52 protein-coding genes, 3 tRNA genes and 2 pseudogenes (2 of these 57 only partly in view) are annotated in these 57,671 nt (G+C 49.4%); 23 read left to right on the forward strand and 34 right to left on the reverse strand.

Features of this window, described 5'->3' with window-relative positions:
• Both RGU75_RS22400 and RGU75_RS22405 read left to right on the forward strand, forming a co-directional pair.
• Window positions 1-42: the 3' portion of a MarR family winged helix-turn-helix transcriptional regulator gene (locus tag RGU75_RS22400; RefSeq protein WP_322239824.1), read on the forward strand. It extends 345 nt beyond the left edge of the window; only the last 42 of its 387 coding nucleotides appear in the window; its start codon lies beyond the left edge, outside the window; its stop codon occupies window positions 40-42.
• Window positions 43-50: 8 nt separating this feature from the next.
• Complete coding sequence (locus tag RGU75_RS22405; protein ID WP_322239826.1) at window positions 51-1,358, forward strand: MFS transporter; 1,308 nt, start codon at window positions 51-53, stop codon at window positions 1,356-1,358.
• A 130-nt stretch (window positions 1,359-1,488) separates the two neighbouring features.
• On the opposite strand, the gene RGU75_RS22410 is transcribed toward RGU75_RS22405, so the two are convergent.
• The 3 genes from RGU75_RS22410 to RGU75_RS22420 form a co-directional block, all read right to left on the reverse strand.
• Window positions 1,489-3,543, reverse strand: coding sequence for an acetyl/propionyl/methylcrotonyl-CoA carboxylase subunit alpha (locus tag RGU75_RS22410; protein WP_322239828.1), 2,055 nt, complete (start codon window positions 3,541-3,543; stop codon window positions 1,489-1,491).
• Between the two features lie 75 nt (window positions 3,544-3,618).
• Complete coding sequence (locus RGU75_RS22415; protein WP_322239830.1) at window positions 3,619-5,241, reverse strand: carboxyl transferase domain-containing protein; 1,623 nt, start codon at window positions 5,239-5,241, stop codon at window positions 3,619-3,621.
• 20 nt (window positions 5,242-5,261) lie between these two features.
• The gene (locus RGU75_RS22420) at window positions 5,262-8,885 is read right to left on the reverse strand and encodes an indolepyruvate ferredoxin oxidoreductase family protein (protein ID WP_322239832.1); all 3,624 of its coding nucleotides are present in this window, start codon (window positions 8,883-8,885) and stop codon (window positions 5,262-5,264) included.
• Between the two features lie 97 nt (window positions 8,886-8,982).
• Between RGU75_RS22420 and RGU75_RS22425 the strand changes: the two genes are divergently transcribed.
• The 7 genes and pseudogenes from RGU75_RS22425 to RGU75_RS22455 all read left to right on the forward strand — a co-directional run bounded on the left by RGU75_RS22425 (window position 8,983) and on the right by RGU75_RS22455 (window position 16,911).
• The gene (locus RGU75_RS22425) at window positions 8,983-9,888 is read left to right on the forward strand and encodes a LysR substrate-binding domain-containing protein (protein WP_322239834.1); all 906 of its coding nucleotides are present in this window, start codon (window positions 8,983-8,985) and stop codon (window positions 9,886-9,888) included.
• Between the two features lie 72 nt (window positions 9,889-9,960).
• Window positions 9,961-10,434, forward strand: a complete 474-nt coding sequence (locus tag RGU75_RS22430; protein ID WP_322239836.1) for a GNAT family N-acetyltransferase — start codon at window positions 9,961-9,963, stop codon at window positions 10,432-10,434.
• A 610-nt stretch (window positions 10,435-11,044) separates the two neighbouring features.
• Window positions 11,045-11,362 carry a hypothetical protein gene (locus tag RGU75_RS22435; protein WP_322239838.1) on the forward strand — a complete coding sequence of 106 codons (318 nt, stop codon included), beginning with the start codon at window positions 11,045-11,047 and terminating at the stop codon, window positions 11,360-11,362.
• Window positions 11,363-11,580: 218 nt separating this feature from the next.
• Window positions 11,581-12,233: pseudogene (locus RGU75_RS22440) on the forward strand (acyl-CoA dehydrogenase family protein).
• Window positions 12,234-13,053: 820 nt separating this feature from the next.
• Window positions 13,054-15,132 carry a SulP family inorganic anion transporter gene (locus tag RGU75_RS22445; protein ID WP_322239840.1) on the forward strand — a complete coding sequence of 693 codons (2,079 nt, stop codon included), beginning with the start codon at window positions 13,054-13,056 and terminating at the stop codon, window positions 15,130-15,132.
• 10 nt (window positions 15,133-15,142) lie between these two features.
• Complete coding sequence (locus RGU75_RS22450) at window positions 15,143-15,988, forward strand: SPFH domain-containing protein (RefSeq protein ID WP_322239842.1); 846 nt, start codon at window positions 15,143-15,145, stop codon at window positions 15,986-15,988.
• An 11-nt stretch (window positions 15,989-15,999) separates the two neighbouring features.
• Entirely contained in the window at window positions 16,000-16,911 is a 912-nt protein-coding gene (locus tag RGU75_RS22455) for an SPFH domain-containing protein (protein WP_322239844.1), read from the forward strand.
• A 206-nt stretch (window positions 16,912-17,117) separates the two neighbouring features.
• Here RGU75_RS22455 and RGU75_RS22460 read toward each other — a convergent pair whose 3' ends face one another.
• From RGU75_RS22460 to RGU75_RS22490, 7 genes and pseudogenes are all read right to left on the reverse strand, one after another.
• Window positions 17,118-17,672 carry a glutathione peroxidase gene (locus tag RGU75_RS22460; protein WP_322239846.1) on the reverse strand — a complete coding sequence of 185 codons (555 nt, stop codon included), beginning with the start codon at window positions 17,670-17,672 and terminating at the stop codon, window positions 17,118-17,120.
• 174 nt (window positions 17,673-17,846) lie between these two features.
• Window positions 17,847-18,377 carry a carboxymuconolactone decarboxylase family protein gene (locus RGU75_RS22465; RefSeq protein ID WP_322239848.1) on the reverse strand — a complete coding sequence of 177 codons (531 nt, stop codon included), beginning with the start codon at window positions 18,375-18,377 and terminating at the stop codon, window positions 17,847-17,849.
• A 16-nt stretch (window positions 18,378-18,393) separates the two neighbouring features.
• Window positions 18,394-18,801, reverse strand: coding sequence for a hypothetical protein (locus RGU75_RS22470; RefSeq protein WP_322239850.1), 408 nt, complete (start codon window positions 18,799-18,801; stop codon window positions 18,394-18,396).
• Window positions 18,802-18,804: 3 nt separating this feature from the next.
• Window positions 18,805-18,900, reverse strand: a pseudogene (locus RGU75_RS22475) (hypothetical protein); the annotation flags it as partial.
• A gap of 14 nt (window positions 18,901-18,914) precedes the next feature.
• On the reverse strand, window positions 18,915-19,619 hold the full coding sequence (locus RGU75_RS22480) for a fumarylacetoacetate hydrolase family protein (RefSeq protein ID WP_322239852.1): 705 nt from the start codon (window positions 19,617-19,619) through the stop codon (window positions 18,915-18,917).
• Window positions 19,616-19,870 (reverse strand): hypothetical protein, encoded by a 255-nt coding sequence (locus tag RGU75_RS22485; protein WP_322239854.1) that lies wholly within the window; start codon window positions 19,868-19,870, stop codon window positions 19,616-19,618. The genes RGU75_RS22480 and RGU75_RS22485 overlap by 4 nt, the downstream gene beginning before the upstream one ends.
• A 65-nt stretch (window positions 19,871-19,935) precedes the next feature.
• Window positions 19,936-20,694 (reverse strand): amidohydrolase family protein, encoded by a 759-nt coding sequence (locus tag RGU75_RS22490; protein WP_322239856.1) that lies wholly within the window; start codon window positions 20,692-20,694, stop codon window positions 19,936-19,938.
• Window positions 20,695-21,113: 419 nt separating this feature from the next.
• On the opposite strand from RGU75_RS22490, the gene RGU75_RS22495 reads away from it, so the two are divergent.
• Entirely contained in the window at window positions 21,114-21,353 is a 240-nt protein-coding gene (locus RGU75_RS22495; RefSeq protein WP_322239858.1) for a hypothetical protein, read from the forward strand.
• A gap of 224 nt (window positions 21,354-21,577) precedes the next feature.
• On the opposite strand, the gene RGU75_RS22500 is transcribed toward RGU75_RS22495, so the two are convergent.
• Window positions 21,578-23,770, reverse strand: coding sequence for a TetR/AcrR family transcriptional regulator (locus RGU75_RS22500; RefSeq protein ID WP_322239860.1), 2,193 nt, complete (start codon window positions 23,768-23,770; stop codon window positions 21,578-21,580).
• Window positions 23,771-24,496: 726 nt separating this feature from the next.
• Between RGU75_RS22500 and RGU75_RS22505 the strand changes: the two genes are divergently transcribed.
• Window positions 24,497-24,664, forward strand: coding sequence for a hypothetical protein (locus RGU75_RS22505; protein ID WP_322239862.1), 168 nt, complete (start codon window positions 24,497-24,499; stop codon window positions 24,662-24,664).
• Window positions 24,665-25,016: 352 nt separating this feature from the next.
• On the opposite strand, the gene RGU75_RS22510 is transcribed toward RGU75_RS22505, so the two are convergent.
• The 4 genes from RGU75_RS22510 to RGU75_RS22525 form a co-directional block, all read right to left on the reverse strand.
• Window positions 25,017-27,335 carry a penicillin-binding protein 1A gene (locus RGU75_RS22510; RefSeq protein WP_322240735.1) on the reverse strand — a complete coding sequence of 773 codons (2,319 nt, stop codon included), beginning with the start codon at window positions 27,333-27,335 and terminating at the stop codon, window positions 25,017-25,019.
• A 321-nt stretch (window positions 27,336-27,656) separates the two neighbouring features.
• Window positions 27,657-28,472, reverse strand: a complete 816-nt coding sequence (locus RGU75_RS22515) for an alpha/beta hydrolase (RefSeq protein WP_322239864.1) — start codon at window positions 28,470-28,472, stop codon at window positions 27,657-27,659.
• Window positions 28,473-28,635: 163 nt separating this feature from the next.
• Entirely contained in the window at window positions 28,636-31,197 is a 2,562-nt protein-coding gene (locus RGU75_RS22520) for a DNA internalization-related competence protein ComEC/Rec2 (protein ID WP_322239866.1), read from the reverse strand.
• Window positions 31,198-31,203: 6 nt separating this feature from the next.
• Window positions 31,204-32,001, reverse strand: a complete 798-nt coding sequence (locus RGU75_RS22525) for a TatD family hydrolase (RefSeq protein WP_322239868.1) — start codon at window positions 31,999-32,001, stop codon at window positions 31,204-31,206.
• Window positions 32,002-32,337: 336 nt separating this feature from the next.
• On the opposite strand from RGU75_RS22525, the gene RGU75_RS22530 reads away from it, so the two are divergent.
• Entirely contained in the window at window positions 32,338-33,378 is a 1,041-nt protein-coding gene (locus RGU75_RS22530; protein ID WP_322239870.1) for a flavin reductase, read from the forward strand.
• A 140-nt stretch (window positions 33,379-33,518) separates the two neighbouring features.
• On the opposite strand, the gene RGU75_RS22535 is transcribed toward RGU75_RS22530, so the two are convergent.
• The 3 genes from RGU75_RS22535 to RGU75_RS22545 all read right to left on the reverse strand — a co-directional run bounded on the left by RGU75_RS22535 (window position 33,519) and on the right by RGU75_RS22545 (window position 35,609).
• Window positions 33,519-34,361, reverse strand: coding sequence for a DUF1223 domain-containing protein (locus tag RGU75_RS22535; protein WP_322239872.1), 843 nt, complete (start codon window positions 34,359-34,361; stop codon window positions 33,519-33,521).
• Between the two features lie 146 nt (window positions 34,362-34,507).
• Window positions 34,508-35,287, reverse strand: coding sequence for an SDR family oxidoreductase (locus RGU75_RS22540; protein WP_322239874.1), 780 nt, complete (start codon window positions 35,285-35,287; stop codon window positions 34,508-34,510).
• 13 nt (window positions 35,288-35,300) lie between these two features.
• Complete coding sequence (locus tag RGU75_RS22545; RefSeq protein ID WP_322239876.1) at window positions 35,301-35,609, reverse strand: 4a-hydroxytetrahydrobiopterin dehydratase; 309 nt, start codon at window positions 35,607-35,609, stop codon at window positions 35,301-35,303.
• A 331-nt stretch (window positions 35,610-35,940) separates the two neighbouring features.
• On the opposite strand from RGU75_RS22545, the gene RGU75_RS22550 reads away from it, so the two are divergent.
• Window positions 35,941-36,390, forward strand: a complete 450-nt coding sequence (locus RGU75_RS22550; protein ID WP_322239878.1) for a YXWGXW repeat-containing protein — start codon at window positions 35,941-35,943, stop codon at window positions 36,388-36,390.
• A 234-nt stretch (window positions 36,391-36,624) separates the two neighbouring features.
• Here RGU75_RS22550 and RGU75_RS22555 read toward each other — a convergent pair whose 3' ends face one another.
• Window positions 36,625-38,520, reverse strand: a complete 1,896-nt coding sequence (locus tag RGU75_RS22555; RefSeq protein ID WP_322239880.1) for a M12 family metallo-peptidase — start codon at window positions 38,518-38,520, stop codon at window positions 36,625-36,627.
• 668 nt (window positions 38,521-39,188) lie between these two features.
• On the opposite strand from RGU75_RS22555, the gene RGU75_RS22560 reads away from it, so the two are divergent.
• Window positions 39,189-39,812, forward strand: a complete 624-nt coding sequence (locus RGU75_RS22560) for a trimeric intracellular cation channel family protein (protein ID WP_322239882.1) — start codon at window positions 39,189-39,191, stop codon at window positions 39,810-39,812.
• A gap of 117 nt (window positions 39,813-39,929) precedes the next feature.
• Here the strand turns inward: RGU75_RS22560 and RGU75_RS22565 are convergent, their stop codons facing one another.
• The 4 genes from RGU75_RS22565 to RGU75_RS22580 all read right to left on the reverse strand — a co-directional run bounded on the left by RGU75_RS22565 (window position 39,930) and on the right by RGU75_RS22580 (window position 41,275).
• On the reverse strand, window positions 39,930-40,742 hold the full coding sequence (locus RGU75_RS22565) for a DUF72 domain-containing protein (protein WP_322239884.1): 813 nt from the start codon (window positions 40,740-40,742) through the stop codon (window positions 39,930-39,932).
• Between the two features lie 209 nt (window positions 40,743-40,951).
• Window positions 40,952-41,028, reverse strand: a tRNA-Met gene (locus RGU75_RS22570).
• 46 nt (window positions 41,029-41,074) lie between these two features.
• A tRNA-Met gene (locus RGU75_RS22575) sits at window positions 41,075-41,151 on the reverse strand.
• Between the two features lie 47 nt (window positions 41,152-41,198).
• A tRNA-Met gene (locus RGU75_RS22580) sits at window positions 41,199-41,275 on the reverse strand.
• A 208-nt stretch (window positions 41,276-41,483) separates the two neighbouring features.
• On the opposite strand from RGU75_RS22580, the gene RGU75_RS22585 reads away from it, so the two are divergent.
• A complete protein-coding gene (locus tag RGU75_RS22585; protein WP_322239886.1) occupies window positions 41,484-42,056 on the forward strand; it encodes an NUDIX hydrolase in 573 nt (190 codons plus the stop codon).
• Between the two features lie 97 nt (window positions 42,057-42,153).
• On the opposite strand, the gene RGU75_RS22590 is transcribed toward RGU75_RS22585, so the two are convergent.
• On the reverse strand, window positions 42,154-44,481 hold the full coding sequence (locus RGU75_RS22590; RefSeq protein WP_322239888.1) for a putative bifunctional diguanylate cyclase/phosphodiesterase: 2,328 nt from the start codon (window positions 44,479-44,481) through the stop codon (window positions 42,154-42,156).
• A 493-nt stretch (window positions 44,482-44,974) separates the two neighbouring features.
• Between RGU75_RS22590 and aat the strand changes: the two genes are divergently transcribed.
• From aat to RGU75_RS22605, 3 genes are all read left to right on the forward strand, one after another.
• Complete coding sequence (aat, locus tag RGU75_RS22595; protein ID WP_322239890.1) at window positions 44,975-45,697, forward strand: leucyl/phenylalanyl-tRNA--protein transferase; 723 nt, start codon at window positions 44,975-44,977, stop codon at window positions 45,695-45,697.
• 278 nt (window positions 45,698-45,975) lie between these two features.
• Window positions 45,976-46,701: an arginyltransferase gene (locus RGU75_RS22600; protein WP_322239892.1), complete on the forward strand. Its 726-nt coding sequence runs from the start codon at window positions 45,976-45,978 to the stop codon at window positions 46,699-46,701.
• Between the two features lie 97 nt (window positions 46,702-46,798).
• Window positions 46,799-47,848 carry a quinone-dependent dihydroorotate dehydrogenase gene (locus tag RGU75_RS22605; protein ID WP_322239894.1) on the forward strand — a complete coding sequence of 350 codons (1,050 nt, stop codon included), beginning with the start codon at window positions 46,799-46,801 and terminating at the stop codon, window positions 47,846-47,848.
• A 118-nt stretch (window positions 47,849-47,966) separates the two neighbouring features.
• Here RGU75_RS22605 and phnE read toward each other — a convergent pair whose 3' ends face one another.
• The 6 genes from phnE to mnmH form a co-directional block, all read right to left on the reverse strand.
• The gene (gene phnE / locus RGU75_RS22610; RefSeq protein ID WP_322239896.1) at window positions 47,967-48,800 is read right to left on the reverse strand and encodes a phosphonate ABC transporter, permease protein PhnE; all 834 of its coding nucleotides are present in this window, start codon (window positions 48,798-48,800) and stop codon (window positions 47,967-47,969) included.
• Window positions 48,797-49,663, reverse strand: coding sequence for an ABC transporter permease (locus RGU75_RS22615; RefSeq protein WP_322239898.1), 867 nt, complete (start codon window positions 49,661-49,663; stop codon window positions 48,797-48,799). Before RGU75_RS22615 ends, phnE begins: the two co-directional genes overlap by 4 nt.
• Before the next feature lie 8 nt (window positions 49,664-49,671).
• Window positions 49,672-50,556 carry a phosphonate ABC transporter ATP-binding protein gene (locus RGU75_RS22620; protein WP_322239900.1) on the reverse strand — a complete coding sequence of 295 codons (885 nt, stop codon included), beginning with the start codon at window positions 50,554-50,556 and terminating at the stop codon, window positions 49,672-49,674.
• Window positions 50,557-50,616: 60 nt separating this feature from the next.
• The gene (locus tag RGU75_RS22625; RefSeq protein WP_322239902.1) at window positions 50,617-51,495 is read right to left on the reverse strand and encodes a putative selenate ABC transporter substrate-binding protein; all 879 of its coding nucleotides are present in this window, start codon (window positions 51,493-51,495) and stop codon (window positions 50,617-50,619) included.
• A gap of 117 nt (window positions 51,496-51,612) precedes the next feature.
• Window positions 51,613-52,719 (reverse strand): selenide, water dikinase SelD, encoded by a 1,107-nt coding sequence (gene selD, locus RGU75_RS22630; RefSeq protein WP_322239904.1) that lies wholly within the window; start codon window positions 52,717-52,719, stop codon window positions 51,613-51,615.
• A 60-nt stretch (window positions 52,720-52,779) separates the two neighbouring features.
• Window positions 52,780-53,892 carry a tRNA 2-selenouridine(34) synthase MnmH gene (gene mnmH, locus RGU75_RS22635; RefSeq protein ID WP_322239906.1) on the reverse strand — a complete coding sequence of 371 codons (1,113 nt, stop codon included), beginning with the start codon at window positions 53,890-53,892 and terminating at the stop codon, window positions 52,780-52,782.
• Here mnmH and RGU75_RS22640 point away from each other — a divergent pair.
• Entirely contained in the window at window positions 53,891-54,049 is a 159-nt protein-coding gene (locus tag RGU75_RS22640; protein ID WP_322239908.1) for a hypothetical protein, read from the forward strand. The genes mnmH and RGU75_RS22640 overlap by 2 nt on opposite strands.
• 193 nt (window positions 54,050-54,242) lie before the next feature.
• Here RGU75_RS22640 and RGU75_RS22645 read toward each other — a convergent pair whose 3' ends face one another.
• Complete coding sequence (locus RGU75_RS22645) at window positions 54,243-54,374, reverse strand: hypothetical protein (RefSeq protein ID WP_322239910.1); 132 nt, start codon at window positions 54,372-54,374, stop codon at window positions 54,243-54,245.
• Between RGU75_RS22645 and RGU75_RS22650 the strand changes: the two genes are divergently transcribed.
• Entirely contained in the window at window positions 54,373-54,891 is a 519-nt protein-coding gene (locus RGU75_RS22650) for a DUF1439 domain-containing protein (RefSeq protein ID WP_322239911.1), read from the forward strand. The genes RGU75_RS22645 and RGU75_RS22650 overlap by 2 nt on opposite strands.
• An 84-nt stretch (window positions 54,892-54,975) precedes the next feature.
• Here RGU75_RS22650 and RGU75_RS22655 read toward each other — a convergent pair whose 3' ends face one another.
• The gene (locus tag RGU75_RS22655) at window positions 54,976-55,128 is read right to left on the reverse strand and encodes a hypothetical protein (protein ID WP_322239913.1); all 153 of its coding nucleotides are present in this window, start codon (window positions 55,126-55,128) and stop codon (window positions 54,976-54,978) included.
• Between the two features lie 111 nt (window positions 55,129-55,239).
• Between RGU75_RS22655 and RGU75_RS22660 the strand changes: the two genes are divergently transcribed.
• The 3 genes from RGU75_RS22660 (at window position 55,240) to RGU75_RS22670 (ending at window position 56,725) form a co-directional block, all read left to right on the forward strand.
• On the forward strand, window positions 55,240-55,437 hold the full coding sequence (locus tag RGU75_RS22660; RefSeq protein ID WP_322239915.1) for a hypothetical protein: 198 nt from the start codon (window positions 55,240-55,242) through the stop codon (window positions 55,435-55,437).
• A 6-nt stretch (window positions 55,438-55,443) separates the two neighbouring features.
• Window positions 55,444-55,773 (forward strand): type II toxin-antitoxin system RelE/ParE family toxin, encoded by a 330-nt coding sequence (locus RGU75_RS22665; RefSeq protein ID WP_322239917.1) that lies wholly within the window; start codon window positions 55,444-55,446, stop codon window positions 55,771-55,773.
• Between the two features lie 304 nt (window positions 55,774-56,077).
• Window positions 56,078-56,725: a DsbA family oxidoreductase gene (locus RGU75_RS22670; RefSeq protein ID WP_322239919.1), complete on the forward strand. Its 648-nt coding sequence runs from the start codon at window positions 56,078-56,080 to the stop codon at window positions 56,723-56,725.
• Window positions 56,726-56,867: 142 nt separating this feature from the next.
• Here RGU75_RS22670 and RGU75_RS22675 read toward each other — a convergent pair whose 3' ends face one another.
• Entirely contained in the window at window positions 56,868-57,350 is a 483-nt protein-coding gene (locus RGU75_RS22675) for a ProQ/FinO family protein (RefSeq protein WP_322239921.1), read from the reverse strand.
• Window positions 57,351-57,414: 64 nt separating this feature from the next.
• Window positions 57,415-57,671: the end of a 3'-5' exonuclease gene (locus RGU75_RS22680; RefSeq protein WP_322239923.1), read on the reverse strand. The gene runs 391 nt beyond the window's last position; 257 of the gene's 648 nt are visible here — the last part of the coding sequence; its start codon lies off the right edge, out of view; it ends in the stop codon at window positions 57,415-57,417.

Here is a 57,671-nt window from a genome sequence, read left to right on the forward strand (position 1 = left end):
GCGCTCGTCGATGCTGCCAACAATAAATTTCTCCATATTTAATATTATTTATGCATAACACTATACAAACCATCATGGCGCGCACACGCTTTAATTACGTGTGGATCGTCGTCGGCATCACATTTTTAGTATTGCTCTCCGCAGCCGGCATTCGGGCAACGCCGTCGGTAATGATCCTGCCGCTAGAACATGAATTTGGCTGGACCGTCACGACAATTTCATTTGTCATATCGGTCAATATTGCGCTATACGGTTTAATCGGTCCATTTTCTGCCGCCGCCATGCAACGTTACGGCATTCGTCCCATCGTATTAGGTGCATTGGTATTACTCGCCGTCGGCACAGCGCTCAGCACCTTTATGACGATGCCTTGGCACATGGTTCTGGCCTGGGGTATTTTGGTCGGTGCAGGCAGTGGCGTTGCCGCCAACACGCTCGCAGCCACGATCGTTAGTCGCTGGTTCGAAACCAGACGCGGTTTGGCGATGGGATTATTAACAGCTAGTTCGGCCACCGGGCAAATGGTATTTTTGCCACTAATGGCGTACATGGTTGAGCATTTTGGCTGGCGTTCGGTTGCGATACTAGTCGCCAGCGTGGCGGCATTAGCGATTCCTCTGGTCGCCATATTTTTACCAGAGCGTCCACAAGATATCGGTTTGAAGCGTTACGGTCAACTCGAAGAGATTCACCCGGAAGCCGGCGCTACGTTAAAAAATCCGTTGTCGATCGCTTTCGATGCTTTACGCAAAGTCGTGAAAGTACGCGATTTCTGGCTACTATTTTTTAGCTTCTTTATTTGCGGGATGAGCACTAATGGGTATATCGGCTCGCACTTCATTGCGATGTGCGGCGACTATGGCATTTCTGCAGTTGGTGGTGCCAGCATCCTTGCAATGATGGGACTTCTAGATCTGGTAGGAACAACCATGTCCGGCTGGTTATCCGACAGATACAATCCACGCGTGCTCTTGTTTTGGTATTACAGTTTACGTGGCGTTGCGCTGATTTTCTTACCACATGCATTTGGCCTTAGCTATTATGGCTTGCCTATCTTCGCCATATTTTATGGCCTGGACTGGATTGCAACCGTACCACCCACTGTAAAGTTGGCAAATGATGTCTTCGGCCGACTTGCCGCACCGATTGTGTTTGGCTGGATCGTCGCTGGACATCAATTGGGTGCAGCGAGTGCCACCATGCTGGCGGGTACCTTACGCAATAGTTTGGGGACATACAATGCATCATCGATGATGATGGGGGCGGCATGCCTTATTGCAGGGATATTGGTACTGAAGATCAAGGGTCATCGGGTGGATGGCGGTTTGATCACTCCAAAGCCCGCAATGAGTAGCTGATTGCGCTAATCGTCGCCCTCATCTGGTGGGCGGTGCTGAAGCGCTGAAGTCTGAGATACTACGACAAAACAAAAGGGGCTCTCAATACTGAGAACCCCTTTTACATTTTATAAAACACGAACGGCGCTTTTCAGGCGAGGCTGACCAAAGTCAGTAACTGATTTCCTTCCGTCACCTGGTCACCGACTTCATAGTGCAATTCTTCGACTACACCGGCGCTCGGGGCTGAAATAGGGTGCTCCATCTTCATCGCCTCCATCACTAACAATGGCGCGCCCTTGGCAACAACATCACCCTTCTTGACGTGAATCGCAACAATCTTACCTGGCATTGGCGCAGTCAGGCGGCCGGCTTCTGCTTCGGCCTCTCCCGAATGGGCCATCGGGTCCGCATAGGTCAGCACGGCATGCGTACCCGATGCGAACACGTGAAATCGCTCACCTTCCCGCACCACCGTACCGCGCACCGTCTGGCCATCCAGTTTGATAGTCAGATCAGTCCCTGCGCGCGCGATAATGCGCATCGCCGATGCAGTCTGCTCAAGACTGATTGTCCAATCGCTTTGGTGGTACGCGACGGTCAAGGCATAAATACGTCCATCGCCAGGACGGTCAGCATGGTCGGATTCATCAACATAGGCGACTGAGCGTGACATGATGCTATTTAAGCGCCACCCCGAAGCCGTCGACCATGGATCACTACGATTAGTTGTGGTTTCTTTTTCCGCATCAAGCAGAACAGCGGTGGCCAATGCCAACAAAGCGAAAGATACCGATTTGGTAGGCGGAAATAACGTCTCCTGATTCCGTTCGATCAGGCCGGTGTCAAGGTCGGCGCTTGAGAACGCATTGCTAGCGATTAACCGCTTTAAAAAAGCGATATTCGTCGCTACACCAACAATCTGATAGTCAGATAAAGCCTGTCCCATGCGTGATAGAGCCTCCCCGCGATCAGCGCCCCAGACTATCAGCTTGGCAATCATGGGATCATAAAATGGCGAAATGGCATCACCCTCACGCACACCTGAGTCAATACGAACCGCTTGGGTGGCGCCATCGGAAGCAGTGAGTGCCAATTCATTCCGCCTGAATGCGAGCGCTTGGGGAGTGCGCAAATGACGTAACGTTCCAATCGAAGGTAAAAAACCTTTTTCTGGATTTTCTGCATAAATCCGCGCTTCTATTGAATGGCCATTGATCTGCAACTGCTCTTGCTTCATTGGCAGTGCTTCACCAAAAGCAACCCGCAATTGCCACTCTACCAAATCGGTTCCGGTAATCATTTCAGTTACCGGATGCTCAACCTGAAGCCGGGTATTCATTTCCATAAAATAGAACGAACCATCCTGATTGGTGATAAATTCTACCGTCCCGGCCCCGACATAGCCAACCGCCTTGGCGGCTGTCACTGCGGCGTCGCCCATCGCCCTTCGGCGCGTGGTGGTCATTCCCGGCGCAGGTGCTTCTTCCAATACCTTTTGATGACGGCGTTGCACTGAGCAATCGCGTTCGAATAGGTAGACGCAATCACCATGCTGATCGGCAAACACTTGGATTTCAATATGACGCGGACGTGCCAGGTATTTTTCCACCAATACTTTATCATCGCCAAAACTGCTGATTGCTTCACGCTTGCAGGAGATGAGCGCCTCCTTAAAATACTCGCTCTTTTCGACTATCCGCATCCCTTTGCCACCGCCACCAGCGCTGGCTTTTAACAATACCGGATAACCCATATTGTCGGCCTGAACCTGCAAAAATTCTGGCTCCTGATTCTCGCCGTGGTAACCGGGTACCAGCGGTACGTCGGCTTTTTCCATGAGTGTCTTGGCGGCAGACTTCGAACCCATTGCATCAATTGCAGATGCTGGTGGACCGATGAAGACTACGCCAGCGTCCTCGCATGCGCGAGCAAATCCGGCATTTTCAGACAAGAAGCCGTATCCGGGATGGATCGCTTGCGCACCAGTAGCCTTGGCAACCGCCAGAATGACATCGGCTTTTAAATAACTGTCCTTGGCCGCAGATGGTCCGATCAACACCGCTTCATCGCACATGGCAACGTGCTTGGCATCGGCATCTGCTTCGGAGTAAACGGCGACCGTTTTGATACCCATTCGGCGGGCAGTGGCAGCAACCCGACAGGCAATTTCTCCCCGATTAGCGATCAGAATTTTTGTAAACATGACGTACTTTCGAAAAACTTTTAGGGAAAACAGACAGACCGGTGTTGGGCGCACATGATGTGATTACGCACATCTTTACATTCTGAAAACACCAAATTTGGTATCGGGAATCGGCGCATTCAAAGCCGCACTTAATCCCAATCCAAGCACCGTCCGCGTATCTGCAGGATCAATTACACCGTCGTCCCATAATCGCGCACTGGCGTAATACGGATGGCCCTGGTGCTCGTATTGCTCCTTAATCGGTTGCTTGAAACTTGCCTCCTCCTCGGCACTCCATGCACCACCTTTTCCTTCAATACCATCGCGCTTGACCGTCGCAAGTACGCCAGCGGCCTGATCGCCACCCATTACCGATATACGCGCGTTTGGCCACATCCATAAGAAGCGCGGTGAAAATGCACGACCGCACATACCGTAATTGCCAGCACCAAAACTACCGCCAATAATCACGGTAAATTTTGGCACCGCGGCGGTCGCCACTGCCATTACCATCTTGGCGCCGTTACGTGCAATACCCTCATTCTCGTACTTTCTGCCCACCATAAAGCCATTAATATTCTGCAAGAACACTAACGGAATTTTGCGCTGACAGCATAGCTCTATAAAATGTGTTCCCTTCAGCGCCGACTCTGAAAACAGAATACCGTTGTTGGCAATAATGCCGACGGGTATGCCGTGAATGTGGGCGAACCCGCATACCAGCGTCGTGCCATAGCGCGCCTTGAATTCGTCAAAATTGCTGCCATCAACGATGCGTGCAATGACTTCGCGTACATCGAACGGTTTGCGCGCATCTGTCGGGATGATCCCGTACAATTCTTGTGCTGCAAACTTTGGCTCTACTGATTCGCGCATCGCCATGTCATATTTCTTTTGACGATTCAGATTCGACACGATCGTGCGCGCCAGAGATAACGCATGTAAATCATTTTGCGCCAGATGATCAGCGACACCTGATAACCGCGTGTGCACATCGCCGCCGCCCAAGTCTTCAGCGCTGACGACTTCGCCGGTCGCCGCCTTAACCAACGGTGGTCCAGCCAAAAAGATGGTTCCCTGATTTTTGACGATGATCGACTCATCGCTCATGGCGGGAACATACGCACCGCCAGCGGTGCAAGATCCCATGACGACTGCGATTTGCGGAATACCTTTAGCGGACAAATGCGCCTGATTATAAAAAATCCGCCCGAAATGATCCCGGTCGGGAAACACGTCATCCTGGTTCGGCAAATTGGCACCCCCACTATCGACCAGATATATACACGGCAAGTTATTTTGCTCGGCGATCTCTTGTGCGCGCAAATGTTTTTTAACGGTCAGCGGATAGTAAGTACCACCCTTGACCGTGGCATCATTGCAAACGATCACACACTCCTGCCCGACCACGCGACCAATACCGGTAATGATTCCGGCGGACGGTGCAGCTGCCACGCCGTGCTGATCTTTGTACATATCGAAAGCCGCAAGTTGCGATAATTCGAGGAACGGCGTACCCGGGTCGAGTAACATCTGGACACGCTCACGCGGCAATAATTTGCCGCGGGCGATATGCTTGGCGCTGGCCGCTGCACCGCCGCCTTCGGCGATAAGGGCAACCTTGGCTTTCAAGTCATCAACAATCAGTTGCATCGCAACGGTGTTCGCCTTGAAATCATCGGAGCGCGTGGATAGTGTTGATTCTAAAGTTGTCATCAGATTGGTGTCGATAGCCGTTATTTAATTAAGCGAGAATCTGAGAACGAAAGCGCTGTAGACCACTCTGCGTCTTTAGGAGAGAGGACCTCGCTTCTATATTTCTCAAGCAGGAGCCCACGTTTTTTATCCGCTGCCTCTATGGCGCGTTCCTTGACATGTCCAAAGCCACGAATTTCATCGGGGATATTCGCTAGTTTGATCGCAAACGCGATGTTGTCAACGGTCAATGAAACGCTAAACTCATTAATCATCTGAATATAGTCCTCGATCAGGAAACGCTCTGTTTTGCGCTCTTCAGAGTAACCAAAGATATCAAAGCGTGTTCCACGCAAGCCTTTGCACTTAGCAAGCACACGAAATGCTGGCAGCATCCATGATCCAAAATCCTGCTTGATCAATTGTCCCTGACTATTGCGCTTAGACAGTAGCGGCGGCGCAAGATGAAATTTAAGTTGGTAATCTTTGCCCGGTTCACCCTCAAATTGACTTCGCATTTTTTCAAGAAATGCTGGCTCTGAATACAAGCGAGCAACTTCGTACTCGTCTTTGTAAGCCATTAGCTTTGCCAGATTCCGTGCAACCACGATAGCGAGTGCGCTGCGCGACCCTTCGTTGATTTCTTTTTCCTTGAACCGAATACGTTCAACAACATCACGATAGCGGTCGGCATAAGCCTGATTTTGATAGGCACGCAGCAAGCTTTCACGATGTGTGATGACCTTGTCGAGCGATTCTGGCAAATGCATCACAATAGCGCTTTCGGTTGCCGAAGACGCCAGATCGTCGTGCTTTTCTGATCCATGTTGCGCCAGATATCGCCCCCAATCGAACGCCAGCTTATTTTTTTCCACGGCAACACCGTTTAATTCAATGGCGCGAATCAGACTTTCATAGGCTAACGGAATCCAGCCTTTTTGCCAGGCGAAGCCAAGCAGCAATGGGTTAGCGTAAATCGCATCACCAAGGTGCATCAACGCGCGCTGGTTGGCATCCAAAAATTCACACGCATCCCCGATACTCTGACGTAATGCATTTTCAGTTTCAGTCGTAGGGAAAGCCCAGTTCCGATTGGTGAGAAATTCTGCAGTCGGCGTTTTCGCACTGTTGATGACCGCACGTGTGATATCGCGGCGGGTTTTCGACAGAACATCCGCTGATGCCGAAACAATTGCATCACAGCCGATAATCAGACTTGCCTCGCCCATGGCAACACGGGTGGCGTAAATTTCATCCGGTGTCGGCGCAATTTGAATGTGACTGACAACAGCCCCACCTTTTTGCGCCAAGCCGGCCATATCTAATACCGTAACGCCTTTATTTTCAAGGTGCGCCGCCATGCCAATGAGGCCGCCAATAGTGACCACGCCAGTGCCGCCCACACCGGTTACCAAAATACCATAGCCTGACGCTAACGGCAGGATCTCGGGACGCGGCAGCAATGTAAAATCAGGCGTTTCACCACCAGCTTTTTGTCCTTTGGATTTGCTCGCTGGCTTGCGCATCTGCGCGCCTTCTGCCGTCACGAAGCTAGGACAGAATCCATTCACACACGAGAAATCCTTATTGCACGAAGATTGATTAATCTTGCGCTTGGTACCCAGTGGCGTGACCAGCGGCTCTACTGAAAGACAGTTTGACTTGACCGAGCAATCGCCACAACCTTCGCACACCGCGTCGTTGATGAACACCCGACGCGCTGGATCAGGATAAGTGCCACGCTTGCGGCGGCGGCGTTTTTCAGTTGCGCAAGTCTGGTCATATATTAATACCGAAGTTCCCTGCGTATCACGCAACTGACGTTGCAGATCATCCATTTGATCGCGGTGATGGACGGTAACGCCTTCTGGTAACCGAATTTTAACAGTGTATTTCTCTGGCTCATCGGTGACGATAATAATCTTTTGCGCACCTTCTGCGTGCATCTGATGGGCAATCTGGGGCACCGTCAATATGCCATCCACTGGCTGACCACCGGTCATTGCCACGGCATCGTTATACAGAATTTTGTAGGTCACATTTGCGCTAGCTGCAATTGCAGCGCGGATCGCCAACAGACCCGAATGGAAATAGGTACCATCACCGAGATTAACGAAAATATGTTTGTCGTGCGTAAAGTGCATCTGCCCTAACCAGGATACGCCCTCGCCGCCCATTTGGCTAAAGGTCTCGGTACTACGATCCATCCACATGGACATATAGTGGCAACCAATGCCGGCCACGGCCCGCGATCCTTCCGGGACTCTGGTAGAAGTGTTATGCGGACAACCGGAACAAAACCACGGTGGCCGCTCGGTCACGGCGAGCGTTTTCTTGGCTTCATTTTCTTTGGCTTCAATGATCGCCATACGCGCTTGAATACGAGCACGAATATCATCCGGAAGATCAGCTTTTGCCAGTCGCGTTGCGATGGCTTTGGCAATCAGAGCCGGTGATAACTCATAACGGGCTGGCAATAGCCAGTCACCACGTGGCACCGACCATTCACCACCTTCATTGTCGCGCTCATCGAATTTTCCGTACACCTTGGGCCGCACGTCATCACGCCAGTTATACAACTCTTCTTTCAATGCGTATTCAAGGATTTGACGTTTCTCCTCCACCACCAAAATTTCTTCCAGTCCGGTCGAAAAAGCTCTGGCATCTTGCGCATCAAGCGGCCAGATGCAACCGACCTTTAGTAGACGAATACCGATCTTGCTACAGGTCTCATCATCCAGTCCGAGTTCAACCAGCGCCTGACGCACATCCAGATAAGCCTTACCGGCAGTCATGATCCCAAAGCGCGCAACCGGTGACTCGATCACGACGCGATTGAGTTTATTTGCACGGACATACGCAAGAGCGGCATACCATTTATAGTCAAATAATCTGGCTTCTTGCGCTAGCGGTGGGTCCGGCCAGCGAATACTGACGCCGCCTTCAGGCATCGCAAAATCGTCTGGCAACACAATCTTGACCCGTTCCGGATCCATTTCAACCGAGGCTGTCGACTCGACCACATCGGTCACACATTTCATACCAACCCACAATCCCGAATAGCGACTCATGGCCCAACCATGTAGACCGTAATCGATATACTCCTGCACACTGGATGGATACAAAACGGGAATACCAGCGGCAATTAGTGCGTGCTCCGATTGATGCGCCACTGAAGAGGATTTAGCAGCGTGATCGTCACCAGCCAGCAATAACACTCCGCCATGTGGCGACGTACCCGCCGAATTGGCGTGCTTAAAGACATCGCCAGATCGATCTACGCCTGGCCCTTTTCCGTACCACATACCAAACACTCCGTCGTGCTTGCCAGTTGGCCACAAATTGGTTTGCTGTGTTCCCCATACTGCGGTTGCGGCGAGTTCCTCATTGACCCCCGCCTGGAACACAATATTATTGACTGCCAGGTGTTTTTTTGCTTTCCATAAAGCCAGATCAAGCGCACCCAGTGGGGACCCACGATAGCCGGAAATATAACCAGCGGTGTCCAAACCGTGCAATTGATCACGCTGCTTTTGCAACATTGGCAACCTGACCAGCGCTTGCGTTCCACTTATATAGACCCGACCTCTGTCGACCGTATATTTATCGTCGAGGGAAACCGCTGTTAAAGCGTCTAGCATCGGAGGTGACAAGGGAGAGTTCACGCGATTTGCCTCTTAAATTTTAATTAGGAGAACAGTATATTTATACGGTAATCTTTGGTACAACGACAAATATGCATAGTCGGTATCGGAAAAACGCATGGCATCTAATCTTACGCTCAGACAGCTGCGATATTTTGTCGCGGTGGCGCACGCGCAACAAATTTCGTTGGCTGCCATTGAGGAAAACGTCTCGCAATCCACCATCAGTAATGGTGTTATTGCTATCGAAGAAGAGTTGGGAGTGCGCTTGTTTGATCGCCTGCCACAAGGTGTAGCCCTCACATCTGAAGGGCAAGATTTTTTGCGGCATGCCAAACATATACTGGAGTCGGTACGGGATGCGGTAGAAAGCCCGCGTTTTAAGGAAAAAACCTTATCGGGAACGGTCAGAATCGCCGCTTCTTACACTTTACTTGGCTATTTTTTACCAGAGCAAATGGCACGATTTCGGGCCAGCTATCCCGATGTAGAAATCCACTTACAAGATATGAACCGGCGCGATGTAGAAGATGCGGTGCTTGCCGGAGAGGTCGATATCGGCATTGTCATTTTGTCTAATGTTCAGCAGCAATCCCGGTTTGAGCATGCGGTTTTGGTACGGTCCAGAAGACAGTTATGGGTTGCGCCCAATCATCCATTGGCGCAAATTCGTTCTCCGTCGCTGAAGGATATCGCCGAATTTCCGTATCTGTTATTGACCACTGACGAGGGCGAACATTCGGCCCTTGATTATTGGAAAAAAAATCGGCTGCATCCAAATATTGTCATGCGGACCGGATCAATCGAGGCATTGCGTGGATTGGTTGGTCACGGTTTTGGGGTCACCGTGCTGTCCGATATGGTGTTCCGACCATGGTCGCTTGAGGGAAAACGCATAGAGGCGCGTCCGGTATTCGATATGGTGCCGCATATGGATGCCGGAATGCTATGGAAGCGCCAGCCAACGTTTTCGGAAGCGGCGCAAGCGTTTCAGCAATTTCTTATTCAATCATTTGGTATATGAACACGCATCGCTGCCACGGTAGTTAGGCAATTGATCGGCTATTTGTCAGCCAGTGCGCAATTTAGGAATTTCATGCTAAGACTTCAACCGTTACCTGATTACCTGTTCGCGGCCTATATAGATCGCTCCGTAGAACAGTACACGGCCGATCTGATGCAATCTCGAGGATGCGCAGAACCGGTTGCACGCCATCAGGCAGAGAAATCTATTCTGCATCTTCTGCCAAACGGCAATGCCACTGAAGGTCACCATATAAACGGAATTTGGACTGAAATAGAACCCGACCCGATTGGTGTGCTTTGGTATGAAATAGAAGAATCAACGCTTTTCATTTACGATTTTGAAGTATATCTGGACTATCGGCGACTTGGTTATGGTGCGGAGGTGCTTAGACTGGTGGAAGCTGAAGCGATCCGCTTGGGAATGTCACACCTTGAGCTGAATGTGTTCGGTCACAATGTGGGCGCTCGGGCATTGTATGAAGGTACTGGTTTTGAGGCGATTGAGATTACGATGCATAAACGGATCGCTCAAGCTGCTTATTAGGTGGGTTCGATTCGTTGGCAACTGAAACGGTTGGCCCTCCGTGGGTGCTGGTCGGGTGTGGCCCGACAGCCAGTCACTTTTTCTTGCTTCGGCTCGGCGCCCCCGCCAAGAAAAAGTAACCAAAAAGAAGGCGACCGCAACTAACGCTGCCCTTCGGGTTCCCAAGCATTTCAGCCGCCAGTCGGGTTGAAAGACCAACTCGCTACGCTCAAACATGTGTTCCAACAATTCCCGACTGACAGCTGAAATACTTGGCAGCATCAATGAAGAGGTAGGTCAACGTCAACGGCAACTTCAAGAACAACCGCAACGTCAAAGATGACTGCGCCTGCAAGATCAAGAGCAACTTTAAAGGTGGCTTCGTCTACAACAGCAACAGCCTTGATAGTGGATTTAATTCAGTTTGTACTAACTCCATCTACAAACTTTATATCAAAACGCCTATGAAGATTATCTTGATTATGTCGTCGATATTTTCAACAAGCATTTCATTCCTTGCTTCATCGAAGATCAGTTTGGCCTGAAGAACCTGGATTCGATCAACGTCGATATAGCGATGTGGGAATGCGATTATCCACATTCGGATTGCACATGGCCGGCGTCATCGAATGTGTTCCACACACAGTCAAGCCATTTGTCTGACGAGATCATCAACAAAATCACGCATCTGAACGCTTTGCGTGAGTTTTCGTACGATCGTTTCGCTATATTGGGTCGTGAAAACTGTACCGCGGGCGCATTACCCGCACAAGCCACACACGTCAGTATTGAGCCAGCATTAGGCATGGGCGGCGCGGCTCCAGAGCGCGATCCAACCAAGCCAGTGACCTCCGGTGACATCAATAAGATGTTTGCTGAGGCAGATGCAGCCAATCAAAGCGCTGAGTTGATCTCAATTAGCCTAACCTGCGCTCTGTCGGTAGTCTGATAAGATTATCGGGCTGCTTAGTTTGACCGATTTACGTTTCCCCTAACCTGCACAATGATTTCATCGCGCAGGTTTTTTTCGGCGGATGCCAGCGGTTATATTACGACGCTTCTCCGCCGACTTTTCGACTCCTTCGAACGGTATTTACATGCCAATTACACGGTTCCAATACAGCCGGATTCCTGCAGAAGCTGAGGCCCTTTGGGTAAAGGTACGAGATTTCCTCGCCAGCACATGAATCCTTTCGCGACCAGGTACGTCGTTTTATTGACAAAGAAATCGTCCCATACCACGCCCAATGGGAAGCCGATGGAATCGTGCCTCGTGCTTTGTGGCTCAAGGCTGGCAGTGCTGGTTTGTTATGCGTAACTGTCGCTGAAAAGTATGGCGGCGCTGGCGGCGACTATGGTTACTCGGCGGTATTAATAGAAGAACTCGCTCGTGCAAATGCCACAGCGGTCGGCTTTACCACTCACTCGGAAATCGTCGCCAATTACATTGGCGCCTACGGCAGCGCAGCACAGAAAGACAAGTGGCTCCCTAAAATGGTGAGCGGCGAAATGATTGCCGTCATTGCAATGACGGAACCCGGCGCTGGCAGTGACCTGCGTTCGATCCGGAGCGATGGCGACGAATATGTCATCTCTGGCTAGTCATGTGTGCCGAGTTGACGGCCGAAGTCGCTGCGATGGTCAAGCTTAACGGCTCAGAAATGCAAGGGAAATTACTCGACGAATTACTGCAGTTGCACGGTGGTTACGGTTACATGAGCGAATATAAAATCAGTCGCGCATGGGTTGATGCGCGCGTTGCCAGGATTTATGGCGGCACATCCGAAATCATGAAAGAAATTATTAGTCGGAGCTTGTAATCATGCCCCGAAAAAAATAGCAGATATCGTTTTTAGATATCTATGTTCATCACTATTTAATGCCGAACTGCTAGGCCGGTCCATACGATTCATTTTTCCGCCTGCAATAAATATGTCATTTTAACTACCTTTAAAAATGAAAATTTCACAGCATCCTTTCAAAGAAATATGATGGGGTGACCTCCGTTAATGGCAGCTTCAGATGAACGGATACCTGAATAAAATCAGCTGAACTTAACATTTTTTGAACTTAAAATCTGCTGAACTAATCATGCTTTTAAAGCATTTATTTTCTTCAAAAAAATTTCATTTCTTTTCTTAAAACATTAAATATGACTTTTTTTGTTTAACGTATGTGGTTTATACGTATATTCAGTTTCCCGCAAGATACGTATATTCAGTTCGTCGCAAGATCAATAGCGTACACATAGAAACAATCTTTTTCGTCAGACATCTGAAGCTGTTATTTGATGTCTCTATTTGGGAAATCTGGCAACACGTTCTTCACAGATTTTCGTCACCCACGCATTACTCTCCCGGCTTATTTGAGCTACCAATTCCTGCAAAAGCGTCATAACGGCGTAAGCACCTGTCCAATCCAGCACGCGATACATCAGAATAAATAAACTCCCTAGTCACATTTAGTTAAAAGGGAGCGCAAGTCATCGGTGGGTGCCGCAATGTTACCGACGATGCGTTCCTATGCCTGCATCTGCGCGGCATGCGAGGCACCATTCGTAGCAGATGTGGTGCTGCCTTATGCCTGTGCTTCTAATATCTTATGTCTTCAATCGATATAGATTTTTCGAAAGAACAATAAATGAGTAAGTTTTTGCGTCGAGATGAAGAACAAATAGTTGCATTGAATAAGTACGAGAAGCTACATCATCACTTTCATGATCGTTCGTCGACAGCACGATCAGGCGGACAACGGCTAGTTGAACAATATTATGCCGATGTCCTGCTTTTGTTCGATAACTGGAAAGAGACGCTTCTCATTGGAAGACTGGGGTCTAATTTTTTAGCCGGTCTTACCGTGGCTGCCGTTGCCTTACCACTTAATGTCGCCTTGGCGATGGCGTCCGGCTTGCCTGCCAGTGCGGGGCTGATCGCAGGCGCGGTGGGCGGTGCACTTTCCGCTCTCTTTGGTGGTGCTACCTTACAAGTCACAGGGCCAGCAGCAGCATTGAATGTGTTGGTGTTCGGCCTGGTGGCGCAATTTGGCCCGATAGGCGCAGCAGCGGGCGCCATCGCTGTTGGCGTGATTCAACTTTTGTTCTATGCAATAAGAGCCGGTGGTATCGCACGCTTTCTTCCCGAATCTTTATTAGCCGGTTTTACGACTGGCGTGGGACTAAAACTGCTTGATCAGCAAATCCCAAAGCTGCTTGATATCGATTCTCCGGTCAGCGAGCTGGCGCTTAACCTGCACGTGCCTGTGTGGTTAAACACCGTCAACTGGATTGCTGTACTCACCGGGCTGTTTGTCATGATTTTCATGCTGGGCCTAGTACGTTTTAAAAAATTTCCTGCCGCTATTGTTGGCCTAACTATCGCAACTGCACTCTCAAGTTACCTCCATTGGGATGTACCAGTAATCGGCACTGTGCCCTCAACTCTGCCAGGTTTCTCATTTCCTGAGCTTTCATTGGTTGCATGGACAAATTTATTTGTAGCCTGTATTCCTTTAGCCATACTGGCATCTGCGGAGAGCCTGCTTTCTGCCCAGGCCATCGAAAAAATACGTCCGCAAACTAAACCTTATGGAGCGAATCTTGAAGTGTTTGGGCAAGGTATCGCCAACATTGGCGCGGGGATGTTTGGTGGCTTGCCGGTTTCCGGCGTCATCGTGCGCTCAAGCGTCAATGTGCAAGCAGGTGGGAATAGTCGCATGTCCTCGCTCTTTCACGCCGTACTTCTCCTCATTGCGCCGCTTTTTATGGCGACATGGATAGGCGCAATTCCTGTCCCTGCGCTGGCTGGACTTCTTTGTGTTATCGGCTATAAACTTATCGATATTGCTACTTTAAAACATCTGGTTCAGCAACATAAACTGCAGGTGATTGTTTACCTACTTGCCATGGGTGGGGTACTTTCTGGTCATCTTAGTGTTTGCATGATTTTGGCATGTGCGGTTGCTGGCTTAGACGCATGGATTAACGGAAGAGCCAAGCGAAGACGACAAGTAGTAGAGCAGAACTGGGATACTCACTTAGCTCAGGGAATTCGCGCCCACTTGCCAGCTAGGCGCACGAGTCCATTCAAGAGCGTGCCAACTGCCGTATTTACGCCGCAAGATGAAGATTGGCAATCGCATCTGGATCGAGAACCTGTGGTGCATCCAACCGCATTTGTCCACCCTAATGCATCGATCATCGGACACGTTGTTTTAGGTCCGCGGGTGCACGTGGCTGCCGAAGCTGCGCTCCGGGCAGATGAAGGAACACCTTTTTTCGTTGGTGCTGATACTAATATACAAGACGGCGTTGTACTCCATGCCCTCAAAAGCCAATGGGTTCAGGTCGGTGAAAAAAAATGGGCAATCTACGTGGGCGAACGCGTCTCCCTGGCGCATCAGGCACTCGTTCATGGCCCCAGTTTCATTGGAGATGATACCTTCGTCGGGTTCAAGGCCGTGGTGCATAACGCGATCGTTGGTTCCAATTGTTCCATCGGAATCGGCGCGATTGTGGTCGGAGTAGAAATTCCTGATGGACGTTACGTACCGCCCGGCACGCTGGTTGATACAAATGAAAAGGCACAGGCATTGCCTGCTTCCGAAGCGCATCACCACCACTTCAACGCGGATGTTGTCGATGTCAATCGCGGACTTGCTTCGGCCTATCTGGGAGAAGAAGTTTACTTTCCAGCCACACGTGTAAAAAATCTCCTATTCTGAAAGAAATTTAATGATTGAAATTTTTCTAGGTACAGCGGCTGTCTTCAGTTTATTACTGGTCATTTTGGGATTCCGCTCGTTTTATCAGGTAGAAGAAGGGCATTCGGCCGTCATCACTAATTTGGGGAAATTACGTGCCGATAAACTTGGAGAGCCCTTCATCGCAGAGCCCGGATTGCATATAAAGCTTCCTTGGGAAAAGCTACATGAATTTTCAATCATGGAGCGCACGATTTCTCTTCGAGAGGAGATGCGGGAAGTTGAGTTCTTAGCGCGTGATGGGACCCAATTGCGCCTGACTCCGCAAATTCGCTTTCAATTTCAAAAAGAGCGTTTCCCTACCTATTTGTTTGGTATGAAACGCCCTGCATCGCACCTAAGGGAACTCTTTCGCAGTCTACTGAGTGCAGAGGTTGCCAAGTTTGGTCCTGTCGATGCTCCCGAAGGTTCGTACGCGGAGATTCGGCGTAATCACGGATTGTTACACGCGGGGTTAAAGCAAAGCTTTTTAGCACGCGGGCTGGAAGAGAAATACGGTATTCAGTTTAGTGCTGTGGAAATTACCGAGATACTTCCCCCTGCCGATTTAGCGCAGGCTCTTAACTCCGTACAAAAAACGGAAACTGAAAATATTACTTTACTCAGTCGGTTCCGCGCCGAATGTTCGCAACGACTGGCAGCCGCTGAGCACGCAGTGAGTATTGCCGCATTGAAGGCCGAGGCAGTCGAATCAGAAATCTCGATTCTTGGCGATGCGATGAGAGAGCTTCAGAAACAAGGCACGCTTGATGCCTACCTCCAACGTCGGCGGCACGAAGTTACAGCCCAATCAAAAACCCTTTACTTTAAAACCTAGAAGGATTATTTATGGAATCTTTCAGCTACTTTCTATTTTTTTCATCATTCGTGATAGCCGCATTCATACTCTTGCTCACGTTTTATCTGATTCGGTACGCTGCAGTAGTGGTGCAACCTGAGGAGGTCGTTTTACTTCTTAGCCATGGTCGTTGCCGTGAAGATATTTATACGTCCGGCATTCACTTTCGGCCCTATCTGTGGATACCCGGGCATAGGATTATTCGCATATCGCGCCAACTGGAACACCAGTGTTTCAGAGATATACAAGTAAATGATGCAGTCGGTACCACGCTCCGTATCGATATCTGGATGGATTATAAAGTGTCGAATGCCCGTAAGAGCATGTTCGCTATAGAGTCCTGGCGTACGGCGCTGAATCAATTAGTACCTGATGTGCTGATGACCCAGACCGGACGTGTACGTTTAGAAAATCTGCTATCTGACCGTGAGAGTATCGCTGAATCCGTATTCGAGGGAGTTCGCACTGAAGCGCTTAAATGGGGTGTTTCTATTGCGTCTCTATTTATTCAGGATGTTCGGGTATTGCCAGATATTTCTCGCCAGCTGTCTAGTCTGGTAGCGGCACAGATAGAAATGAAAAAGTCGCATCTGGAAGAAGAAGGCCGCATCAAAATTCAAGTATTGGACGCACAAACGGAGGTTCGCGTCGCAGAACTTCAGGCGCGCGCTAAATCAATGCACCCTATCGGCGTGGCCCGCGCTTACAGTAAGATGGCAGACCATCCAGGCCTGCTGGAAAGATTTCAGGAGCTGTACCAACTTTCCCTTTTGCCTTCAGGCCGGGTCGTTTCTTTTGTCGGTTTTGAGGGCAGTGAAATTGGCCCGCTTGATGCAATGATGATTCCCGTAGAGGACAACGCTGCGAACCACATGGCGCAGGTCTCTAATTACTCTCGCTAAGCACTGCCATACCTGTCGGACCTGCGCGGAGTAAAACCTCTGTCCGCCTCTCAGGTTAAAAATAAGAGGCGGACTACCGATAAACCTGAAATGCCGTATAGAGACTTCAAAGTAAGACAAATACTTCGATGCGGTGCTTAGGGCGTCCAATACGAACAGATTTTCTAGCACCTACATGACAAGTTGCCGTCAACAAGAGCAATAACTTAAGCTTTTGCCAGTTCTACCGCAATAGCCGAAGTGATTCGGGCATCTTCAACGCCAATATGCGGTGCAAAACGGCCAACTACCTGACCTTGTCGGTTAATCAAAAACTTTTCAAAATTCCATAAAACCTGTGGCGCTGGTGCCAGATCCAAGTTGTGTTTTTTCATCATCTCAAGAAAATCATCAGCGCCTTCAGTCTCTGGGAATGCCTCAGTTAGTGCAGCATAAAGCGGGTGCTGATCCTCACCGAGTACAGATATCTTGGAGAAAATAGGGAAACTGACACCATAGTTGAGTGAACAAAACTCTGCGATTTCTTTATCGGTTGCCAACTCCTGCTCGCGGAAATTTCCTGCAGGGAAGCCAAGAATAGACAGACCCGCTTCGTGCTTGTCGCGGTACATTTTTTCCAACTCAGCATACTGAGGCGTCAATCCGCATTTGGAAGCTACATTCACCACCAGGACAACCTGTCCCTGATAGTCTGACAAAGAGGCAGAACTGCCATCTGGACGTGAGAGGGGGATCTGCGTCAACGATTGCGTATTGTCCATCTTGTGGGAATCCTTTTTGGCGATTGTAGAGTAATGCTTTACTCAGGTTGAGGATGTCGTACGTGTCTCTGCTGATTTTAGCGCAGAATACCAAAGAGCGTCTTGCTCAGAGCCCTACGGAATAGTCGCCGATAAGGTGCTGGATAAATGGAGAGACTTAAACTGCGAGTGGAATTATGACTCGCCTTCGATGGTCGTTGTCTCATAGGCACATTGCACATAAGTCATGCGCCCACCAGCCAGCATGAGCGCACAAAACATATTCAGATCGACGATTTCTGGAACTGAAAACCATAACGCGAGTTCTGTAAAAACTGCGTCATTGATCGCCATATAATCTCCAGAAAATAATTCGGCATAACGTAACGCAGCGCACTCCGATGCGTTAAAGCGATCACTGTCACTCGTCAAACAAGCGATGTCATCCTCAGATACGTTGTCAGTTTTGCGCGCTAACTGACAGGCCGTGCAGGTTGTGATAGAGGCGATCCGCAACCGAAACAGTTTCCGCAGGCGGCTGTCGAGCAGTGGATGATTATGTAGCTGATCAAGCGTACTAAGCCATGCCAGCGCAGCGTCTGGTCGGTGGCCCCATACTTGCACTGGGATCGTGGAAATCAGCATTCGACTTGCTTTGCCGCGCTCCCTGGCTTCGCGCAGCGGTTGTGGCAAATCATCCAACGATACCGGTGCAATCCGCGACATCTTTTTCTCTCTCGCTTTACGCCACTCGTTCGATGATCGTCGCCGTACCGTTTCCACCAGCGCAGCGAATGGTTTGCAAGCCAAACCGTGCATTGCGGCGCTCAAGTTCATGCAACGTACTAGCCATAATCCTTGCTCCGCTCGCACCGAGTGGATGCCCCAATGCAATCACCCCACCATTCACATTGAGACGATCATGTGACACACCAAGTTCACGCATCCATATTAACGGCACCGGAGCAAAGGCCTCATTCACCTCAAATAGGTCGATATCGTCCAATGTTAAACCCGCTTTTTCCAATACCTTGCGGGTTGCGGCAATCGGACCGGTCAGCATCAATGTCGGATCTGAGCCGACCGTTGTAACGGCACGAATACGGGCCCGGGCCTTGAGGCCAAGACTCTTCGCTTTATCGGCTGACATGATAAGCAATGCTGCTGCGCCATCCGAAATTTGCGATGCATTACCCGCTGTAATACGGCCGCCTTCTGGACGGAAGCTGGTCTTAGAGTCGTTAATGATGGTGGTCCTGGAGGTTACCTGCGCGGAGACTTCTCGCTAACAATGTTCGTCAGCACACCAATGCCCTCAACTGCTGCTTCTACAACATCCCCCGGATTGAGGAAACGCCCCGTTCCCATCCCAACACCTGCTGGTGAACCGGCGGGAAATTCATCCCGCGTAACGATCCACGGATCGACGCCGGTGGTGGCATCCTGACTTTTAGCGGCGGACAAATCCATACCGATACCGGGAGGCCCGCTATGCTGCAAATCCCGTGCGCTGACATCGTTGCCGACCGTATAACCCAATACGCTCGAAAGCGAATCGTCGTGATCGATCGTATCCGACCCAATCACCACCACCAACTCGACTTCATGATCGAGCTGATCAGTTAAAGGAGGGAACCGAATCTGATCTTGCGCGCCAATCAAAGCGCCATACGATTTCAAAAATGCGAAGGGTTGAGCGGGCGCTTTCAGGCCAAATTCAACCAAATGCTTAGCGTAATTTGCGCCTGCGACCCCGACCCGATTAACGCGCTCAATCGGTGGCAACAGAAGCACCGATGACAACGCCAGCACAGCGCCAGTAAAGCGCAGCGCCGACTGACCTTCCCCTCGCGTAATACGCGGCGCCCACTCGCTGAACTCGCCAGAGATGGGCGTGACAGTGCCCGTGCCCGTATCGACTAACGCCCAAAACGGCGCGCCACTATCCGTGCAGCGGGCGACCTTCATGCTGCTTTTACCAATGGCGTGACACTGCCAATTTTAGCTGGATCCAGATGCAATAACTCGCACGCATTTTTCCAGCGGATTTTGTCCAGTTCCATAGGTGACAATCTCAAACCATCTGTCAGATCATGGCGTACCACGTCGCCACCGCCAAAATTGCTGCCGTAGAGAATACGGTCAGGGCCGATGATATCGACCTTCGCCTGACGCATCGGCACTTCGTGCAATTCGACGTCAAAGTAAAAATTCTTCATGTGCGATAGCAACGGTTTTTTGTTGTACTTAACATCCAGATTTTGGTTGGTTTTTGCCAAACCACCTAGTTGGTAAGGAACGTAACCGCCACCGTGTGTAATGTAATTTTGAGGTTAGGGAAACGATTCAGCACACCGCCGCAAATCAGATTCCAGAAACAACGCGTCTCGTCATACTGCATACCGATGATAGCGGTGGTTTCGTAGTGGTCTTCGTTGGCTTTCTTGCCCCACGTGACTGACTGGTTATAGCCGTGAATAAACATCGGCAAATCCAGGTCGCACAATGTCGACCAGACGATATCCAGTTCCGGCGAATGGAATTCCAGGCCACCAAAGTTGGCGCCACCGGCGACCAGACCTTTAACACCCAGTTCGGTACAAGCACGACGTAATTCGATTGCTGCCGCCTCTGGCGCATTCAACGGAACGTGCGCCGAGAACATCAGACGATCAGGAGCGTGCGAGCAATATTCGGCCAGAACGTCGTTCACCTTACGTGCGAACGGCACTGCGAATTCGGCTTCGGTCCAGTACATGTAGCAATGCGATGGAACTGACACAACCTGCAAATTCTGACCCGCAGCGTCCATACCTGCCAGACGCGTTGTTGGATCGGCCCGGCGTGCCAGATAATCGGCCAACTTTGGTCCGGTGCCTGATCGTACAGCTGCCTTACGTTCTGGTGAACCGAGGCCAAAAATCCAGTCGCCGACGCGTAGTTTGATGTCATCATCTTCATGCTGCTCGAAAAATGGTCCCCAGTGCGGATGTTGGTCGTAATAACCTGGATGCGGTGCGTGCGCGTGGAGATCGATAAGCATGTCTCGTGAACCGCTGCTAGTTGAGGAACAGTGCATCGAAGCAAAAAAGCGGAGAGGTTCAGTGCGATGTTGTGGCGTTATACCATCCGTCTGATTGAACACATATTTATTTTATGTTCTATATTTAGCCTTTTGCAGAATTAGTTGCAGTATAGAATAAGTCGTCATAATATAAAAATATGATTAATAATTAATTTGAACATATTTTTAAATTTCGTTTTTATTGATAATTCTTGGCGCCAAGAAATCGTTACGGGCCGGTTAAGGAGATCATCTTTAGGCATGGCATTTTGAGTAAATAGTTTTCATCTTACGTTGCTGGCAATCGGTCCATAATGTGTGCTTGGTTGTATCCGGGACAGCGTTTTTTGGCCGTGATGCAGGTGTTCGAAACAATAACCACGCATATTGGTGAATAAATGGTCATTCATAGTATTGAAGATGAGACCGGTGTCCATTGCGTCGACGTGGCGTTGGACGACAATGGCACTTTTACTTTTAAGGTGTTTCGTAAAGATCCGGAAGATCAGGGAAGATGGACGTTGGTTGCTGATTACGCTAAGACGACGTATGCGACTGAAGCTGAAGCGTTGGCTGTGGCTGGTGGGACAAGACCATGGGTGAAAGATGTGCTTAATCTCCGCGGCAAGGATAGCTGATATTCAATGCCGTTTGGGTTTTGTGGTGATTTTGTGGTGTCGTCCGACAGTCGGTTATTTTTTCTTTTTCGTTGAATAGACTGGAAGCTCAGGCGACATTGGTTCGATGAAGAATCCTCGGTTCCTCGGTTTTAATTAACGAAAACCGATGAAGTGAGTGAGGCCGCGCTATCTATGACCCCACAAAAATAGCAAACTTATATCCGTCAAAGTCAGACCTCCCATCAAAGCCCCTTCCCCACCACAATCCCCCGAATCATCGTCCCTAACCGCAATGGCAAAAGCGACTTACCAACATCAGTCGGCACCAATAACTCACTAAGCACGTACCGAACCAGCAATTCACAAGCCAGATCGCGATCTATCTGGGTTGCCAAACGCTTGTCCCAATCATCAAACACAATTTCCAAAACCGATTTGTAACGCTCAACAGCGTCATCAAACATGCGTTGAAAAAAAGCAAAAGCATATTCCGGTGCTACCGCCAACAACCGCCGCACCTTATCCTGCCGTAAAAAATGATCAATATAACCAATCACCGCATTAAACCGATCATCAGGATCGGCATGCAACGTCGCCACTTCAACTAACCGTTGATGAAATTGCGCGCGCTGATGTTCGCTAAATGCATCAAGCAAAGCATCCTGTGAAGAAAAATAGCGATAAAAAGTCCCCCGTGAAATACCCGCAACTTCACATACCGCCAGAATCGACACGCGCTCGACGCCCGAGACCAGAATGACCTCCTCAGCGGCGGCAATAATCTGTTGAATAGTCGTATCTGAGCGGCGATTGCGACCGGGCTCACGCGGCGGCGGGACGATTAATGCCACGCTTTTTTTACTTTTCTCGGCCGGTTTTACCACCATTGGTATATTTCCAATGTGTCCTTGTCGCTCTCCGATACTACTGATAAGCCTACCAATACGCTGCGGTAGCTGACGCCGATCCCCCTCTCCCAACACTAATAATTCGCTCAGAACATACCGGATAATCATTTCGCAGATTAACTCACGGTCCAACGTTACCCCAAGGCGTGCATCCCACGCGTCAAACACGATCTTTAAGGCATCCTGAAAACGGTCAAGGGAATCAAGGAAAGCATGCTGAAAAAATCCGAACGCGTATTTTGGAGCAACCTGCAATAGGCGGCGTGCCTTGGTCCCTTTTAAAAAATTATCGAGATGGGCCACCAATGCGATGAAGCGCTCATCCGGGTCGTCATAAGGCTCGGTCGCGCTAATCAATGCCTGATGGAATACGCCACGCTTATGCTGAGTATAGGCTTCTAAGAGTTCATCCTGAGACGAAAAATACCGATAGAAAGTGCCGCGAGAGATACCAGCAACTTCGCATACAGTCAGAATAGAAACGCGGTCAACGCCAGATTCAAGAATGACCTGCTCAGTAGCGACCAGAATTTGATCAATGGTTTTTTCTGAGCGACGATTACGTCCAGGTTCATTGGTGGCATCACCGCGTGAGTCTCCTCCAGTTTCACTTCCACCTCGACGCTCATGGCGCAATTCGGTCTGCGCGGCGTCAGGATCAAATTTACTTAGATGGCACGATGCCAGCGGTTGAAGCAAAAAATCACCACCGCGAGAAATTGCGCCGATCAACTGGGTAATCCATGACAACAATTGACGCCGATCGCCTTTTCTCGGAACCAGAAGTTCGCTCAATACATAACGAATCAGCATTTCGCAAACCAATTCACGGTCAATACGAATTCCTAGCTTGGCATCCCACGCATCAAATACGATATCCAGTACTTCCTGAAAGCGATCTACAGAGTCATGGAAAATACGTTTGAAGAAGCCGAATGCGAACTCGGGTGCCACTTCCAGCAGCCGCCGCGCTTTGCTATGTTTGAGGTAATTATCCAGATAGGATATCAGCGCATTGAAACGATCTTCGGGCGTGAGGTAAGGTGCCGTCGCGGCATGCAGCGCAAGATGAAATCTGGCCCGCTTATGCTTGGAGAAAGCATCAAGTAGCTCATCTTGCGATGAAAAATAGCGATAAAACGTGCCGCGTGAAATGCCCGCGACTTCGCAGACGTTTTGGATAGCAACACGGTCTACACCCGACTCAAGAATCACTTGCTCGGCAGCGGCCAAAATTTGGTCGATTGTTTCTCCAGAGCGCTTGTTACGTCCGGGTTCACGGGGCGGTATTTCAGCTAACGTATTTTTAAGATCACTTTTTTTACTAGTATTTTTTTCACTGACTTTTGGGATGGTTTTTGCACTAATTTTTTTGTTCATTTTTTTACTTTCCACCGCCATTTTTTTGGCTCCCACCGACGTCAATTTCTGCTTACCATCAAGGCCAGCATTCAGCTTCACGGTTTGCTCTGTGGCCGAAATAGGCGATATACGCGATACACGCGATACCCGCTCGTTACTTTTCATTGCCGACTCCGTTCTGTTTCTTTAATAGAAAAGTGTATTAAAACACATTGATAAATAAAAATTGCCATAGTCAAACCGATTATTCGAGGGTGTAAATAATTCTGTATTCCGATTTATATTCTAACCTTAATATTTAGGCATATCTAAAAATTTTGTTCTATTTATGATTATTATATTTACATATTTATTTAATTTGTACACTTTCAGAGAGAAACTGAAAAACGATGAAATAAGAAGGTTCTGTAAATGGATGTGATTTTTTGGAATTTTTTTTGGGGAATCAACGATTAACAAGTTACGGCGACATCAATCGAGAAAATTCCAGGCCAACATTGAAACGAGAGGAAATAACGCTGACGCCGAATTGCTGAACAAATCATGATGGCGGCTTACATGCAGTAAATCACCACCCAGTGCACAACCCCCAACAAGGTGTTGGCTGAACGGCACGCTTAGCGAAAATCGCTTTCATCTGGCATCGATTGGCAGGCCAGGTGCAACGTCTGCCTTTGAGGCCAAATCGCAGTGGCCTCTTCATACAAGAATAAAGTGAGGCCTGAAGTCACTGCCTATGTCGCGGTGAATGGCTTTATTTAAAAAACGCTATGCATGACTACATTGAGATGTTATGTAGATTTCGTATATCTCGTATGAGAACTAGAAATTGGAAATGCTTGGGACGTGCCCCCATACTGCATGCCATCAACACTTTCTTCGGAAACTACCATGACAGCGCAAAACATCTCACTATCCGCTAACGACTTCAATCAAGTCGCTGATACGGCAGCACATCCTGCTAATGATGTCGCTGTCAAACAAAGTCTGTTGCAGAAAATTTTTCTACTGTGGATTAAGCCTTACGAAAATGCGGGCGGTTTCATTCCACATATATAAGTCTTCACCCGATCACCAGCATAGTTGGTAATTCGGCCTAGTGATCTTATTTACAGATGTTCAGTAAGAAAGTTTGTTCAGGAAACCGCGAAATCACGCGGTTTTTTTTCGTTTTATTTTTGTCTTGTCATCAGTGGTTTGTGCTGGCAAAGCGCAAATACCAAATGGCACGTATAACGTCGCGCTCAACCCTTCTAAGGCTTCGGCTATCGATTGCTTCAAACCAGCTTTATATGCATTCGGCGAGCCACAGCATGATTGCTGGGGCTCGCCGAAATTATTTTAAGGGGCCAAAAGTATCGTGATATCAATTAAGACCATCGACTGACTGATGAATTAAACATTACACGTTTTAATGCCCATCAAATAGCTTCATGATGCTGCGCTTCTCGTCGTCTTCTGCTGTCGCGGGAGTGCCATCTTCATTTGTTCCCGATCCTCCGCCAACTCCCAATGAAGCAATGAAGCCGTTCCCTGGAGTGAAGTTATCGAAGAATAATTCATTGTTAATGGTAGTGATACCCTCGGGCATTGGCATCTGTACCTGTGGAACGCCACGCAATGCACGCCCCATATAACTGACCCAAATCGGTAATGCCAATTGTGCCCCAAACTCGCGGCTACCAAGAGTCTTCGGCTGATCAAAGCCCATCCATGCGACGGCGACCAATGAGTTTTGATAACCGGCAAACCAGCCATCGAAAGCGTCATTCGTTGTCCCTGTTTTACCGGCAATGTCAGTACGACCCAACACGTTAGTACCCGCACCCGTGCCACGCTGCGCCACGCTCTGCAACAAACTGGTCATGACATAGCTATTGCGTGCATCCAGTACTCGCGTTGCGTTCTGACCTGCTATTTCAGGCTGTGCGCGCGACAATGCTACGCCATGTGCATCCACGACTTCAGAGATCAAATACGGATTGACGCGATACCCGCCATTTGCCAGCACCGCGTAAGCTCCGGCCAGTTGCAGCGGCGTAGTCTGACCAGCACCCAGAGCTGTCGGCAGATACGGAGGAATTTTGTCCCGGTCAAAGCCGAAATGTGTGGTCACAAAATCTTGCGCATATTTAGCACCGATAGCATCCATCAGGCGCACAGTCACCAGATTCTTGGAGCGCTGTAAACCGGTCCGCATTGGCATTGGTCCATCCGGCGTATCGTCATCTTTCGGCTCCCAATTAGGTTGCCCGGGACCGCCCGGAAAAGAAACCGGCGAATCGTTAATGATCGACGCCGGACCGAAACCCTTTTCAAGAGCGGCGGAGTATATGAACGGTTTAAAAGTCGATCCCGGCTGACGCCATGCTTGCGTCACGTGATTGAATTTATTTTGATTGAAATCAAAGCCGCCAATCAATGTCTTGATCGCGCCGGTTTGCGGCGTCAGCGCCACCAACGTCGCCTCGACTGATGGTAGTTGAGTGATTTGCCATCCTTTTGGTGATTGCATGACGCGAATCACTGAACCAGGTTGAATGCGGTTATTTTTGGCAGCTTTTGGACTCAAGGCTGCAGCGGCAAAACGCAAACCCTCACCACTTACGGTGACCACGGTATCGTTACGCAGCATAACTTGCACTTGCTTACTGTCTGCGCTCAGTACCACGCCCGGCACAATATCATCGTTATCGGGCTTGTTATCAAGCGCATCACCGACGGCGTCATCGCGCTCATCGCCATTTGACGGTAATACAATCAATCCTTCCGGGCCTCGATATCCATGCCGACGATCGTAATCCATTACCCCTTTGCGCACCGCATCGTAACCAGCCTGTTGATCAACTGAGTTGAGAGTCGTAGTGACGCTTAGACCGCGGGTATAAATCTCATCTTTATACTGGGCATACAACATCTGACGGACCATTTCAGTCGCATATTCGGCATGTACACTGTAAGTATTTCCGGTCGTCTTGACTTTGATATCTTCGGCGAAAGCCTGATCATATTCCGGCTGGGTGATGAATTCGAGCTGTAGCATGCGCTTTAAGATGTATTCCTGGCGAATACGCGCGCGCTTGGGGTTAACTACCGGGTTATAAGCTGACGGCGCTTTTGGAAGTCCGGCGAGCATCGCTGCCTGTGCCAGCGTGACATCTTTTAACTCTTTACCAAAATAAGCCCGAGCCGCTGCGGCAAACCCAAATGATCGCTGTCCCAGAAAAATCTGGTTCATATAGACTTCAAGAATCTGGTCTTTTGTTAAGGCATTTTCAATTTTGTAAGCCAGCAAAATTTCATAAATTTTACGCGTATAGGTTTTTTCGCTAGATAAAAATACGTTACGTGCAACTTGCATCGTAATCGTACTAGCACCTTGCGAAGCCCCGCCGTGCATAATATCAGTGCCAATTGCCCGCAGAATACCGATCAGATCGATTCCGCCATGTTGATAGAATCGCGCATCTTCAATGGCAAGCACGGCATTTTTCATGTTAGCCGGAATATCCTGCAACTTCACCAGGCTGCGGCGCTCTTCGCCAAACTCGCCAATCAAAACATGATCAGCGGTGTAAATGCGTAGCGGCACCTTGGGTCGATAATCGGTGATAGCGCCTAGATCCGGCAATTGCGGCTGCATCACCACCAGTGCGTAAGCTATCAGCAAACCACCAATGACTGCACCGGCAAGCACCACGCCGCCGATTGTGAATAACAATCCATGCAATAACGTGCCGTTTTGTTTTTTTGGCTGATGGAGGTGTGCCCTCGTCGATGTCAATTCCGCTAGTTTGGATTTGTCGGCAGGAGGTTTCAAATTGTTTTGTCGAGATTTTAATGTAAATAGCATAACGATATTGGATGGAATTAGCCCCATATCCTACAACATGCAGCGCGAACTACCCAGAATCGTCTGTAAGAAGAAGTAACTTTATTAAAAAAAGTAAAAATCTGGTTTAGGAAGTAGAGGGAAATTGGATAAAAAACCAATAGAATACGGTGCTAATTCAACAACAATTCAACAATAAGTCGATACAGATTCGATAGATCAGACAATAAGAAGTGATCGAATCATCTCGTCGGTAGCGCTGGCTGCCGCTTGCGGCGTCTGCAACGGGAACAAATGACCACCGGGAAGTAGTTTTATGTGGCTGCCAACCAATCGTCTGGTCGCTGCCATACCTGCTTGACGACACTCAACTGAATCAATCCCGCCGATAAAACCAACCGGGACCGGATAAGGTGGCCTCACAACCTGACCCAAGTGATGGGGTAAGGTCAAATAAACTGCTGTTTCAATTTCACGCTTAAAACGCAACGCTACACTTCCAGACTGCTCTACGGTGCCGTGCTCAACGTAATCGCGCAACACTTCTTCGGGCCAACTGGCGAACACCGGTTTAGTGGAGAAGTGCTGATAAACCGCCTCGGCATCCGGCCATTGAATACGACGGCGCTGCGAAAACCGTGCTGGAGACCAACGTCGGTCAATCCCCAGCGCTTTCGCCAATCTAAATACACCGGCTCGCCATCCTACGGTTACGGGCGCGTCTAACAGCACCACGCAACGTACCAGATCAGGGCGCTGTCTTGCGACCATTAAGGATAAAATTCCGCCCAGCGAATGACCGACCAAAATCACTGGCTGTTGATAGCGCACAAGCAATTCATTGACAAACTCTTGCGCTAGCGCGGGCCAACCATCTGTTACCGGATAATCTGGATTATGGGCATGCATTTCCAGGGCATGGACATCGTAATTCTGACTTAACAGATCAAGAAAACGGCGATACGTTCCGGAAGGAAAGCTATTTCCATGCGCAAAATGCACAATGGGACGGGGCGACGGGATTTGGGAAACCATGGATGAAATATTCGTAAGTGTGCTTGTAACGGTATTTAATAGAGTCATTGCGGGCAGTGAAAAGTCCTTATCCACGCACACGCAGGATTTAATAGACTCTATTAAAAACCATAAGCGTTGTTTGTCACAAACCAAATTTTAGAGCCGACGCTCAATGATCGTCTCAGCGACCATACCAATAACGTTTATGTTGCTGGCGATACTCCGTCACATCAAGCGTGCTGCCAAAATGTAAAAGTATTGCACCAGATTGATCATTGCGTACATTGCGAATACCTAATTGTTGATAACGTTCCAACACTTGCGCCTGAGGATGTCGAAATCGATTGCGATAACCCATCTGAAAAATTGCCACAGACGGATTAACCTCTTGCAAAAATGCGCTGGTTGAAGAGGTTCCACTACCATGATGCGGTACGAGCAGCACTGTCGATTTTAAACGACCGGGCGCATTCGGCGTCATGACGCTATCGGTGGCAATCGCTCCTTTATCCTGTATCAATTGTCGCTCCTGCGCCTTCTCTATATCGCCGGGAAGCAGGATCGACAAGTCACCGTTGGTAATTTTGAGCGTGCAACTCATGGTATTCGCCTTGCCCGATTTTCGATCCTTACGTTCGTTATTTTCATAATTATGCTTTGCAGGAAATAGCATATCAAACTGCACGCCATCCCAATTCCATGACTGTCCGTCCTGACACCGAGTGTGGCCCGGTGAGACAGCAACAATCCGATGATCCGGGGATAAAGATGAGTACACACGATCAACCTCAATCGCCTTTATCACGGACATTGCACCGCCGGAATGATCGCTATCCGAGTGTGAAATCACCATCGTATCAATCGCGGTGATCCCTCTGGCCTTTAGATACGGCACGATAATCCTGCTACCGGCATCGGACTCAGGCGAGTAATAAGGCCCCGTGTCATAAAGCAAGCGATGCCCGGAAGTTTCAATCAGCAGGGCCATACCTTGCCCGACATCAAACGCAGTAACCGTCATCTCACCCTCCGCGGGCCGCGTTGCGGAGTGTAACAATAACGGTAACCAGCCAATCAGGGCTAACCAGCGTAACGGCCAGCCGCGTGGCGCCAATAACCACAGCGTGGCAGCCATCGCGATAGCAAAAGTCCACGCTGGCGGCAACGGCGCTTGCCAGACAGCCAGCGGAAAACTGCTGAGCCATGTCAATACTGTTGCCAGCCAATCCACCAGAATATGCGCCAGCGTTAATACCCATCCCGATAAGGGTGCAGGCAACATACTGCCCATCAATGCCATCGGCGTCACTAACAGGCCAATCAACGGAATGGCAATGGCGTTCGCGAGCGGACTTATCAGGGATATTTGTCCAAACAAAAGGATCGTCATTGGCACTAATCCGATTGTCACGACATATTGGGTATAAGCGCCGTTTTTTATAGGATCGAGCCACACTCTGGCGGGAGTATTGGGAACCAAAGCGGACGCATCAATTAACTGCTTGGTGCGGCCAACGCTAGCATACAAAATCGTACCCACCGCGCCAAAAGATAGCCAGAATCCTGGAGAAAGTACCGCCCATGGATCGCGTAGCAATACCACCATTAGGGCGATACACAAAATATGAGAAACACTGGCAATCCGTCCGGTCCAGATGGCCAATGCGACCATCAATAACATATACAAGGTTCGCTGAGCAGGCAAGCCAAAGCCTGCCAATAATACGTACAACAAGGCCGCAGCCGCACCGGCTAATACTGCCGCTTTCTGGGCGGGTAGACGCAACGGTAAAGTGTTGCCGATAAAAAAAGACCGTCGCCATAACGCCGACATGATTGCGGCAAAAAGGCCCGCAATCATCGTGATATGAAGACCCGATATGGAAATCAGATGCCCCACGCCAGTACGATTAAAAATTAGCCAGTCGTTTTGATCTACGGCACGCTGATCACCGATGACCAATGCGACTAAAACACCGACATATTTCTTTTCTGGCAAAGCCGCCAAAATACGTTGGCGAACCCAACCGCGCACCGCTTCTACACAATGACCGAAAGTGAAGACAAAGCGGTCTAATTGACGGTTGTTTAGTGACACATCTACTGACGAATCAACAGTTTCATCTGCGCTTAAAGAGGATGCCTTGTCAGCGCGAACATAGCCTGTTGCACGCAAATTTTGTTCGAGCAACCAAACTTCGTAATCAAATCCGTGGGGATTGGCATTGCCATGTGGTCGTTTTAAGCGAACTGTCAGCCGCCAGCGTGCGCCGGGTTCAATCTGACCAATGTCGCCAATCTGAACGCCGTCATTGGCTTGTTGCTTTGGTTGATGATTGAATGGGCGATACCAAGACAGCGCCAATTGGGATGGTATCGTTGGTGTTACGCCCTTTTGCGGTAAAACTTTTTCGACCGCAAAGTTAAACCGCACACCTTGTTCAAAATGGGTCGGCAAACTCGCAATGGTACCGATCAATGTGACGTCCCGCCCTTCCCACTCGACCGGCAACTCCTGTCGCAGATAATAGTGCGCAAACAGCGCCGCCCAGCAAAAGCCAAGTAACGCACCGCAAACAATCAGCCCCGTTATTTTTATCAGTCTATGCCGAAGTATCCCTGCGACTAAGCCAGCAAGAGCCGCCAACAAGCACACAATACCGATGAGAAAAGCGGACGGCAATGCTGCTTGAGTCTGTAAAAAAACCACACCGATTAAGAAACCAAGAATGAAACTCCGCACCGGCGACTACTTCAGCAGCGCAAGTCGTGGCAGCGCCGCGAGCGCGTTCGCGGTGGTTGCCTTGGCCAATTGCTCTGTTGTCATCCCGCGTAACTTTGCTAAAACTTCCGCAATCAAAGGAATTTGCGCCGGTGCATTCTTCTGTGGATGCAACCACGCTGGCGACATGTCCGGCGCATCGGTTTCGAGCACCAGTGCGGTCAGCGGCAACTCGGCCGCCAACCGTCGAATCTGCAAGGCGCGTGTAAACGTCATCGCCCCGCCAAACCCTAGCTTAAAATGTAGTTCGATAAAGGCTTCAGCTTGTTGAAAGCTACCGTTGAAGGCATGCGCGATACCGCCTCTTACTTTGATCCTACGCAAGTATTTTAACAACGTATCCTGAGAGCGCCGTACGTGCAACAAAACCGGCAAGTCGAATTCACGGGCAAGTTTTAATTGTTCGACGTAAAAATGTTCCTGCTTTGCGCGCAGCACGCCTTCGCCCAAACCCGGAACGAAGAAATCGAGCCCTATTTCACCAATCGCGACAAATAAAGGATCATCCATCGCCAGTTTGATCGCTGCCCGTAGCGCTAATAAATCGGATTCTTCGGCCTGAGGAACAAAAATAGGATGAATGCCAAGCGCGTAGGTGCAATTTGATTGCTCAGCCGCAATGGCCGCTACGGTGGCAAAGTTTGCCCGTTCAACCGCAGGAATGACGATCCACGAGACTTGATGCTGTAATGCCGCCTCGGCAAAGGTTGTCTGCTCGCCACCAAATTCGGCGGCGTCAAGATGACAGTGGGTATCGATCCACATGGGATGTGTCCTATAGAGCAATTTTTGATGGAGGTTTGCCAGCTATCTAGCGGGATTGGCAGATTAATATCGTAGCATGCGGTAATATCTGTCAACAGATCTAACACCTGAGTATTAGGAAAATTAGGGAAATTACGCATATTACTAATTTTAGAGAATGCACGTGTTTCGCGTTTTTTACGCTTTACCCGAACGCTGATTCTTTCGCATTTTTATATGGCGTAAAAATATTCACCCGTCTTCCAACATGCCATTAGCCATATCAAACCATTCAGTGCGTCAGTTCCCCGCAATAGCCTGATAACATGCTGATCGAAGAAAATTGAATTAAATCAGATGGATATACAAGAAACTACTCCGCTTGCGGATAACCAAACACTTGCAAAAATATTTGACCAGCGCGAATATCGCAATGCATTAGGCACGTTCACCACCGGTGTGACCATCATTACCGCGTGCAACGACAGTGATCAGGGCGACGGCATCGAAAAGCGCGTTGGCATCACCGCAAATAGCTTTAATTCGGTTTCGCTCGATCCACCCCTGGTTTTATGGAGTCTGGCAAAATCATCAAGTAGCGCGCCGATATTCGAAACGGCTGAATACTGGGCCGTACATATCTTGTCGCACGATCAGGACGCTCTGGCAAACCGCTTTGCCAAGCGCGGCGTGGCTAAATTCGCCGGACTTGAAACCGAAAAAGGGCTAGGCGGCGTGCCGCTTCTGCCGGCCTGCACCACACGCATGCAATGCAAAACGGCCTATCGCTATGATGGCGGTGATCACATCATTATGGTTGGCGAAGTGATGCACTTCGATCATTCCGATATTCCACCGCTTGTTTATCAGCGTGGCAGTTATGCCATCGCGACGCGCAAGGAACTGGCCGATGAAGCGGAAGCATTGATCAAAGCAACGACAGGTGCACGTATTTTCAATACCAGCGCGATGAGCCATTTACTCGGTAGCGCTTACTTCCAGTTATACGGAAAACTACGTGAATATGGTGCGCAACAAGGTTTGAATGATACCGAATTTTTTGTACTCAATACGTTAGCTGCACGCGAAGGGCTGAGTATTGAAGAGTTCAACCGTCTATTCGCTTACGCCGGTCATTCGCCGTTAATTATCGTGCTCGATGACATGACCGCGCGCGGGCTATTGCAGGCTGTGGCTGATCAAGGCGAGAAAAATGGCAGCGGTCTTTTCTACCTCACCGCGCTGGGCCGTGACCTAACGCAAAAAATTGCCGCAGCGGGATCGGAAATTGAGGCCGATATGATGGGGAAAATGGGTGCTGTTGATGCTATCGCTTTGCGCACATTGCTACGTCGCTTCATTAACATTCCTGATGATCCCGTCGAATTTGACGAATAATCGCCATTTCAGTCGTCAGCAACCATCGCGGCGATCCTCTTATGATGGATCCCGCAGATAAGTTCTACAAACTATTTCTGCTGAACTTATCTTTTTTAACCGTCTAACAAATCTGGCTAAACCCTGCGAGCCGCACTCCGTCAATGATCCAGTGCAAGTCTTGCCACTTGCAAGACCTCTCCAGTCGTCGCATCCTGAACAAATGTCACTATTCCAAACTGATCAACCGGAACATCCCCTCCGATGCTATCGAGGGAGATGTTTTGCTGAATCTTTACCATGCCCGCTTTCAATGCAAACGGCCCCAACCAACGTCTTACAACAAACTCGTGATGGAGAGTAGCGCCGCCATTTTCGCCAGCGGCCACTTTTGACACTAACTTATTCTGATATACAGCAACAAAGGCATTTTGCGTTTGCTTAGGATCTGTTGTGGTGCTGGGACTAATAATGTCGCGGGCTATGGCAGTCAAATCATACGACCTTGGCCCCCGCGCCTCGTTTGAGGTCACCTTGATCATAATATCGACAGGCGATGCTTGCGCGTTAATATGCTGAAGTGCGCTCTCGGCGGCACTCGCCGTACTCCACTTTCTGAGCTCACGCCCGCCTGCAAAGACCTCCGGCGTGTACACGACTTTGGTGTTGGCATAGTCGGCTAATGCTTGCTGGCGCAGTGTAAATGCATGATCACCGAATCGATCTTTCCAACCCAAACTATCCCAATAGTCGACGTGCAATGCCAATGGAATCACCATATCGGCGCTGACTTTTGAACCGATTTTAGCCAGCCATGCATCAGCGGGCGGGCAACTGTTACAGCCTTCGCTTGTGTAAAGTTCAACCAGCGCCACACGGTGAGCGGGACTTTTTGCGGTCAACTCAACTGCTTGCGCGGTGGATATCAAGCCACCGGACAGTACGGCTAACAGCGCATATTTATGCATGATTGAGATGACGTTAGAGATAGTAGAGGCAAACACGCGCAACTCCAAAAAGATGATGATGTCCTTTGGTCGCTGAGTTGGTTACTTCCTTACAGACACCTCCTAAACATCTTTAATATTATCAATATAATAATATTAAAACGACAATCCCCGGTCACAATACCAATACACACATTTAAGGATTATGAAACAGACGGAGCCCGATAGAGATTTACGACATCCCGATCCACCCGCACCAGGTTTTGTCCTGCATCGACAACAAACTCTGCACCATTGAAGGACGGACGCGTCAGCAATAAAATCGCCTCCGCAATATCAGACAGCGGCGCCACATACCCCAGCGGTGTTGAGCGCTCAGAGGAGTATTCAAAATCAGCTTGGGTCTGATCTCCGCTAGGCGTCATCAATCCAGGATAGAGGGCATTTACTCGCAGTACCGCACCACCAGATATGGCTAACATAGCGGTCATATTTCCTAGCGCAGCTTTCGCCACGGTATAACTAAAATCCTCAGGGTGGAAATTTGCGCGGACCTTTTGATCAACGACATTCACCACCACGCCTTGCTGACCACGTTGCTGGGCCTGCTGGAAAAAAGTTTGCGTGAGTAATAGTGGCGCACGGCAATTAATTTGCCAGGATCGCTCCAGATCCTCAAGTGCAAAATCAGCCAATGTGTCAGGAAAAAATATAGCAGCACAATTGACCAAGACATCAAGTCGCTCAAACGTGGCATAAGTGGCTAATATCATGGCCGACAATTCGACCGGATTAGATAGATCGGCGCGATGAGCGACGGCTTTATGTCCCGCTGCCTCAATCAACGCGACCGTCTCCTGCGCCTCAGCCTGCGAATTACCATAATGGACTACCACTGCATAGCCGGCCTGCGCAAAGCGCTCAGCAATCACACGACCGACGCGTTTGGCGGCGCCGGTTATCAGTACTACGGGTTGCGTCATATCGATGATCGTTCTAAATAGGTTTTTTATGCGTATTCGCGGCGGCGTGATCCATGAATTGCGCCATTCGCAAATCCAGTTCAGTGACGCCATTCGCATCGTGGGTTGCCAGTAGAACAACTACACGATTATAAACATTCGACCACTCAGGGTGGTGATCCATTTTCTCTGCCAGCAAAGCGACTTGCGTCATAAATCCAAACGCAGCATTAAAGTCGGCAAACAGAAAAGTCCTTTGAATGGCATCCCGGTCTTTCACTGCAGACCATTCGGGAAGACTCTGCAGGGCCGTAACTGCGCCGATATGTGATGGTCGTGTCATCGAATAATATCCATGTGTAAAACAGTAATTCTATCGTCAGAAGCGATACCGCGTCATCTGTCACGCCTACTACCTCGTTACTCCACGGTTGCATGTCATCCAAGAACTATGCGTTATAGGACGAAAACTTTGCTAACCCGCGCCAATCTTCGATTGCGTACATCGACATCATTGAACGTCATTACTCTTTATTATTGGTCAATAAACAATTACCTATTATAGGTTGTGTCTAAACGTACGCTAAGACGTGACTTTGTAACGAGTTGAATCGTTGCTTGTGGCAAATATTTTTACGGGTATAGTTTGCCTATATTCAACTTTTAGGGCACTTATGAAACGCTTCCTCTGCGCGGCAATGTTCGCCGCAATAAGCTGTACCGCGTTTATTTCAGCACAGGCAAACGCGCAGGTCGGGGTGAATATCATCATCGGCTCACAACCGCCGCCACCACGCTACGAACGCCTTCCACCACCGCGTGCAGGCTATATCTGGGCGCCAGGTTATTGGAACTGGGCTGGAGGTCGTCACGTGTGGCGACAAGGCTATTGGAACCGGGCACGTCCTGGTTATCAATATCAACGACCGCGCTGGGAGCAAGGTCGCGGCGGTTGGCAATTGAATCGTGGCGGCTGGGAACGAGGACATGGCGGTCGTCCCGATTATCGCGGCAATGGACGCCCAAATTACAACAATCATCGGGGTAACGGACGCCCGAACGGTGGGCGACATGACAACGGCAATCACGGCGGCCGAGACGATCACCGCGGCGGCAATCGCTAACAAGCAGACTAAAAAATAGTCGGCATAGCAATGATGTGCACCATGAAGCAATGAAAAATCCTTTCTCGCAAATGCGACAAAGGATTTTTTAAACGAACATCACGAACCTGATAATTACCACTATTTTTTGTGCTTGGTTCTGGTCTGGATCGGAAGAATCAGCCACGTGCGGCATGACCGAACGCCCCTTCCACTTACCTCAAATCGTTCATCAATATTACTAGCGTAGTGTCCTCACTGTTTTGTCACATCAACGCGATGTTGTGCTGTCGCTTTGCGTCCACCATGCGTGCTTGATACTTCCACTGTTGCATCATAACTACCCACTGGCAAGGTTGACAGGCTCAGTTGTTGTTCGGCTCCTTGCAAAATGTCACGGCCAGCTTCGTTAAGAATTTTCCAGCGGTAAGTAGGTCCCGCGCCGGAGGCTCCCGCAAAATTTGCACTCGCTTTCAAGTTAGCCACTTGCCCTTCGATAATTGACGAGTCTCCAGTAATACTAGCCTTTTGTTCTACTACGCTAACGTTAATAGTGGCACGACTTTGTTCGCCGTGTTGATTGGTAACTGTCAGCGCGTAGGTGCCCTCGCCGATTTGGTCTTTGCCAACAATCGCGTCAGCATCTGCTCTATCAGCATAACGCAGGCTAAACGGTCCGCTTAATTTTTCCCATTTATAGTGTGTGGCGTAAAGACTCTTGCTACCTTCGAGTTTGTAAGCAAAACCTGTACTGGTGGTGCTTACAGCATTAATATTTCTTCCAACCACGGCTTGCGGAGGATTCACCGGTGGCGTGATATCGACCAGCGGCGGATAAAAATTAGCAACTACTTCGCGTCTTTCATCCAAACGTCGAGCGTTGTTTTCATACCGTTGAGTGCCCATCTCAGCACCTTTGTACAAAATGTCTGGATTGGAAAAGTAATTTAATCGGGCACACGAAGGTGAGCAGTTATAAGCCATGATAGTGCGCCATCTGCCCCCGCCAGTGCCGGCGGTGTGCTTATAACCATGTTGATACTCAGGTGTTCTGGTCGGCACACCACCGAACTGATCGAGGTCGTGACTGAGGCCCAGGTTATGTCCGATCTCATGCGCGAAACTGTAATAACCTGTCGCATAACTATAATCAACAACTGAAAAAGCAGTCGCTTTTGATGCATTGACATACCCCGTCCCTGCCGACGTATTTGATGTCGCCAGCATGACCACCACATCTGCGCGATGACTTTCTCTAAAACCATGGACCGGTGCACCTAATACCGGATCGTTCGTATTTTTAAGCTGAGATAGCATATTGGTGTACTTTCCCTTTTCGTCGTAACTGGCATCAAAGGTTCCGGCATATTCAAAAGTAATCGCGACACCGCTATTTTTTGCGCCTTGGTTTGCCTCGGCAAATGCGAGTTTAATCACCGCTTGCAGGTCCTTCGCTTTTGCGCGGGATTGATTCGTCGTCACAACCATGACGCGAATCGTGCTATGCGCACTTTTTAACTTTATACTATCGCTACCGTCAACAAACTGCGTATGCATGCCGTCGCCAGCTTCAGCGAGTATTTGCTGGAATTGGCGCTCTTGCTGGTCTTGCTGCGTATTATCGGCACTTCCATGTTCGGCGTGCTCGGCTTGATGTTCGACCGCGTCGTCTGCTTGATCGAGCTTACTGACATCGACTTTCACAATCGCGTGCCGTCCATTTTTGAGAGGCCAAATTTGATAAAGCTGGCCTTCATGGTGGAAGGAGCCAGTGATGTTTTCGCCATTGCGCACGAGGATGGCCTGGTTGGCAGCATCTGATGCATGTTCTTCGTCAGTCTCATCAGATGAGATTTGACCGCGCCATATACTGACGCCATCGACATCAGTTTCTGCTGTAAATTTTTTAAAATGTAATACATGACCATCATCTATTGGCAAAGCGATTTCGTCTTGCTGATCATTCACCAGTAAAGGTGTAGCCGTCGCCAGGCGCACTGATGCGGTCGCTGGCGCTGCCAATATTTCTGCCAAGCCGCTACTAGCCGCCGCAGCAGCCGTATTTATTGGAGAGTCGATATCGGTCTGTTCTAGTTGAAATAATTGGTTCTCCTCAATTGAATACGCCGATGCGCAGTAAATAAGGGACATAACTGTTGATATGGCTACCAATCGGAGTGTTTTTTTTATTGAGGTCATTTTACGGTCTGAAATAAATAGAAAAATCGAAGTAGAACGATTTAATCTGATGAAATAAAATTATAAAAATAAGAAGATTCTTGGCTTACATCTACGAATACGCTTGAATCAAATTTCCTGGCGAAAAAAACTGAAATTGACACGTTTCGAGAAGTGCAAAAACGGGCATAAAAGATAACGTCACCCATTATCGTGGGTGCGAATGAAGAAGGTAATGGGACAAACCCGGAGCGTGATAGAGACTATTCTTAGCTTATATAGACTCACCATAAGCAAAAAAATGAAACACAATCCTCTTTATGAGAATGAGTCGACATAGCGCGATTGATGTTTTTTTGAAGACATCTCTGGCGCAGTAATAACGTCATCACTTCATAAAAAAGTGACATCCCTCTTTTCTTGCGTTATCTTGGAATAAATACTCTTTTAAGAACCTGAGAATCTATCGCCAATACTCACTAGCGGGCGAAGGAGCAGCGCTGAAATTGACATTTAGATGCGTAAATGAATATCTAAAGCAACCTATCCGCCCCGGTTACGGTTGCTTTTAAAGAGATTAAGCAGGTTGCAATCGGTAAGACCAACCCGATTCATACACTTTTTTTTGTGAAGGATAATACTTGCTTTTACATACCATCTACCTGATAGCGATTGTTGCAGAGGCGATGTCAGGCGCGATCATGGGTATGCGCCGCGATATGGATCTTTTTGGAATTTGCATGATTGGCACAGTCACCGCATTAGGTGGCGGAACAATGCGCGATGTGTTGTTGGGCCACTACCCATTAAGTTGGATCGCCAATCCGGAATATTTACTCTTCACCATTAGCGCAGCGATCGTCACTGCGGTGGTGGCGCGCGTTCTCCATCATTTACGGACGGTGTTTTTAGTAGTTGATGGCTTGGGCTTGGTGGCATTTACGGTGATAGGGTGCAACGTTGCGATGGCTAGTGGTATGACGCCGGGTATCGTCATCATGGCTGGCTTGATTACCGGTGTTTTTGGCGGGTTGTTACGAGACGTATTATGTAACGAAATTCCATGGGTGTTACGACGCGAACTATACGCCACTGTATCGCTACTAACCGGTGCTTTATATGTTGGCCTACTTTGGATAAAAGTCGATACCAATGTCGCGTCCTTGATCGCGATCGGAACGGGCTTCTTGTTTCGATTATTGGCAATGCGATTTCACTGGCGATTGCCGCGCTTCAACGGTGACAGAATACGTGGGCTGGATTGATGCATGATGGCGTCGGCGCGGATATCAAAAGGTCCGCGCTGTCAGTAATTTATCAGAAAAAAATAACAACTCACGCATTGTTTCGTCGCAGAGTATAAACAGCATTTTAAGTGCAGCTCAACCCAATCGCTCAAGCAAGGCGATTGCGCCAGCCGGTGCACGTTCTTTGGCACCGTTGATAAAGAATACAAACACATCGCGTGCCACGTCTTGCTTCGTCTGGGGAGTGATGCGTGGAAACACATCCTGATCAACCGCACTACTCCCTACAGCAAGTTTGTTAAAGCGGGTCGCCCACGTATCAAGCGACTCGGGAGAGTAACCTGACTTTATTTCAGATTGACTACACATCAGTCTTGCATAGACAAAATCGGTACTGAAATCTGCAAAGGAAGGATAATCTCTTGAATCGGTGAAAACGCTCGCCATTTTGTATTTCCGCATCAATTTAAAAAAATCAGGGATCATAAAACTATCATGTCGCACATCCAGTACATGACGCAGTTTTATACCGTCAATTTTATTCGGAAGTAGTGAAACAAAAGCAGTGATGTCAGCAATATCACAGTGTTTGGTGGGTGGTAATTGCCATAAAACCGGGCCTAATTTTTCTCCAAGTTCCGCTATACCACTCTGAATAAAGCGCTCAACAGACTCACCGGCATCCGCCAGTATCCGCCGATTGGTGCTATAACGCGGTGCTTTCACCGAAAAGAGAAAGCCATCTGGCGTTTCTGCCGCCCATCGTGCGAACGTAGCGGGCTTTTGCGTACTGTAGTAAGTACCGTTTATTTCGATTGCAGTGACTTGGCGACTGGCGTATTCCAGTTCATGGGCATGAGCCAGACCTGCCGGATAAAAGTTGTCACGCCAAGGGGCGTAAGTCCAGCCACCTATGCCAACGCGTATGAAGCATTTACGGTTTTTCATCTTCGCTCCTTAGCAACGACGATGCTTTTATAATAACAACATATTAACGCAACGGAGAAAAAGGCGAACTGGAAGGTAAAAACGTTGATAAGGATGTGATTAACAGGGAAAATTCGGACTAATGAGGGTAACGCGGGCTAGTTGTTAAAAAACCGTTCTTAAAAAGCAAAAACCGCTGAGCAACAAAGCTGATCAGCGGTTTCGACTATTGGTTGCGGGGGCAGGATTTGAACCTACGACCTTCGGGTTATGAGCCCGACGAGCTGCCAGACTGCTCCACCCCGCGTCTGTACTTTCAAACAATATCAGGATATTCTCTGATACTTTACATCTGGTTGCGGGGGCAGGATTTGAACCTACGACCTTCGGGTTATGAGCCCGACGAGCTGCCAGACTGCTCCACCCCGCGTCTGTACTTTTCAAACAATGCCAGGATATTTTCTGACATTTTAAATCTGGTTGCGGGGGCAGGATTTGAACCTACGACCTTCGGGTTATGAGCCCGACGAGCTGCCAGACTGCTCCACCCCGCGTCTGAGGAATGAGAGTATAAGCTGGTTTGATTAATATAGCAAACGTTATAGTCAGAAAGCGCATTTAGATGGTGCGGTGATACACTTCCATGTCAGGTAAAAAAAGCAGGCTAAATGAAACACCTTGTTTATAGTAACAATTCCTTTCAACGCATAATGAATGATGTGCCTTTCAAAACATTGTGCCCAGACCTTTAATTCGCTACCTATGAAATTTTGCTCCGAATGCGCGCATCCTGTATCCCTGCAAATCCCACCTGACGACACGCGTTCACGCTTTGTCTGCAGCAATTGCGGCACGATCCATTATCAGAATCCGAAGATGGTGGTTGGCTCAATTCCGGTATGGGAGCACGATGGAGAAATAAGTATATTGTTGTGCAAACGCGCTATAGAACCGCGACTCGGTTACTGGACGCTTCCGGCTGGGTTCATGGAGAACGACGAAACCACTGAGGATGCTGCTCGCCGCGAAACAGAAGAAGAAGCAGGTGCCAAAATCACCCTGCACGGGCTTTTCTCCATGATTAATGTCCCACATGTTCATCAGGTACATTTATTTTATCGGGCGACTTTGCTCGACCTTGATTACGCGGCTGGCATCGAGAGTCTTGAAGTGGAGATGTTTACCGAAGCACAAATTCCTTGGGAAGATATTGCCTTCCCAACTGTTGCTACCACGCTGAAGGCTTTCTTTAACGATCTCAAACTAGTGCAAAAAAATGGTGCCAGTTTCGGGCTCCATACCGAAGACATCTATAAGCCGATGCGCAGCAAGTAGTTTTCTAATCCGGCGCTAGATTAAGAAACTACTATCTACCTTAAAAACTTGTCGGGGTTAGACTTCGTTTATCCTGACAAGCCAACAAATGTTCGGTCTATCTACGTGGCAGATAGGAAGCAATCAACGCATCGAGCGGCATTGGCCGGCTTAATATAAATCCCTGAATTAAATTGCAACCGTATTGACGCAAAAAAACCAATTGATCATCCGTTTCAACGCCCTCGGCAATGACGCCCAATTTCATGTGGCGGCCAAGCTCAATCATGGCGCGTACGATCGCTCTATCTTCCCTTAAATGCGGTAGACCATCAACAAATGAGCGGTCGATCTTAATAGAAGAAATCGGCAATCTTTTGAGCCTTGAGAGCGACGAGTAACCAACGCCAAAATCATCAAGACTAATCCCTACACCGAGCTCACGCAGTGCCTGCATAACAGGAATCACCTTTTCGGGTTGCTGCATCAACATACCCTCTGTCAGCTCAAGGCAAAGATGATGGGTCCCGATGCCAAACTCTTTCAAGATGACGGTCAGCTCATCCGGCAAATCATTACTCGTAAATTCCGGCGCCGCCATATTGACATGCATTTCCAGGTTACTCAATCCCGAACGATGCAAATATGCAAGATCTCGGCACGCCTGACGCAACACCCAGCGTCCGATATTGATGATCAGACTGCTTTGTTCAGCAATCGGAATAAAAATGTCCGGCCTGACGATATCGCCGTTTGCCCTGCGCCAGCGGATAAGCGCTTCAACGGCGTGCATCTTCTGATCGCTATCATTAAATATGGGCTGGTATTCGAGAAAGAATGCATTATCAGTCAGCGCCTGATGCAGTTCGGCCTCCATGGTCATTCGTTGCGCTACGTCGGATTGTTCAATCGCTAAAGTATGGGAAGTACTATTCGAAAAAAAGCTGAGCGCATTTCTGCCATTCTTTTTAATACGATACATTGCGGCATCGGCGCTGCGCAACAGTTCCGGACTGGTCATCCCATTTTCCGGGAAGATGCTGATGCCCACGCTGGCCGACACCGTCATATCATTGCCGTCAAACAGAAACGGCATACACGCTGCTTGCAATACCTTCGATGCCAACGCATTCAATTGCTGGTCTAATGGCTGCGTGACACCATCCGGTATCAACAAAATCGCGAATTCGTCCCCTCCAAGCCGCCCGACATAACTTCCTGATGGAACAAGTAGCTGTAACCGCCTTGCAAATTCCTGCAACACTACATTACCGGCTTCGTGACCGAACGCATCATTAACTGGCTTAAAACGATCCAGATCGATAAAGATTAAGCCAAACGATGTTCCCGCAATGGTCGAATTCTGACAAGTGTTATCGAGCATATGATAAAAATAGGTGCGGTTTGCCAACTCCGTCAATCCGTCAATCTGCGCTAACTGCCGAATGGTTTCCTGCTGCTCAAGTCGTTGTGCAGTCTGGGCGATCAATACACCTATTGTCTCGGAAAGAATCGGTAGCTGGGCTTCGTGCTGGCGGGAGAGTTTGCTATAAAATTCCAGCACCCCGGGACTATGCCGCTGACCGCCCTCCGTCACATACACGACCGGAAAGATGTAGCCAGACCGCAATCCGCACTTGACAGCGCCATTGTGACGCAAGAAGCCCGGCGCGCTTCCCAGATTTTCAATCCAACGCGCCTCGCCGGATTGCCACACCAAACCCACTGTGCCAATGCCCGCGGCCATCCTCAATGCGGCGCTTTCTTCGTTGAACGCTTCGAGCGAGTATTGGGGGTTGTGCCAGAAATGCTTACATAAAAGTTGCTGCGAGCCAGCCAGATCAGACTCCAATGGGCGATCTAAAGCCCAATAAGCACCCCATTCCCAACCTAAATTCTCACATACCACTTTAATAACTTTGGTGACAGCAACACCTAAAGTATCGGTACTTAACAAAAATTGGGTGCACTCAAAACTCAGCCGCTCACGTATCGCGACATGCTTTGAAGCAGTCGTTTCTAACAAAACGCCACTACGGACCGCGTGCTTCCTGGCGGACTGAGGCAATGACATCAGGCGGAACCAGTGCATACCATACTTCTCAGTGACAACGCGAAACTCACGGTCGACCGACTCGCCTTCCAGACTGTCCGTTTTGAGCGTCGCCTCCAAAACTTTTAAATCTTCCGGAGGCATGCTAATTAAGCAATTTTTTAGAGATGGATACCATCCCGCCTCGACTCCCAACATGCGCGCGGCATTAACCGACAATACCAACTGATCGGTCTTAACGTCGAACCACCAGCGCCCAAAGAACGCTGCTTGCTCACTAAAATCGGGAACAATGGCTTCGGAGAGCGGGGTTCGTAAGGAGGGCGTAACGCTTTCGTTATTCGGCCGTCCGAACACTGGGGCCGAAGATACCAAAGAGGAGAATTCATGCATAGTGGCTAATATCTCAATCTCTTGGATAATGTTAATTGTGACTAATTACAGCATATTCCATTACAGCAAATTTCGGGCCAACAAAAAGGTTCGACCATTAAGCGTCAATTAGGCGCGGCGTTCAACTATCAATATTATCGCGCACAAAAATGATGCAAGGCGCGTTCCTTGCACCATTTACTGCTCGGCAACATGCATTCTCATCCTTATAGGTTGGGCAGAAGTGGTTAATATGGCAAACTTGGATGCATGCATCTTCAGAACTCAACGTGTCATTACTTTTTTATCAAGAAAAATCAAACGACGAGGATGAGTTAATGAGATACATACTACCAGTTCAGTAAAATTTCCCAATAAGCATTCTGATGTAATAGTGCACAGGGAAAATTTTTGATATTCAAAAATAGTTGACTATGAGAAAAACGCGATTTAACGCTGCTCACTTCCTTAAAATGGTAATCAAAAGCGCCAACAAGACGGTCAGGGACCGACGATGATTCCCTGGTTAGAAATTGACACACCATTTCCAGACGTGTCAGAGGCATTGGGACCGGACGATGGTGCGCCCGGACTACTCGCTGCGGGGGCTAATCTTTCGCCGCAGCGGTTGCTTAACGCCTATCGACATGGCATCTTTCCATGGTTTTCTGAAGGCCAGCCTATCCTTTGGTGGAGTACAGACCCGCGCATGGTGCTGGAAACCGAACGCTTCAAATACTCTGCCAGCTTAAAAAAAACCTTAAAGAAAATCCACCGTAATCGCGCTGATCGTCGCTGGCAGATTCGCTTTGACTTTGCTTTTGAGGAGGTCATGCATGCATGCGCCGCGCCACGGCGAGATGGTCAAGGCACATGGATATCAGATGAGATCATTGAGGGCTATCGGGCACTTCACCACCTCGGTTATGCGCACTCAGTGGAAGTCTGGCTTGATGGCAAGTTGGTTGGAGGCGCTTATGGTGTCAGCATCGGACGGATGTTTTATGGTGAATCAATGTTCGCGCGTGTCACCGATGCCTCCAAAATTGCACTGGCCTACCTGGTTCACTTTCTGCGTCAAAACGGCGTTACGCTGATTGACTGCCAGCAGGAGACGCCGCATCTTGCTTCGCTAGGTGCGGTTCCCATTTCTCGCGACGCCTTTATGCGACATCTCACCGAAGCGATAAATCATCCACAAATTCACAACTGGCGACCGATACCATTGTTCCCATAACAAGATTAGTAAGCATGGACTTACTAGCTGGTAAGTAAATTTGGCAAGCTATTGCAGTTTTCGGGTTGGTGCCAGGAGCGCGCCACCAACACGACATTGCGCTTACGGTGTAAATTACAGCTATAGGAAATACGCAAAATGATCCCGACAACGGGTTTGTATCCTCTCCGGAAAAACACAGTACGTTAGTATCGGGCCGCATAGACGGCTAGGAAAGCTCAACGTTGCCGGAGCGGTTTGCGAAAGTCCGAACTATTGAACCGGTCAGGAATAGGTACATGACGCACTTAAAAGATCTCCCATTTTCAACCCTCCAATTTTACGCAACGGCACCGTACGCTTGTAGCTATCTGGATGGGCGCCAGGCACGCTCACTGGTAGCGACGCCGTCGCACCTGATCAATGCCGATGTCTATTCCGAACTAGTCAAAAATGGCTTTCGACGCAGCGGCATTTTCACCTATCGACCTTGTTGCGATGGCTGCCATGCCTGCACGCCTGTGCGCACACTGGTCAACGCGTTCATCCCTAATCGCAGTCAGCGCCGAGCTTGGGAGAAACATCGTCAGTTGACCGGCTTAGTCACCAATCTTGCTTACGTACATGAGCACTACGAACTCTATTTACGTTATCAAATTTCACGTCACGCAGGTGGTGGTATGGATCAGGACAGTCGGGATCAATACGCGCAATTTTTGCTGCAAAGTAAGGTCAATACCCGTTTGGTCGAGTTTCGCGAACCAGACGGCACGTTACGAATGATCAGCATCATTGACGTGCTTAATGACGGACTATCTTCGGTCTACACGTTTTATGACCCAGACGTGATCGGTGCATCCTTTGGTACTTACAGTATTTTATGGCAGATCAAACAGGCGCAACAACTCGACATGGCGTATGTCTATCTTGGCTATTGGATCAAAGATAGCCTTAAAATGGCATACAAAATAAACTTCCGACCACTGGAAGCGTTAAGGGAAAATGAATGGGGTACGTTAGAATAGTGAAATTCGCCGACGTAAACTAAAAAATGGGACCATTCCCTTGTCTTATTGCCGGCCCACCAACCAGTTCTATACAACCGTTACCGCTCAGCCTACCGTGCCTTCCAAACTCCTGTACAACCTTGCCCGCCCCGCCCTATTCTCACTCGATCCAGAAGCCGCCCATCATCTGACCATGGCAGGATTACGTCGTGCTCAGTCAATGGGACTTACAGCACTATTACCAAAACCAGCCCCAGATCCGCGCATCGTCATGGGAATAACCTTTCCCAACCCGATCGGACTGGCCGCCGGACTGGATAAAGATGGATCTACGATTGACGGCCTGGCTGCGCTGGGATTCGGTTCAATTGAAATCGGCACTGTGACGCCAAAAGCCCAGCCAGGCAACCCGCGACCACGCATGTTTCGCCTCCCCGCTGCCAACGCCCTCATCAATCGCATGGGCTTCAACAACGGTGGCGTCGATGCATTTATCAAAAACGTGCAATCGTCGAAGTTTTATCAGGAACGTACTGGTGTGCTCGGGTTAAACATCGGCAAAAATGCCTCCACGCCAATTGAAAACGCCGCAGACGATTACCTTTTTTGCCTGGAAAAAGTCTATCCGTACGCAACCTATGTCACGGTCAATATCTCGTCACCGAACACCAAAAACCTGCGTCAACTACAAGGTGCATCAGAACTCGACGCACTCTTGTCACAACTCAAGCATGCGCAGCAGAAGCTGGCGGACCAGCACAAACGTTATGTACCGGTCGTGTTAAAAATTGCCCCGGATATCGACGCAGAACAAGTTAAAACTATCGCAGATGCGTTGCTGCGTCACAAAATGGATGGCGTCATCGCGACCAATACAACCATCACGCGTGATGCAGTCAAAGGACTTGCGCATGAGAATGAAGCTGGTGGTCTATCAGGTGCGCCAGTGTTTGAATTATCCAACACCGTCGTGCGCCAACTGCGTGCTGAGTTGGGTGATGCGATCCCGATTATTGGCGTGGGTGGAATTTTGAGCGGTGCCAATGCGCAGACCAAAATGGCGGCTGGTGCAGCGCTCATACAGCTATATAGCGGACTGATTTATCGCGGTCCGGCTTTGGTTCGGGAGTGCGCAAACGCACTTAGGAAAAACGGGATAAATTGAAAAATGCATTGATAAACGCGTCTAAAAGTGACTTATAAAGTTACTTGAGAAGCGAAATGACCCATTCTTCCTGACCTCAAACGGCAGTTTCAACCGCTGCAACCATGGCGCAATTGCGTTATCGCGTCATGGCTCGCCGTAGCATAAAACTGAGTCCATCGACAGTGGCGACCATCGCTAGCATGGCAACAATCACGCTAGCCGCTTGCGGCATCTGAAACAGCGACAGATGATATTTCAACATTTGGCCTAAACCGCCCGCGCCCACAACACCCAATATAGCCGCCGCCCGAATATTATTTTCCCATCGGTACAGCGTATATGACATCATTTGCGGCAAGGTTTGCGGCATCGTTGCGTACAAAAATGCTGGGATAGCTCGCACGCCGTTGATGCGCAAAGTGGCCTCGGGCAGCGACGACGTATTTTCATACGCATCGGCAAACAGGCGACCAAGGACGCCTGAAGTATGCGCCGCCAGCGCCAGCGTACCGGCAAATGGTCCTAATCCTGCCGAAATTAAAAGAATCGACGCCCACACTAGTTCGGGAATTGCCCGCAAGACGTTCAACAGTGTACGGGTTGCGGCGCGCGCAGTACCACCGAAACGGCCGCTCGCCACCAAACCAAGCGCGACACCGACAATCGCCGCCAGAATCGTACCGAGGGCTGACATTGACAGCGTTTCTGCCATACCTACCGCAATCTTAAGCAAAAATGGCGTAGATAATTCCGGCGGTGCAAAACCATGCAAAAACTCAAACGTCGTCCGCACCGCTTCTTGTGTAAAAAAGGCGCTCCACGTTAAGGAAAGAGACAGAAAGCTCGCAACGACCAGCGCGAATAAACCGCACAACAACGCCACCGTCGAAAAACGCCAGCGCGGTGCTTGCGGCAAGCGATCGAGCGCAGACACGGGAGAAGCGTCAGAGTTGTGCGTCGCCCTTCTCATTCAAGCCTCCCGCGCAACATTTTGCTCACCGCGTCAGCGCCTGCGACCAACAACACAAACACCAGCAACATCGTCGACAACTCCGCACCGGCCATCATTTTCATCGATTCATCCATCCGCTGGCCGAGACCACCAGCACCGACGAAACCCATCACCACGGAGCCACGTATCGCACATTCCCAACGATAAACGGTATAGCTCACGAGCTCGGCCGCCGACTCTGGTAGCGCACCATACAATAGTGCGGCCAGCCGTCCACTACCGTTTTTAAGCAAGGTATCGGATGCGTGCGAATCGGATGACTCAAGGATTTCTGCGTAGACTTTTCCTAGCATTCCGCAATACGTCAGCGCAATCGCGATCACGCCAGCGGTCGGTCCCAGACCAACAATCCGCACCAACAATAACGCCCATACCAGTTCAGGCACGCTGCGTAACAACACCAGCAACCAACGGACGATTTGTCGGACTGACTGCGCCAGCCAACCCATGCGCCCCGTACCTATGCGCGAAAGGGATAAGTGTGACGTGACCACTATCGTCATCGGTATTGCCACCACCATCGCCAAAGTCATACCAACGGTTGCCATGGCGACGGTTTCCCACGTCGCGGCCGCAACCATTTTTAAAAACGATAACGAGTGTGCGGGTGGTACAAAACTCGCCAGAAATTTCCCCGTTGCGCTTAAGCTTTGCGTGTCAAACAAGGTCCACGGCTTAAATTCGCTGAGCTGCAACATTGGCCACAACAGCAAAAGAGCAATGATCGTGACCACGACCCGACCACGCCAGGCGGGATCTCGGTATTGCTCAAGATGATGATCGCGTTTGGGCTGGATCGCGATAGCTGGTGGTGTGCGCATGACCTGCCTCAACAACGTGGAGTGAGGGCGGCCGGTATCGGCGCTGGCACAGCCGGTGGCGACTGATGATCCCGCTGCGCCGAATCCATATCGGGATCGGCTCCCGTGGCGCTCTGGATATCATTGCCGACTCCACGGCTCTGTCCCTGGCTCTGATACAGCGCGTCAATCATCGCATCGGTCACCTCATCGCGTGCGGCGTCGAATACGATACGCCCATCTCGCAGACCGATAATCCGCGGAAAATGCGCACGCGCCAATGCCACCTGATGCAGACTACATAGCAGCGTTGCACCACGCGCAGTGGCTTCCTGCTGGAGTACCGCCAGTGTTTGCAACGACAGAGTAGGATCTAACGCGGATAGCGGCTCATCGACCAAAAAAAAATCAGCACGACTAATGAGCAGCCGCGCGACCCCACAACGTTGCCGCTCCCCGCCCGACAAGCGGTCAACGCGGGCATATAATTTATCCTGGAGATTGACGCGCGCCAGAGCGTTGAACGCAGCAACTGGGTCGACCGGCTTCACTAATGACCGGATCGCTTGCCACACACTCCATTGCGGCAACAATCCCGCTAATACCGCACTTACCACGCGTTGGCGCGGCGGCAATGGTGGTGTTTGGGGTGCCAAAAAAAGTCGGGTGCGCATGGCGTGACGGGCGGCGCTGCTTAAGCGCCATGGATCATGGCCAAACAATGTAAAACCACCCTCATCCGGTTGCAGTGCACATGCTAACGTATGCAGCAACGTCGTCTTACCCGCACCGGACGGTCCGATCAGCGCGATTTGTTCACCCTGATCAATGGACAAATTCAAGTCACGCAAAGCCAACGCAGCATCGGTGGCGCTTGGGTGACGGACGGACAGGTTGGTGAAGGACAGTATCATACTGAAAGAATTAAACCGGAAAAATTAAAATGCAGTCCTACGATGACAGCTTGGCTTTTTTTACTTCAGCAAACCTGCGTTGCGAGCAGCAGATTCGATAGAAGTGTAATTCTCCACTTTGGTTGGTATAAAACGTGTAGTGCGCTGCAAATCCAGAATTTCTTTATCTTGTGGATTATCTTTATTCAACGCCAAAAACGCATCGGTCAATTTTTGACGTACTACCGGATTCATGTCCGAACGCACACTCCAGTTATAGTCGTAATATCCCGGCGTGGTATAAAACACACGGACCACTTTTGGGTCGACCTTACCTTCCGAAACCAGCTTTTCCCATACTGAAATATTTAACGCACCTGCATCGACTTTTCCACCAGCGACCGCAGCAACAGTGGCATCGTGAGCGCCAGAAAAGGCAATGCGCTTCATATCAACATCAGGATTGATATGTGCAGCAAGCAAATAGAAGCGCGGCATCAAATGACCAGACGTCGACGACTCTGAACCGAAGGTGAAATTCTTACCCTTCAAATCCTCCAGTTTGGTGATCGACTTATTCGTGGTCACAAATACGGACTGAAATTTTTGATCCTCTTCACGCTGTACGATAGGAATCACTTTGCCGGCACTGCGGGCATTTGCCTGCACAAAGGTGAAACCGCCAAACCAGACCATATCGAGTTTATTATTAATCAAACCTTCGACCGACGCCGCGTAGTCCGTTACCGGAGTGAACTCAACTTTCATGTTCAGTTTCTTCTCCAGATAAGCCCCGAGCGGTTTAAATTTGCGCTGCAATTCGGTCGGTGCTTCGTCAGGAATCGCCGACACACGTAAAACCTGCTGCGCAGAGACCAACCCTGTAGCGCTCAGAGAAATCACTGCTGCCACGGTTGCGAATAGCGTTTTCATATTCGGCAAAGAAGAAAGTCGAATCATGGTGCGGCCTTAATTTATTTGATTGATTAATCGATTAAATACGTTTTCAGGACAATTGCTGGGTGAACGTTGTAACTTTAGTGCACCTTACTTAGCCCGAACATTCAGGAAATGCTCTCAGGCCAATACATGAATGCCAGCAACTCCCGCTTGCATCTCGCCCACGACAGCGGCATCGCCAAACCCTTCACGCTGAAAGAGTTTCAACACCGCATCAACCGCATCCGGCGCACAAGAAACCAGCAATCCACCCGATGTTTGCGGATCTGATAATAGTGCTTTTTGCACGGCACTAATGCCATGCCCTAACATGACTTCGTGACCATAACCATCCCAGTTACGTCCCGATGCGCCCGTGATATAGCCCCGCTCTGCCAATTGCTGCACGTCCGGCAACAACGGAATCTGATGCATGTTCAGCGTCGCAGTCAGCTTGGCGGCACGTGCCAATTCCAGCAAGTGGCCCAACAAACCAAAACCGGTCACATCAGTCAGTGCGTGGACACCGTCTAGTTCGGACAGCAGTTTGCCCGGCTTATTAAGCTTGGTGGTGTTCTCTATCAACGCCGCGTAGCCCTGCGCATCCAATGCGTCTTTTTTCAGCGCTGCCGACAGAATGCCGACGCCAATCGGTTTGCCTAAAATAATCTTGTCGCCCGCTTTGGCACCCGCATTGCGCTTGACCTTCGAGGGATGCACCAGACCGAGCACCACCAGACCATATATCGGTTCGACCGAATCAATCGTATGTCCACCAGCAATCGGGATACCGGCTTCAGCACAAATTGATTCACCACCCTTGAGAATTCTGCCGATCACTTCAATCGGCAACTTATCGATCGGCATACCGACCAATGCCAACGCCATGATGGGTGTGCCACCCATCGCATATACATCAGAAATCGCGTTGGTAGCGGCGATACGTCCAAAATCGTAAGGATCGTCGACTATTGGCATAAAAAAATCGGTGGTGGCGATCAGCGCTTGTTCGTCATTCAATTTATAGACGGCGGCATCATCGGCGGTTTCGATCCCGACCATTAGCTCTTTCGGCACCGCAAAGCCAGTTGAGTTTTTCAGTATCGCGGCGAGGACGCCCGGCGCAATCTTACAACCACAACCGCCACCGTGAGAGAAAGAAGTGAGTTTGATGCTCGGCTTAATCGTCAGTAAAGCAGCGGACGGAAGGCCTGGAACAGCGCTATCTACGATATTCTCGTTCATAGTAATCCTGCAGTAAGTTGTCTATCTTTTTAAAAAAAACATTATTTGCACCAATTTTAGCTATTGATGCTTAATTTTTTTGCTCGCAAAGTATCGTAATGGCCCAAGCAATCGGGTGGCCCGGTGCAGCGTTTGCGCCGCGCTTAAAAATGCTTCATCGGAAATATCCGGCAACTCCAGCACATGCGCCTCCCCGAACTGATCGAAGTTACGTTTGATCGACTGCAAATAAGCCGGATCATAATGCCTCACCAATAATTCCTCGACCAGTTCTTGCATATCACCATCGACCGCCATTTTTTGCCAACGATCAATCGTCTCGCGGCCATGTAACGCAGTCAGGCAACTAAGCTGCGTGTTCAATAAAGCAGGATCGGCCACAAAATGCAAATAGTCATCCATCAGCAACTTAACCCGGTCTGCCTGCGCTAGCCCAAGTGCAATGCAACGCGATCCGCGTATTTTTTCCATTAAGGCATCCGGAACGCGCAAATTACCGACTTTTTTGCTTTCCGACTCAACGAACACCGGAAGCGCCGGATCAAAATGGCGCAGCAGATTCCATATGCTACTTTCAAACGCTTTTTGCGATGGTTGCGGTGTCGTCGGCAAATTTCCCAGAACGGAGCCACGATGCGCGGCAAGTTGTTCCAGATCAAGAACCTGTGCACCTTGCGCAGCCAAGACCTGCAATAAGCGGCTTTTACCGCTTCCTGTTGGTCCGCACACCACGGTATAAGACAAACGCGCAGCGTGTTCAGCCAAGGTCGCACTCACGTGCCGACGGTATTCTTTGTATCCACCGTCCAGTTGAATCACCGGCCAACCGATTTTTGCCAATATGTGAGACATTGCCCCACTTCTGTTACCGCCACGCCAGCAATAAATCAGCGGCTTCCAATCCTTCGGTTTATCAATGAACAAAGCCTCGATATGATCAGCAATATTTCTGGCAATCAGCATCGCGCCTAACTTTTTGGCTTCAAAGGTATTCACCTGTTTATACATGGTACCGACGCGCACCCTTTGCGCGTCATCCAGGACGGGGCAATTTATGGCTCCAGGAATATGGTCTTCGGCAAATTCGGACGGGCTTCGCGCGTCAATAATCGCATCAAAATCATTTAATTGCGGCAGGATATCTGCAAACGGGAGAAGGGCTGGATACTTCATGCTGCGAATTTTTTACGAAGTAACGTTCTTGGGCGGCGATTATCTGGCATGGTCTGGCTCTGGACAAAAATATCAAAAAAATAAGCTATTACATCAACTCTTACATCAGCCATCAAGGCAGCTCGTACATCAGCGTCATAGCAAAGGGGCATTCTAAAGGGCCCAATCCTGCAGACTCCCAGTATAGAGACGTTATCCGTTTCCTTTGCACCACTTGCTTGGTGCACGCAGTATACAGTTTCCCAGCGCACGTGCTCGGGAGAAATCACCTGATAGTGGTCAATCAAATAAGGAAATGACGCGCCCCCGGAACAACGCGACCACTCAGCATGTCTATTACACTAGTCACATTAAACCGAGACGCCCGCGCCCCATTTTGTGCCACCACCAGAAAGCGACAACCACATGCAAGTAAAGCGACGTAACTTGATAAAAATAATGGTGACAACCGCTATCGCCGGAACCGGAACAGTGATCGGCATGACCGTCTCGCAAAAAGCAAACGCCGCCTATAACGTATGGACGAATGAATACACCTTGCCTTTACCTATTTTGCAAAGGGCTATCGAGCAACAATTCCCGAAAACGTTACAATACGCACAAGTATTTGAAGTCTATCTAAGCAAGCCACACTTGACGATGAACGTGGCAGAGAATCGCATTATTACGTTACTGAATTTGAAAGTCACAAGCAATTTTTTGCTGGTTGCACCCGTAACCGGCACCATCACACTCAGTAGTCGCCTTAAATATGATGCGCCAACCAAAGCCATACGGCTAGATGCACCACGCGTTGATAACGTGAACGTAGGTGGTATCGGTGCGCAATATGAGCAACAACTCAACGCCATCGGCGCAGTCGTGGCAGAACAGATTCTGAACAATTATCCCATTTACACGTTCAAACCGGACGAATTGCGGATCGGGCAAAAAACATTTGAACCTGGCGCTATCACCATGCAATCCGACAGCCTCGTTGTACAGGTTAGAGAAACCTAACGCAGCCTGCAAAGTGACGCCTATAGGAAATAATTTGATGTCTTGCGGAGTCCGGTATTCTGCAAAACTCCTGTGTCTACGCCATTATTCCGTCAGCTTGCTAGCGCCGTCACCTAGCTTGTCGATGCGCAGCTCCGCAATGCGCGCCAGCATCTGAGCTGACGTCAATGCAAACCGCAGCAACGTTTCGGTATCAGCAATATTTAGCGCTGACGTCGTATCGCTGTCTCTAACCATATTGCTGAAATGGGCTAAATTGGGATTGGGGTCGCGTCACCTCTCAGTAAACACATACACGCATTCCGACTGCGGTTTGATTTTCTGCCGGCTGGCCGTATAAACAAATGCATGCAGGCATTCAATCTTACGACCATTAATCCGGTCGAACTCGATCCCATTCCTGACGTACCGGAAAGCTACGGTCCGCGAAACGAGGAAGACCGGCGCGTGCTTACCTTGATGCTGGAAGGAATGTCGAGCGGTCCAGCGCTTCCTATAGACGACGCATTTTTTGCCGAACTCGACGCTATCGTCTCTCAACACTAACCGCCCTTGATTCGCCTCGAAATCACCCCATTTGCCAAATTGGAAGTCAAGGACGTGGTGCGTTACTACGTCAAGGAAGCATCGCCTGCCATCCCTGGCCGCTTTCGCGACGAGTTCCGGGATGCATGCCGGTTTCTCGCCGAGAATCCCGACGTAGGCTCTCTGCGCTTTGCCTATCTGCTTTCCGTAGCCGAAATCCGCACTTGGTCGCCGCATCGATTCCCATTTCGCCTGTTTTATATTGAGGACGGCGATGTTTTGCGTGTCCTCGCCGCAGATCACGAACGTCGGAATGTTACGCCGTCGCTGTTCGAACAAGTCAAACGCGGCAGCTAATCCAAACAAGGACGCTCATAGGCGCGTTTTGGCGATCGCAAAATTCTCCACTACATCACTTGCAGAACGTTAATACGCCCTTTAGCGCAAACAATGGACTCTGTCGCATCGTTGATGAATTCTGATTAATCGCGTGCCAGCCCGCAAGACCGCGTACCAACGCCATTTTGCTACCTCGGCAAAGCAATGAAAAGGGAGCACAAAACCCACCGGAAAAAGCGGGCGCGGCCGAATTAATTCATAATTAACGCACCCGCAAAGAAAACGGGTACAGCACGTTACTTACCAAATGAAGAGATATCAAATGACAACACCAATAAAGATAGATTTTGTTTCCGACGTTTCATGCCCGTGGTGCGTGATCGGGTTGAATTCTTTGCAAGAAGCGATCACCAGGATAGGGGATGAAATCGCTGTCGACATCCATTTTCAACCTTTTGAACTGAATCCGAAAATGCCAGCGGAAGGTCAGGATATCAATGAACACCTAGCCGAAAAGTACGGCTCGACGCCAGAACAGCGCGAGCAAATCGGTAACATGATCCGCGAGCGCGGCGCACAAGGTGGTTTTGTTTTTAACACGGATAAACGGAGCCGTATCTATAACACTTTCGACGCGCATCGCTTACTACACTGGGCCGAGTTGGAAAATAAGCAAATGGCGCTTAAGCGTGCCTTATTCACCGCGTATTTTACCGATGGCAAAAATCCAGGCGACCATCAGGTTTTGATAGCGCTGGCGGAAACAGTGGGATTGGATGGCGATAAAGCCAGAGAGATTCTATCGTCCGATACGTTTGCGACAGAGGTCCAAGCGCAAGAACGACTCTATCTTGATAATGGCATCCACTCCGTACCGGCCGTCATTATCAATGAGCGCTTCTTGATTCAAGGAGGCCAACCGACGGACGAATTCGAGCGCGTATTGCGAGAGATCGCTGTTGCCGGGTGACGTCACGTTTTTACATACCGTCACGTTAATGGCCTGGGATGGTTGTCCGAATCGGTGCCACATCTGACATCGTGATGAGCACCGTTAAGGCATGGGAACGTTCCATCTGACTGGCATTCGTTCAACCAAACAACAGAAGCAATCAGCCCTTGCGTGAAAACTTCGCGGTCAACTGGTTTAGCTTTTCGGCGCGTGCAAGCGCTTCGGCCTCAGCTACACGAGCCGCTTCTTCTGCGACGCGCTGGGCTTTGCGGTGATCAGCATTTTTCTTGAAACGCTCCCGCAAAATCTCGGAAGCATGCGTCCGATGGACGTCCGTTACGTCGTCTGAAGGTTTGCCGTCCAGATCAAATCTAACCGTCGCTTTTTCCATCCCTTTGAGATAACGCAATGAATTCACGTGCATCCCCAATGCCATCCGCATTACCTTGCGATTGAGTTCAGGACAACGTGCGATCAGTTGCTTGTCGATACCAATCGCCAACGGCATATATTCGCGAAAAGCAGCGAATTTTTCTTGCAATTCCTTGAGCAAAATACGGGCATTTTGGGCCGGAGCAAGCGTGGCAGGAACAACTGGATCAGGGGAAACACTAGGAACTGGACTTGAAGTAGGACTTGGCATATTTTCTGAAAGCAAAAAGACATTTATAATTTCAAGCGGAGAAGCATATCACGGAGAAGCACTTTCAATCGATTTCAGCTGCTTTTTGCCACAGTCGATATATCCGTAGGGCAACCTGGGCGTCATCAGCAGCATACAAAATCTGGCGCTCGGTAAGAGGTGAATTGGCCCAATTACTGGTAGACGTCTTCTTGGATTTTCTTAAACGCTGACCAAAAAATCGCGCCACCGCACTTTTAGCACCAACATCATTGCGGCCATCTTGCCGCAATGCACGGGATAAATCCAGCGTATGAGCCGACTCTATTCCCAACTTTTGCT

Source organism: Glaciimonas sp. CA11.2 (assembly GCF_034314045.1).
Lineage (GTDB): Bacteria > Pseudomonadota > Gammaproteobacteria > Burkholderiales > Burkholderiaceae_D > Glaciimonas.

Bases quoted from the DNA above. Each gene is read 5' to 3' on its own strand.
- RGU75_RS22480 (WP_322239852.1), bottom strand. From the start codon at position 19,619: ATGAAGGTCGCCCGCTGCACGGATAGTGGCGCGCCGTTTTGGGCGTTA.
- mnmH (WP_322239906.1), bottom strand. From the start codon at position 53,892: ATGAAGTATCCAGCCCTTCTCCCGTTTGCAGATATCCTGCCGCAATTA.
- RGU75_RS22470 (WP_322239850.1), bottom strand. From the start codon at position 18,801: ATGTCAGCCGATAAAGCGAAGAGTCTTGGCCTCAAGGCCCGGGCCCGT.
- RGU75_RS22650 (WP_322239911.1), top strand. From the start codon at position 54,373: ATGACCGTCTCGCAAAAAGCAAACGCCGCCTATAACGTATGGACGAAT.
- RGU75_RS22495 (WP_322239858.1), top strand. From the start codon at position 21,114: ATGGTCATTCATAGTATTGAAGATGAGACCGGTGTCCATTGCGTCGAC.
- RGU75_RS22485 (WP_322239854.1), bottom strand. From the start codon at position 19,870: ATGAAGAATTTTTACTTTGACGTCGAATTGCACGAAGTGCCGATGCGT.
- RGU75_RS22660 (WP_322239915.1), top strand. From the start codon at position 55,240: ATGCAGGCATTCAATCTTACGACCATTAATCCGGTCGAACTCGATCCC.
- RGU75_RS22430 (WP_322239836.1), top strand. From the start codon at position 9,961: ATGCTAAGACTTCAACCGTTACCTGATTACCTGTTCGCGGCCTATATA.
- RGU75_RS22410 (WP_322239828.1), bottom strand. From the start codon at position 3,543: ATGTTTACAAAAATTCTGATCGCTAATCGGGGAGAAATTGCCTGTCGG.
- RGU75_RS22590 (WP_322239888.1), bottom strand. From the start codon at position 44,481: ATGCATGAATTCTCCTCTTTGGTATCTTCGGCCCCAGTGTTCGGACGG.
- selD (WP_322239904.1), bottom strand. From the start codon at position 52,719: ATGAACGAGAATATCGTAGATAGCGCTGTTCCAGGCCTTCCGTCCGCT.
- RGU75_RS22620 (WP_322239900.1), bottom strand. From the start codon at position 50,556: ATGATACTGTCCTTCACCAACCTGTCCGTCCGTCACCCAAGCGCCACC.
- RGU75_RS22465 (WP_322239848.1), bottom strand. From the start codon at position 18,377: ATGTCGCGGATTGCACCGGTATCGTTGGATGATTTGCCACAACCGCTG.
- RGU75_RS22675 (WP_322239921.1), bottom strand. From the start codon at position 57,350: ATGCCAAGTCCTACTTCAAGTCCAGTTCCTAGTGTTTCCCCTGATCCA.
- RGU75_RS22415 (WP_322239830.1), bottom strand. From the start codon at position 5,241: ATGACAACTTTAGAATCAACACTATCCACGCGCTCCGATGATTTCAAG.
- RGU75_RS22525 (WP_322239868.1), bottom strand. From the start codon at position 32,001: ATGTGGATCGATACCCACTGTCATCTTGACGCCGCCGAATTTGGTGGC.
- RGU75_RS22550 (WP_322239878.1), top strand. From the start codon at position 35,941: ATGAAACGCTTCCTCTGCGCGGCAATGTTCGCCGCAATAAGCTGTACC.
- RGU75_RS22460 (WP_322239846.1), bottom strand. From the start codon at position 17,672: ATGGACAATACGCAATCGTTGACGCAGATCCCCCTCTCACGTCCAGAT.
- RGU75_RS22530 (WP_322239870.1), top strand. From the start codon at position 32,338: ATGGATATACAAGAAACTACTCCGCTTGCGGATAACCAAACACTTGCA.
- RGU75_RS22455 (WP_322239844.1), top strand. From the start codon at position 16,000: ATGGAATCTTTCAGCTACTTTCTATTTTTTTCATCATTCGTGATAGCC.
- RGU75_RS22625 (WP_322239902.1), bottom strand. From the start codon at position 51,495: ATGATTCGACTTTCTTCTTTGCCGAATATGAAAACGCTATTCGCAACC.
- RGU75_RS22405 (WP_322239826.1), top strand. From the start codon at position 51: ATGCATAACACTATACAAACCATCATGGCGCGCACACGCTTTAATTAC.
- RGU75_RS22445 (WP_322239840.1), top strand. From the start codon at position 13,054: ATGAGTAAGTTTTTGCGTCGAGATGAAGAACAAATAGTTGCATTGAAT.
- RGU75_RS22545 (WP_322239876.1), bottom strand. From the start codon at position 35,609: ATGACACGACCATCACATATCGGCGCAGTTACGGCCCTGCAGAGTCTT.
- RGU75_RS22515 (WP_322239864.1), bottom strand. From the start codon at position 28,472: ATGGTTTCCCAAATCCCGTCGCCCCGTCCCATTGTGCATTTTGCGCAT.
- RGU75_RS22490 (WP_322239856.1), bottom strand. From the start codon at position 20,694: ATGCTTATCGATCTCCACGCGCACGCACCGCATCCAGGTTATTACGAC.
- RGU75_RS22585 (WP_322239886.1), top strand. From the start codon at position 41,484: ATGAAATTTTGCTCCGAATGCGCGCATCCTGTATCCCTGCAAATCCCA.
- RGU75_RS22450 (WP_322239842.1), top strand. From the start codon at position 15,143: ATGATTGAAATTTTTCTAGGTACAGCGGCTGTCTTCAGTTTATTACTG.
- RGU75_RS22645 (WP_322239910.1), bottom strand. From the start codon at position 54,374: ATGCCGATCACTGTTCCGGTTCCGGCGATAGCGGTTGTCACCATTATT.
- RGU75_RS22600 (WP_322239892.1), top strand. From the start codon at position 45,976: ATGACGCACTTAAAAGATCTCCCATTTTCAACCCTCCAATTTTACGCA.
- phnE (WP_322239896.1), bottom strand. From the start codon at position 48,800: ATGAGAAGGGCGACGCACAACTCTGACGCTTCTCCCGTGTCTGCGCTC.
- RGU75_RS22425 (WP_322239834.1), top strand. From the start codon at position 8,983: ATGGCATCTAATCTTACGCTCAGACAGCTGCGATATTTTGTCGCGGTG.
- RGU75_RS22500 (WP_322239860.1), bottom strand. From the start codon at position 23,770: ATGAAAAGTAACGAGCGGGTATCGCGTGTATCGCGTATATCGCCTATT.
- RGU75_RS22615 (WP_322239898.1), bottom strand. From the start codon at position 49,663: ATGCGCACACCACCAGCTATCGCGATCCAGCCCAAACGCGATCATCAT.
- RGU75_RS22640 (WP_322239908.1), top strand. From the start codon at position 53,891: ATGCTGCGAATTTTTTACGAAGTAACGTTCTTGGGCGGCGATTATCTG.
- RGU75_RS22565 (WP_322239884.1), bottom strand. From the start codon at position 40,742: ATGAAAAACCGTAAATGCTTCATACGCGTTGGCATAGGTGGCTGGACT.
- RGU75_RS22555 (WP_322239880.1), bottom strand. From the start codon at position 38,520: ATGTCCCTTATTTACTGCGCATCGGCGTATTCAATTGAGGAGAACCAA.
- RGU75_RS22505 (WP_322239862.1), top strand. From the start codon at position 24,497: ATGACAGCGCAAAACATCTCACTATCCGCTAACGACTTCAATCAAGTC.
- RGU75_RS22670 (WP_322239919.1), top strand. From the start codon at position 56,078: ATGACAACACCAATAAAGATAGATTTTGTTTCCGACGTTTCATGCCCG.
- RGU75_RS22540 (WP_322239874.1), bottom strand. From the start codon at position 35,287: ATGACGCAACCCGTAGTACTGATAACCGGCGCCGCCAAACGCGTCGGT.
- RGU75_RS22655 (WP_322239913.1), bottom strand. From the start codon at position 55,128: ATGGTTAGAGACAGCGATACGACGTCAGCGCTAAATATTGCTGATACC.
- aat (WP_322239890.1), top strand. From the start codon at position 44,975: ATGATTCCCTGGTTAGAAATTGACACACCATTTCCAGACGTGTCAGAG.